The 57671-nt window shown below is 38.9% G+C and carries 61 protein-coding genes (1 of these 61 cut by a window edge); 29 read left to right on the forward strand and 32 right to left on the reverse strand.

What is annotated here, in order from left to right:
* Position 1 precedes the first annotated feature (1 nt).
* From rplI to hisS, 3 genes are all read left to right on the forward strand, one after another.
* Positions 2-454, forward strand: a complete 453-nt coding sequence (rplI, locus tag ACKWBX_RS09885; protein ID WP_413968513.1) for a 50S ribosomal protein L9 — start codon at positions 2-4, stop codon at positions 452-454.
* A gap of 62 nt (positions 455-516) precedes the next feature.
* Positions 517-987 carry a DUF6495 family protein gene (locus ACKWBX_RS09890; protein ID WP_413968514.1) on the forward strand — a complete coding sequence of 157 codons (471 nt, stop codon included), beginning with the start codon at positions 517-519 and terminating at the stop codon, positions 985-987.
* 73 nt (positions 988-1060) lie between these two features.
* Positions 1061-2437, forward strand: coding sequence for a histidine--tRNA ligase (hisS, locus tag ACKWBX_RS09895; RefSeq protein WP_413968515.1), 1377 nt, complete (start codon positions 1061-1063; stop codon positions 2435-2437).
* On the opposite strand, the gene ACKWBX_RS09900 is transcribed toward hisS, so the two are convergent.
* Together ACKWBX_RS09900 and ACKWBX_RS09905 are read right to left on the reverse strand one after the other, a co-directional pair.
* Positions 2432-2980 carry an NUDIX hydrolase gene (locus ACKWBX_RS09900; protein ID WP_413968516.1) on the reverse strand — a complete coding sequence of 183 codons (549 nt, stop codon included), beginning with the start codon at positions 2978-2980 and terminating at the stop codon, positions 2432-2434. The two genes, hisS and ACKWBX_RS09900, sit on opposite strands and share 6 nt — an antisense overlap.
* Positions 2981-3020: 40 nt before the next feature.
* On the reverse strand, positions 3021-4109 hold the full coding sequence (locus ACKWBX_RS09905; protein WP_413968517.1) for a M42 family metallopeptidase: 1089 nt from the start codon (positions 4107-4109) through the stop codon (positions 3021-3023).
* Positions 4110-4211: 102 nt separating this feature from the next.
* Here ACKWBX_RS09905 and ACKWBX_RS09910 point away from each other — a divergent pair, with 102 nt between their 5' ends.
* A complete protein-coding gene (locus tag ACKWBX_RS09910) occupies positions 4212-4901 on the forward strand; it encodes a DUF4294 domain-containing protein (protein WP_413968518.1) in 690 nt (229 codons plus the stop codon).
* Here the strand turns inward: ACKWBX_RS09910 and ACKWBX_RS09915 are convergent.
* The 11 genes from ACKWBX_RS09915 to ACKWBX_RS09965 form a co-directional block, all read right to left on the reverse strand.
* Positions 4898-5137: a DUF6095 family protein gene (locus tag ACKWBX_RS09915; protein WP_413968519.1), complete on the reverse strand. Its 240-nt coding sequence runs from the start codon at positions 5135-5137 to the stop codon at positions 4898-4900. The two genes, ACKWBX_RS09910 and ACKWBX_RS09915, sit on opposite strands and share 4 nt — an antisense overlap.
* The gene (locus ACKWBX_RS09920; protein WP_413968520.1) at positions 5130-5981 is read right to left on the reverse strand and encodes a DUF4249 family protein; all 852 of its coding nucleotides are present in this window, start codon (positions 5979-5981) and stop codon (positions 5130-5132) included. Before ACKWBX_RS09920 ends, ACKWBX_RS09915 begins: the two co-directional genes overlap by 8 nt.
* Positions 5982-5984: 3 nt before the next feature.
* Positions 5985-8384 carry a TonB-dependent receptor gene (locus ACKWBX_RS09925; RefSeq protein ID WP_413968521.1) on the reverse strand — a complete coding sequence of 800 codons (2400 nt, stop codon included), beginning with the start codon at positions 8382-8384 and terminating at the stop codon, positions 5985-5987.
* Between the two features lie 42 nt (positions 8385-8426).
* Complete coding sequence (locus ACKWBX_RS09930) at positions 8427-9233, reverse strand: DUF4249 family protein (RefSeq protein WP_413968522.1); 807 nt, start codon at positions 9231-9233, stop codon at positions 8427-8429.
* An 81-nt stretch (positions 9234-9314) separates the two neighbouring features.
* Positions 9315-11534, reverse strand: a complete 2220-nt coding sequence (locus ACKWBX_RS09935) for an NADP-dependent isocitrate dehydrogenase (RefSeq protein WP_413968523.1) — start codon at positions 11532-11534, stop codon at positions 9315-9317.
* Between the two features lie 643 nt (positions 11535-12177).
* The gene (gene rplS / locus ACKWBX_RS09940) at positions 12178-12528 is read right to left on the reverse strand and encodes a 50S ribosomal protein L19 (protein ID WP_413968524.1); all 351 of its coding nucleotides are present in this window, start codon (positions 12526-12528) and stop codon (positions 12178-12180) included.
* A 435-nt stretch (positions 12529-12963) separates the two neighbouring features.
* Positions 12964-13638 carry a tRNA (guanosine(37)-N1)-methyltransferase TrmD gene (trmD, locus tag ACKWBX_RS09945; protein WP_413968525.1) on the reverse strand — a complete coding sequence of 225 codons (675 nt, stop codon included), beginning with the start codon at positions 13636-13638 and terminating at the stop codon, positions 12964-12966.
* Positions 13639-13653: 15 nt separating this feature from the next.
* The gene (locus ACKWBX_RS09950) at positions 13654-14100 is read right to left on the reverse strand and encodes a GNAT family N-acetyltransferase (RefSeq protein ID WP_413968526.1); all 447 of its coding nucleotides are present in this window, start codon (positions 14098-14100) and stop codon (positions 13654-13656) included.
* A gap of 36 nt (positions 14101-14136) precedes the next feature.
* On the reverse strand, positions 14137-14754 hold the full coding sequence (locus ACKWBX_RS09955) for a tRNA (guanine-N1)-methyltransferase (RefSeq protein WP_413968527.1): 618 nt from the start codon (positions 14752-14754) through the stop codon (positions 14137-14139).
* Positions 14755-14900: 146 nt separating this feature from the next.
* Positions 14901-16349, reverse strand: coding sequence for a glyceraldehyde-3-phosphate dehydrogenase (locus ACKWBX_RS09960; protein WP_413968528.1), 1449 nt, complete (start codon positions 16347-16349; stop codon positions 14901-14903).
* 121 nt (positions 16350-16470) lie between these two features.
* Complete coding sequence (locus ACKWBX_RS09965) at positions 16471-17865, reverse strand: S1C family serine protease (RefSeq protein ID WP_413968529.1); 1395 nt, start codon at positions 17863-17865, stop codon at positions 16471-16473.
* Positions 17866-17993: 128 nt separating this feature from the next.
* On the opposite strand from ACKWBX_RS09965, the gene dapF reads away from it, so the two are divergent.
* From dapF to ACKWBX_RS09985, 4 genes are all read left to right on the forward strand, one after another.
* The gene (gene dapF / locus ACKWBX_RS09970; RefSeq protein WP_413968874.1) at positions 17994-18770 is read left to right on the forward strand and encodes a diaminopimelate epimerase; all 777 of its coding nucleotides are present in this window, start codon (positions 17994-17996) and stop codon (positions 18768-18770) included.
* Positions 18764-19288 (forward strand): GNAT family N-acetyltransferase, encoded by a 525-nt coding sequence (locus ACKWBX_RS09975; RefSeq protein ID WP_413968530.1) that lies wholly within the window; start codon positions 18764-18766, stop codon positions 19286-19288. The genes dapF and ACKWBX_RS09975 overlap by 7 nt, the downstream gene beginning before the upstream one ends.
* Positions 19288-20331, forward strand: coding sequence for an endolytic transglycosylase MltG (gene mltG, locus ACKWBX_RS09980; RefSeq protein ID WP_413968531.1), 1044 nt, complete (start codon positions 19288-19290; stop codon positions 20329-20331). The genes ACKWBX_RS09975 and mltG overlap by 1 nt, the downstream gene beginning before the upstream one ends.
* 151 nt (positions 20332-20482) lie before the next feature.
* Positions 20483-21112, forward strand: a complete 630-nt coding sequence (locus ACKWBX_RS09985; protein WP_413968532.1) for a lysozyme family protein — start codon at positions 20483-20485, stop codon at positions 21110-21112.
* A gap of 53 nt (positions 21113-21165) precedes the next feature.
* Here ACKWBX_RS09985 and ACKWBX_RS09990 read toward each other — a convergent pair whose 3' ends face one another.
* Genes ACKWBX_RS09990 through dnaA form a run of 3 tightly spaced genes read right to left on the reverse strand, consistent with a single transcriptional unit; the run spans position 21166 to position 23777 of the window.
* Complete coding sequence (locus ACKWBX_RS09990; RefSeq protein ID WP_413968533.1) at positions 21166-21882, reverse strand: SAM-dependent methyltransferase; 717 nt, start codon at positions 21880-21882, stop codon at positions 21166-21168.
* Positions 21883-21884: 2 nt separating this feature from the next.
* Positions 21885-22346, reverse strand: a complete 462-nt coding sequence (locus ACKWBX_RS09995) for a low molecular weight protein-tyrosine-phosphatase (protein WP_413968534.1) — start codon at positions 22344-22346, stop codon at positions 21885-21887.
* Positions 22347-22352: 6 nt separating this feature from the next.
* On the reverse strand, positions 22353-23777 hold the full coding sequence (gene dnaA / locus ACKWBX_RS10000; protein ID WP_413968535.1) for a chromosomal replication initiator protein DnaA: 1425 nt from the start codon (positions 23775-23777) through the stop codon (positions 22353-22355).
* A 208-nt stretch (positions 23778-23985) separates the two neighbouring features.
* Here dnaA and ACKWBX_RS10005 point away from each other — a divergent pair, with 208 nt between their 5' ends.
* Entirely contained in the window at positions 23986-24381 is a 396-nt protein-coding gene (locus ACKWBX_RS10005; protein ID WP_413968536.1) for an acyl-CoA thioesterase, read from the forward strand.
* Positions 24382-24395: 14 nt separating this feature from the next.
* Here the strand turns inward: ACKWBX_RS10005 and ACKWBX_RS10010 are convergent, their stop codons facing one another.
* From ACKWBX_RS10010 to ribD, 4 genes are read right to left on the reverse strand one after another with little or no spacing between them, the layout of a single operon-like run.
* Entirely contained in the window at positions 24396-25001 is a 606-nt protein-coding gene (locus ACKWBX_RS10010) for an IMPACT family protein (RefSeq protein ID WP_413968537.1), read from the reverse strand.
* Positions 25002-25865 carry an EamA family transporter gene (locus ACKWBX_RS10015; protein ID WP_413968538.1) on the reverse strand — a complete coding sequence of 288 codons (864 nt, stop codon included), beginning with the start codon at positions 25863-25865 and terminating at the stop codon, positions 25002-25004. It lies immediately after the preceding gene.
* Positions 25866-26468 carry an HAD-IA family hydrolase gene (locus ACKWBX_RS10020; RefSeq protein ID WP_413968539.1) on the reverse strand — a complete coding sequence of 201 codons (603 nt, stop codon included), beginning with the start codon at positions 26466-26468 and terminating at the stop codon, positions 25866-25868. It abuts the gene before it with no gap.
* Positions 26461-27546, reverse strand: coding sequence for a bifunctional diaminohydroxyphosphoribosylaminopyrimidine deaminase/5-amino-6-(5-phosphoribosylamino)uracil reductase RibD (gene ribD, locus ACKWBX_RS10025; RefSeq protein WP_413968540.1), 1086 nt, complete (start codon positions 27544-27546; stop codon positions 26461-26463). Before ribD ends, ACKWBX_RS10020 begins: the two co-directional genes overlap by 8 nt.
* 97 nt (positions 27547-27643) lie before the next feature.
* On the opposite strand from ribD, the gene ACKWBX_RS10030 reads away from it, so the two are divergent.
* From ACKWBX_RS10030 to ACKWBX_RS10060, 7 genes are all read left to right on the forward strand, one after another.
* Positions 27644-28129: a GNAT family N-acetyltransferase gene (locus ACKWBX_RS10030; RefSeq protein ID WP_413968541.1), complete on the forward strand. Its 486-nt coding sequence runs from the start codon at positions 27644-27646 to the stop codon at positions 28127-28129.
* Positions 28130-28987, forward strand: coding sequence for a peptide chain release factor N(5)-glutamine methyltransferase (gene prmC / locus ACKWBX_RS10035; RefSeq protein ID WP_413968542.1), 858 nt, complete (start codon positions 28130-28132; stop codon positions 28985-28987).
* The gene (locus tag ACKWBX_RS10040) at positions 28984-29565 is read left to right on the forward strand and encodes an LOG family protein (RefSeq protein WP_413968543.1); all 582 of its coding nucleotides are present in this window, start codon (positions 28984-28986) and stop codon (positions 29563-29565) included. The genes prmC and ACKWBX_RS10040 overlap by 4 nt, the downstream gene beginning before the upstream one ends.
* Positions 29565-31559, forward strand: coding sequence for an NAD-dependent DNA ligase LigA (gene ligA, locus ACKWBX_RS10045; protein ID WP_413968544.1), 1995 nt, complete (start codon positions 29565-29567; stop codon positions 31557-31559). Before ACKWBX_RS10040 ends, ligA begins: the two co-directional genes overlap by 1 nt.
* Positions 31560-31641: 82 nt before the next feature.
* Complete coding sequence (locus ACKWBX_RS10050) at positions 31642-32880, forward strand: cation:proton antiporter (RefSeq protein WP_413968545.1); 1239 nt, start codon at positions 31642-31644, stop codon at positions 32878-32880.
* Positions 32877-33173 carry a hypothetical protein gene (locus ACKWBX_RS10055; RefSeq protein ID WP_413968546.1) on the forward strand — a complete coding sequence of 99 codons (297 nt, stop codon included), beginning with the start codon at positions 32877-32879 and terminating at the stop codon, positions 33171-33173. The genes ACKWBX_RS10050 and ACKWBX_RS10055 overlap by 4 nt, the downstream gene beginning before the upstream one ends.
* Complete coding sequence (locus ACKWBX_RS10060; protein WP_413968547.1) at positions 33170-33997, forward strand: polysaccharide deacetylase family protein; 828 nt, start codon at positions 33170-33172, stop codon at positions 33995-33997. Before ACKWBX_RS10055 ends, ACKWBX_RS10060 begins: the two co-directional genes overlap by 4 nt.
* Positions 33998-34143: 146 nt before the next feature.
* Here ACKWBX_RS10060 and ACKWBX_RS10065 read toward each other — a convergent pair whose 3' ends face one another.
* The 7 genes from ACKWBX_RS10065 to ACKWBX_RS10095 all read right to left on the reverse strand — a co-directional run bounded on the left by ACKWBX_RS10065 (position 34144) and on the right by ACKWBX_RS10095 (position 41395).
* Positions 34144-34716, reverse strand: a complete 573-nt coding sequence (locus ACKWBX_RS10065) for a DUF4276 family protein (protein ID WP_413968548.1) — start codon at positions 34714-34716, stop codon at positions 34144-34146.
* The gene (locus tag ACKWBX_RS10070) at positions 34709-36055 is read right to left on the reverse strand and encodes an AAA family ATPase (RefSeq protein ID WP_413968549.1); all 1347 of its coding nucleotides are present in this window, start codon (positions 36053-36055) and stop codon (positions 34709-34711) included. Before ACKWBX_RS10070 ends, ACKWBX_RS10065 begins: the two co-directional genes overlap by 8 nt.
* Before the next feature lie 152 nt (positions 36056-36207).
* Positions 36208-37794, reverse strand: a complete 1587-nt coding sequence (locus ACKWBX_RS10075; protein ID WP_413968550.1) for a glycoside hydrolase family 32 protein — start codon at positions 37792-37794, stop codon at positions 36208-36210.
* Between the two features lie 10 nt (positions 37795-37804).
* On the reverse strand, positions 37805-39136 hold the full coding sequence (locus tag ACKWBX_RS10080; protein ID WP_413968551.1) for a sugar porter family MFS transporter: 1332 nt from the start codon (positions 39134-39136) through the stop codon (positions 37805-37807).
* 179 nt (positions 39137-39315) lie between these two features.
* Positions 39316-39765 carry a GNAT family N-acetyltransferase gene (locus ACKWBX_RS10085; protein WP_413968552.1) on the reverse strand — a complete coding sequence of 150 codons (450 nt, stop codon included), beginning with the start codon at positions 39763-39765 and terminating at the stop codon, positions 39316-39318.
* Positions 39766-39772: 7 nt separating this feature from the next.
* A complete protein-coding gene (locus tag ACKWBX_RS10090) occupies positions 39773-40681 on the reverse strand; it encodes a bifunctional metallophosphatase/5'-nucleotidase (protein ID WP_413968553.1) in 909 nt (302 codons plus the stop codon).
* Entirely contained in the window at positions 40682-41395 is a 714-nt protein-coding gene (locus ACKWBX_RS10095) for a 5'-nucleotidase C-terminal domain-containing protein (RefSeq protein ID WP_413968554.1), read from the reverse strand.
* A 116-nt stretch (positions 41396-41511) separates the two neighbouring features.
* Between ACKWBX_RS10095 and ACKWBX_RS10100 the strand changes: the two genes are divergently transcribed.
* From ACKWBX_RS10100 to ACKWBX_RS10160, 13 genes are all read left to right on the forward strand, one after another.
* The gene (locus ACKWBX_RS10100) at positions 41512-42045 is read left to right on the forward strand and encodes a DUF6913 domain-containing protein (RefSeq protein ID WP_413968555.1); all 534 of its coding nucleotides are present in this window, start codon (positions 41512-41514) and stop codon (positions 42043-42045) included.
* A 1-nt stretch (position 42046) separates the two neighbouring features.
* Positions 42047-42937 (forward strand): 4-hydroxy-tetrahydrodipicolinate synthase, encoded by an 891-nt coding sequence (gene dapA, locus ACKWBX_RS10105; RefSeq protein WP_413968556.1) that lies wholly within the window; start codon positions 42047-42049, stop codon positions 42935-42937.
* 109 nt (positions 42938-43046) lie between these two features.
* Entirely contained in the window at positions 43047-43877 is an 831-nt protein-coding gene (locus ACKWBX_RS10110) for an outer membrane protein assembly factor BamD (protein ID WP_413968557.1), read from the forward strand.
* Between the two features lie 11 nt (positions 43878-43888).
* Positions 43889-44221 carry a DNA-directed RNA polymerase subunit omega gene (locus tag ACKWBX_RS10115; protein ID WP_413968558.1) on the forward strand — a complete coding sequence of 111 codons (333 nt, stop codon included), beginning with the start codon at positions 43889-43891 and terminating at the stop codon, positions 44219-44221.
* A 4-nt stretch (positions 44222-44225) separates the two neighbouring features.
* Positions 44226-45431, forward strand: coding sequence for a bifunctional phosphopantothenoylcysteine decarboxylase/phosphopantothenate--cysteine ligase CoaBC (gene coaBC, locus ACKWBX_RS10120; protein ID WP_413968559.1), 1206 nt, complete (start codon positions 44226-44228; stop codon positions 45429-45431).
* Complete coding sequence (gene porD / locus ACKWBX_RS10125; protein WP_413968560.1) at positions 45424-46317, forward strand: type IX secretion system protein PorD; 894 nt, start codon at positions 45424-45426, stop codon at positions 46315-46317. Before coaBC ends, porD begins: the two co-directional genes overlap by 8 nt.
* A gap of 55 nt (positions 46318-46372) precedes the next feature.
* On the forward strand, positions 46373-48025 hold the full coding sequence (recN, locus tag ACKWBX_RS10130) for a DNA repair protein RecN (RefSeq protein ID WP_413968561.1): 1653 nt from the start codon (positions 46373-46375) through the stop codon (positions 48023-48025).
* A gap of 81 nt (positions 48026-48106) precedes the next feature.
* Positions 48107-48919, forward strand: a complete 813-nt coding sequence (locus ACKWBX_RS10135) for an enoyl-ACP reductase FabI (protein ID WP_413968562.1) — start codon at positions 48107-48109, stop codon at positions 48917-48919.
* A 68-nt stretch (positions 48920-48987) separates the two neighbouring features.
* Entirely contained in the window at positions 48988-50004 is a 1017-nt protein-coding gene (locus ACKWBX_RS10140; RefSeq protein ID WP_413968563.1) for a glycosyltransferase family 2 protein, read from the forward strand.
* Positions 50001-50960, forward strand: a complete 960-nt coding sequence (locus tag ACKWBX_RS10145; RefSeq protein ID WP_413968564.1) for a CdaR family protein — start codon at positions 50001-50003, stop codon at positions 50958-50960. Before ACKWBX_RS10140 ends, ACKWBX_RS10145 begins: the two co-directional genes overlap by 4 nt.
* A complete protein-coding gene (coaE, locus tag ACKWBX_RS10150; RefSeq protein WP_413968565.1) occupies positions 50957-51541 on the forward strand; it encodes a dephospho-CoA kinase in 585 nt (194 codons plus the stop codon). Before ACKWBX_RS10145 ends, coaE begins: the two co-directional genes overlap by 4 nt.
* Positions 51542-51623: 82 nt before the next feature.
* Positions 51624-53201: a sensor histidine kinase gene (locus ACKWBX_RS10155; protein ID WP_413968566.1), complete on the forward strand. Its 1578-nt coding sequence runs from the start codon at positions 51624-51626 to the stop codon at positions 53199-53201.
* Positions 53202-53212: 11 nt separating this feature from the next.
* Positions 53213-53926, forward strand: coding sequence for a response regulator transcription factor (locus tag ACKWBX_RS10160; RefSeq protein ID WP_413968567.1), 714 nt, complete (start codon positions 53213-53215; stop codon positions 53924-53926).
* A gap of 33 nt (positions 53927-53959) precedes the next feature.
* On the opposite strand, the gene ACKWBX_RS10165 is transcribed toward ACKWBX_RS10160, so the two are convergent.
* The 5 genes in view from ACKWBX_RS10165 to ACKWBX_RS10185 are tightly spaced (at most 35 nt apart) and all read right to left on the reverse strand, a layout consistent with a single transcriptional unit that may run on beyond the window.
* Positions 53960-54475, reverse strand: coding sequence for a gluconokinase (locus ACKWBX_RS10165; RefSeq protein ID WP_413968568.1), 516 nt, complete (start codon positions 54473-54475; stop codon positions 53960-53962).
* Positions 54462-55382, reverse strand: a complete 921-nt coding sequence (gene miaA / locus ACKWBX_RS10170) for a tRNA (adenosine(37)-N6)-dimethylallyltransferase MiaA (RefSeq protein ID WP_413968569.1) — start codon at positions 55380-55382, stop codon at positions 54462-54464. The genes ACKWBX_RS10165 and miaA overlap by 14 nt, the downstream gene beginning before the upstream one ends.
* Entirely contained in the window at positions 55375-56247 is an 873-nt protein-coding gene (locus tag ACKWBX_RS10175) for an ion transporter (protein ID WP_413968875.1), read from the reverse strand. Before ACKWBX_RS10175 ends, miaA begins: the two co-directional genes overlap by 8 nt.
* A complete protein-coding gene (locus tag ACKWBX_RS10180) occupies positions 56244-57611 on the reverse strand; it encodes an exonuclease domain-containing protein (RefSeq protein WP_413968570.1) in 1368 nt (455 codons plus the stop codon). Before ACKWBX_RS10180 ends, ACKWBX_RS10175 begins: the two co-directional genes overlap by 4 nt.
* 35 nt (positions 57612-57646) lie before the next feature.
* On the reverse strand, positions 57647-57671 hold the 3' end of the coding sequence (locus ACKWBX_RS10185) for a YggS family pyridoxal phosphate-dependent enzyme (protein ID WP_413968571.1). It continues 635 nt past the right edge of the window; 25 of the gene's 660 nt are visible here — the last part of the coding sequence; its start codon lies off the right edge, out of view — the gene reads right to left on this strand; its stop codon occupies positions 57647-57649.

Consider the following 57671-nt stretch of genomic DNA (forward strand, 5'->3'; position numbering starts at 1 on the left):
GATGGAGCTTATATTAAAGGAAGACGTACAGAATTTAGGTTTTAAAGATGATTTGGTAACCGTTAAGAACGGATACGGAAGAAACTTTCTAATACCTCAAGGATTGGCCACGATGGCAACTCCTTCCGCCAAAAAGGTTTTGGCAGAAAATCTAAAACAAAGAGCGCATAAAGAAAAGAAAGTTGTAGATGCGGCCAATAAAGTTGCAGATGCATTAAAAGCATTGGAATTAAAAATCAGTGCAAAGACCGGTGCCGGAGATAAATTATTCGGATCGGTTACTACGATTGATTTGGCTGCTGCTTTGGAAAAAGAAGGACATACAATCGATAAGAAATTTATCAATATACAAGGAGGTTCCGTAAAAAGAACCGGACCTTACAACGCGCAAATTCGTTTGCATAGAGAGGTCGTCATAGATTTCCCATTTGAAGTTGTCGCAGAACAGAAATAATTTTCTTTTTAAATAAAGTTTAAAGCCTTTCAGTTTACTGGAAGGCTTTGTTTTTTAAGAATATGAAATATACGAGGTTAACAAAGGAACAATTAGAGGAACTTCATCCTGAGTTTATTAATTTTTTAGCGACCCAATCCATCACGGCCGATGAATGGGCTGCCATTAAGAAGGACAAGCCAGAAGCTGCAGAAGAAGAACTGGATGTGTTCAGTGATTTAATTTGGGAAGGTGTTCTGGGTAAAGTGAGCTATTTGGAGAATATTTCCGCGAAGCAGATGCACTTGTTTCACTTGACCGAGAAAGAGATGAAACTCATTTCCGTAAAAGTAATGAATCCTGACATAGATTTGACCACCAAACTTGGTTTTGATTGGTTCAAAAAAAATTGGCAGTCAGATTTTGTGGAATATTTGACAGCTTCCAAAGCGTATACGGAAGATAGGAATGCGGATAAATTTCAATTGATACGGCAAGGAGCAACGATTACCAAAGGCGAGCTCTACCAATGGTTTGATAAAGTAATAGGATAACCCGATATTTGCGTTGTTCAAAACATTTCCATAGCATGGTCTGCGGAAAGTCTGTAATACAACAAAACTCAAAATGGCCAAGAAACCATCCATTCCAAAGGGAACAAGAGATTTTACCCCTTCAGAAGTCGCAAAGCGAAATTATATTTTTGATATTGTCAAAAAGCACTTTAAAGCTTTTGGATTTCAACCTATTGAAACGCCGTCTTTTGAAAACTCGGATACCTTAATGGGAAAATATGGTGACGAAGGTGACCGCTTGATTTTTAAAATATTGAATTCAGGAGATTTTATAAGTAAAGTCGATGATGTTACTTATAGCTCCAAGGATTCCAGTTCGTTGACGCCCAAGATTTCCGAAAAGGCATTACGCTATGATTTAACTGTCCCTTTTGCACGATATGTGGTGATGCACCAAAATGAATTGGACTTTCCTTTTAAACGTTATCAGATACAACCGGTTTGGCGTGCCGATAGGCCCCAAAAGGGTCGTTTTCGTGAATTTTATCAATGCGATGCAGATGTAGTGGGATCAGATTCTTTGTTACAAGAGGTAGAGTTTGTGCAATTGTACGATGCCGTTTTCACAGAGCTGGGACTTGAAGGAGCGACTATAAAATTGAATAACCGTAAGATTTTAGCAGGTATAGCAGAGGTTATCGGGGCCAAACATTTTTTAATCGATTTTACGGTTGCCCTGGATAAGTTGGATAAGATAGGAAAGGACGGTGTTAAAAAAGAGATGCTGGCTAAAGGCATTTCAGAAGTTTCTATCGAAAAGGCAGCTCCATTATTCAATCTTACGGGGAGCAATGCCGATCAGCTTGACATTTTAGGAACCTTTCTCAAGGATTCAGAAGTAGGCAGCAAAGGCACCGAAGAATTACGGTTTATCATCGAAACGATAAGCACTCTTGGGCTTCAATCGGCAAAATTAGGGATTGACGTTACATTGGCAAGAGGACTTAATTACTACACTGGGGCCATTTTTGAAGTTGCCGCTCCCGAGAATGTAAAAATGGGCTCTATTGGTGGCGGCGGTCGTTATGATGATTTGACCGGTATTTTTGGTCTTAACGGTGTAAGCGGTATGGGCATTTCATTTGGATTGGACCGTATTTATCTGGTTTTAGAAGAACTAGGCCTTTTCCCGAAAGAAATTGACCGCTCTTTAGATGTACTGTGTTTTAATTTTGGAAACAAAGAAGCGCTTGCCGCATTAAAGTTGACCACGGTATTACGCAAATTGGGTTTAAAGGCCGACTTATATCCTGCGGATGCTAAAATCCAAAAACAGTTCAAATATGCCAATAATCGAGAAGTTCCTTATGTAATCCTTTTAGGAGCGGAGGAGTTGGCGAATAAATCGTTTGTGGTCAAAAATATGGCTAGTGGAGAACAGCAAACTTACGCTTTGGATGCCGCGCAAGAATTTGCCGATTCGCTATAGATGTTGCTCAATGGCGTTGATTATCGTTTTATAGTAACGTTTTTCATGCGGTACGTAAGTAACTGACCGTTTTTTATCTTCTAAATTGCTCTTGAAGGTTGATAGCGGAATCAATTTTAAGGACGCTACTTCACTCTCTTGTTTCGTCAATTTCTCAAGCGGCATTTTTAGTTCACATAAAAAGGTATGATGGAATTCATGATCTATAAATCTTTCATGGTGTTTTTGAATCGATTTGAACACGCCTATTTTGTATAAATCATTCGTGAGGATTTCCAGTCCGATTTCTTCTTCAACCTCTCTTAAAGCCGCTGTTTCGATGGGTTCCCCGGCACTAACGTGTCCAGCGACAGAAACATCCCAAAGTAGGGGATGGGCATCTTTGTTTTTACCTCTTTGTTGTAACAACACTCTTCCGTCCGAAGTGTGAAACCAAATATGAACGGTTCGATGGAACCATCCCATTTTATGGACTTCTGATTTCATCGCTGTTTTTCCTAAAGGATTTCCCTCCGAATCAAGTATGTCAATTAGCTCATCCATACAATAAAAAGCCCTTCCTTTTGGGAAGGATTAGGTTGGCCTAGTCAAAGTAGCTGAACGTTTCTCCTTCTTTGATCGTAAGTAGCGTTTCATAAATCAATCGGATCACATTTTCAACATCATCCTTATGAACTGTTTCTACCGTTGTGTGCATATAGCGTAACGGTAGGGAAATAAGGGCAGAAGCCACACCACCATTACTGTATGCAAAAGCGTCCGTATCCGTCCCTGTAGAACGGGAGGCCGCCATGCGTTGAAAAGGAATTTTTTTGGCTTCCGCAGTTTCTATGATACGTTCGCGAAGTTTGTTTTGTACCGCTGGCGCATAAGAAATTACAGGCCCCATTCCTATTTCCGTATGACCTTGAACCTTTTTATCGATCATTGGGGTAGAAGTGTCATGGCATACATCGGTCACTATGGCAACATTTGGCTTTATGGTCTGCGTGATCATTTCCGCACCACGTAAACCGATTTCCTCCTGAACGGAATTCGTAATGTATAATCCAAAAGGTAGCTTCTTCTTGTTTTCATGTAAAAGACGTGCTACCTCTGCCACCATAAATCCGCCCGCTCTATTGTCTATGGCCCTGCAAACAAATTTATCCTTGTTCAGGACATGAAATTCATCTGGGTAGGTAATAACACAGCCCACATGCACGCCCATTTTTTCTACTTCTTCCTTATCCTTGGCACCTACATCAATAAAAATGTTGTCCAATTTTGGTGGTTCTTCTTTGCTCGACTTTCTGGTATGGATGGCCGGCCATCCAAAAACACCTTTAACGATTCCATTTTTGGTATGGATATTTACCCATTTGGAAGGTGCAATTTGATGATCACTGCCACCGTTGCGTATCACATAGAGCAGCCCGTTATCGGTAATATAATTCACATACCAAGAGATTTCATCGGAGTGTCCTTCAATGACCACTTTGTATTTTGCATCAGGATTTATAACACCGACGGCCGTTCCATAAGTATCGGTAATAAAAGTGTCCACATAAGGTTTAAGATAATCCATCCATAATTTTTGACCTTCCCATTCATAACCTGTCGGAGCAGCGTTATTTAGGTATTTTTCAAAAAAAGTCAGCGATTTCTTAGTAATGATATCTGTCTTGGCCATCTAATAAAGTTTAGCTGCAAACTTAAGAATATTCACTTTGTTTTAATAATAAGCTCCTGTAATAATCGTTAATTTTGGCAGAGCTTTTGCTTATCATAAATCATGGAAAGAAAACTGAGTTATCTTGTTTTTTTGTTTTTGGGACTTTTAGAGGGAGTTGCCCAAGTGCCTGAGCAATCTTTGGATTCCGTTGCCGAAAAACTAATTATTATAGAGGGCGATTCCGTACTGCAAAGTTCCATTCCCTTGGAAGATGCCTATGTATTTGGAAGATTGAAATTTTCCTCCTATAAAGAAAAATTAAGATATTATATTTTAAGGCGAAAAACGCAAAAAGTATACCCTTATGCTAAGCTGGCCGCGGAACGACTCGTAGAATTGAACGATAGCCTTAAACTTATCAAGAAGAACAGAAAAAGAAAAAAATATACCAAAAAAGTCCAAAAATATATAGAAGAGGAGTTTTCGGAAGAATTAAAAAAATTGACACGTACCGAAGGTCAGATTTTAGTGAAACTCATTTACAGGCAAACCGGTACTACGGCCTTTGATTTGGTCAAGGAATTAAGAAGTGGTTGGCGTGCCTTTTGGTATAATACAACCGCAAAATTATTCAAAATAAGTATTAAGGAAGAATTTCATCCCGATAAAATAGAGGAGGACTACCTCATTGAAGATATTTTGCAACGCGCATTCGCATCAGGAAAGTTGGAGCGTCAAGAAACAGTTTTGGACTATAATTACGATGAACTTTACAATAAGTGGAAAAAACCTTCCCAAAAGAAGAATTAGGAATTTTTTTTACCAAAAATGGCATCTACAACCGTTTTAATACCTTTAAAACCCATGGCTACGGCGGCAATCGCTAGAATAATTCCGACAATTAGTACGGGCCAATACAATGGGTGTTGCTGATTTTTGAAAGCTTGCCAAATTACGACAGGGGCCGTAAACATTAAAATTACGGTAATCGCCAGCCGTTTTAGTCCGGTAATCAACAGATCTCTATTTGTATTGGAATTATTCAATGGTGATGGTTTCTTTATATTCTTGTACTACGGCAAAATAACCTAAAACAAAATTATCCGGTTGTTCTACGTTGTCAAATACTTCGTCATTATCAATATTCGTAACATTGATGATATTGCCCCTGACCGTTGCCGCCGGGGTTTGAAAAGGACCTTGATCGCCTCCAGCCTGCACAATAAGTTGATTCATATAGTTATAAAATCCTTCGTCCGCACCTAAAATACTGATGTCTATTTCTTGTCCGGCCTCTATATCACTATCATAGAAATAGGAGAACTCAAATTTTTGGCCTTTGTAAAACTCATCTTCGGTCACTAAAAACTCATCAAAATCAAAATCGAAAATATAAAAATCATCCCTATCCGGCGCGTCATCGAATGCAACTACCAATTCAGTTTCGTCGCCACTAAAGAGGGTTTGGGTCCCCTGTTCCAATTTAGTTATGGGTACAGTTGGAACAAACTCTGTTCTTGCTAAGTAGTTTTCATCTTGGTAATTTATCTGGAGTACAAGCCTACCTTCCCGCAGAAGACGATTATCCACCAATTTTTCATACACGCCGCTGCCTTCCTCCTCCTCTATCAAAACCATAATATTTTCGGAACTATCGGCATCTAAATTGGTGATGGTAATCTGATCTAGATTTGCTGGAGGCGAAGGTTCAAAGAAAGAACTGGTCACACTTACTTTTATCTGGATATTGGTAACGGTAGAACTATCCTGGATCCTGACCAAACCATCCACACTAAGCCTGGGAGTATCGGAGGGTACATCAACCTCTATGACGTCTTCACACGATGCAAATACACTTAAAACTGCTAGAAAATAAAATAGCTTTCTCATCTCCTAAAATTTAAAATTATACGTTACCGCAGGAACAATTCCGAATATGGATGTCCTTACGGCTTCATTGACTCCGGTATCCTGGTTTCTGCGAAAATTAATAGAAGCCGCATTTCGCCTATTATAAAGGTTATAAATACTAAAAACCCATTCCCCTTGCAGTTTCCTATTCGCATTCTTTTTGGGTGTCAGCGTAGCGGAAATATCAATTCTATTATAGTCTGGCAATCGTTCTTGATTTCTAAGTCCGAAGAAAGGTACGGTCAACCCTTGAAATTCAAATTGCCCAACCGGAAAATTGGTAGGTTGCCCGGTTTGATAGACAAAGTTTGTGTTAAAACTCCATTTTTTATTCAGTTCATAACTTGCGAACAGTGAAATATCATGTGTTTTATCAAAAGGTGTATTGTACCATTCCCCCAAATTGATGCCGGTTTCCAGATTGCTTCTTCCATTATCCATAGTTGCTGTTCTTCCCGGCGTACGTTGTTCGGATTTTGACAGCGTATAGGCCAACCAACCTTGAAACCTGCCTTCATTTTTACGCAAGAGGAATTCCAATCCGTAGGCTCTGGCTTCGCCGTTTAGAATCACTTGTTCAATGGCATCGTTGGCAATTAGATTGGCACCATCTATATAATCAATCCTATTTTGAATGTCCTTATAGAAAACTTCGGTCTCCAACGAATAGTCGCCTCCTTTTAAATTCTTAAAATAACCGAAGGCATACTGATCTAAAAGCTGTGGTTCGACAAAAGGCCCACTGGGTGTCCACACATCCAAAGGAGTAGGGGAGCTCGTATTCGAAAGCAAGTGAAGGTATTGTGCTAATCTTGTATAGCTCGCCTTGATGGAACTTGTGGAATTCAGCGTATAGGAAAGCGAAGCCCTGGGCTCAAAATTACTGAAAGTAGCCAAACTACCACTTCTGCCGGGATTTATAACATCTATGGGCTCGGCCTCTTGATAGATAAGTAAAAAAGGGTCAAAATCAACTGGACTATCATTTTCATAAACATTCAGTTCCTCTTGTCCAAGCCTTATGAAATTGCTGAAACGAATGCCGTAACCTAAGCTTAAATTATTCGTTACCCGATGCTCAACGTCAACGTAAGCTGCAAATTCGTTGGCATATTTTCTGGTCAGTTGATCTTCTATTATTCCCGAATCGGGGTTGCTCGGTTCTATTTTACCGGGATTAAAGGAATAGTAAATATTATTAAGGCCATAATTAATTTGGAGTTTATCGTTCAGATAGTGTTTTAAATCGTATTTCACATTGAAATTTCGGATGCCGGAATTCCAGTTGAATCCTACAAAATCCAGTTTAAGTCCGTAATAATAATCGGAATAGATTAAAGAAAGGTTAGAAAACAATTTATCCGAAAAAAGATGGTTCCATCTAAAATTGGCAACCGTATTACCGTATGTATTTACAAAGCTATCGTTTATACCAAAAACGTCCCTGCCAAAATAACCGGATAAATAGATACTATTATTGTCATTTATATTATAGTTCAATTTCGTGTTCAAATCAAAGAAGTAAGCCGTATTGTCTATACCAAAAAGTGGGGTAAACAGATGTGCATAGGAGGCTCGTCCTCCAAAAAGAAAAGCGGCTTTATCCTTTTTGATGGGCCCTTCTACCAATAATCTACTGGCAACGGCACCAATACCGCCATTTACTTTGAGTTCCTTGCTATTACCCTCTTTTTGAAAAATATCCAGTACAGATGACAAACGCCCGCCATAGCGTGCAGGAATGCCACCTTTATATAGTTTGATGTCCTTAATGGCATCAGGATTAAATACCGAAAAGAAACCGAACAAGTGCGAAGAATTAAAAATAATGGCCTCGTCCAATAAAATAAGGTTTTGATCCGCTGCACCGCCACGTACGTTAAAACCGGAAGCTCCTTCTCCAGCATTGGTCACGCCAGGCAATAGAAGAATGGATTTTATAACATCTGCTTCTCCTAAAATTACCGGTATTTTTTTTATGGTTTTTACGGATAGCGCGTTGACGCTCATTTGAGGTTTGCGAATGTCCATTTTTTCTACATCCTCGGTAACGACGACCTCTTCAAGCTGTTCCGCTTCTTCCTCCAAACTGAAATCCATTTTGATATCTTGGGAGAGTGAAATATCCTGCACAATATCCTTGAAACCCAAATAACTTACGACAAGTTTATAATCGCCCTCAGGTAGGGTGATGGAATAAAAACCATATTCATTGGTCGTTACCCCTGTTTGTAAGCTAGGAAAGGCTATCGTTACCCCAATGAGCGTTTCATTGCTCGTGCTCTCGGAAACTGTTCCGTTTATAGTGTATTTCTTTTGGGCAAGAGCAAACGTACAGGATAAGAAAAGTGTTGCAAGGCATGCGAAACATTTATAGGACATGTGTATAGTATAAATTAATCAATGTAATTACCGGTATCTACTTCACTCTATCGTAATGGAAACAAAATCAAATTCGCTCAATGCAAAATAGCCCAACGGATAATTCTCCGGATTGCTTGTATTGATGATATTTCCCCTTACACTGGATGGAGGGTTGGTAAAAGGGCCACCACCGTCAACGCCGGATTGTTGTATAACGATGGAGGCATATCTCGAAAAACCCTTATTGATTCCCAATAACGTTATCAATTGTAAATCCCCGGGATTTAAATTTTCATAAAAGTAAGAAAACGTGAATACGTTATTCCGGTAAAATTCGTCATCCGTAGTTAAAAAATCATCAGTTCCAAAAGCAAAAAGGTAATAATTGCGTTCATTGGGAACGTCCGTAAAAGTTATAATGACTTCCGTTTCTTTCTCTTGGTCCAATAAGAACCCGTCTCCTTGTACGACATTATTAATAGTACCGCTACGGGCCAATTGCTGTATGGATTCATAGTTCTCCCCATTGTGAACTACTTCTAGGCGATAATCCGTATCAAATTCGAAAATAGGGAGGCCAATATTAAAAGTGCCCGGTTCGGATTCGTCCAACACAAAAACCTCATCCGTAGTTAAATTGGTAATACTTACCGTTGCGCCCTCGGCCGGTAGGACCTCTTCATCCAAGAATGAAGCCGTTAGAGTGAGCCTAACTTGACCAACAGTGGTAATATCTCCATCGATTTCATCGATTCCTATTACCGCATCTATGACCAATCTAGTGGGCGAAGTGGGAAGGGAAATATCTATAACATCTTCACAAGCTCCAAGAAAGAGGATAGTAACTAAAAAAAGATACTTTTTCAATTTTTTTTATAAGGCTTCGAAATTATAAAATCCTAAATTGAAAGCTGCGAAAAACGCTATATTTTAATCATAATTTAATATTCAGATGCTTTTTAAAATGCTATTAAAGGCCGTACTTGGTCTCATCGCTTTTGAAGTCAAATCAGCATTCGGAAGATAATAACCACCAATATCCACCGCTTTTCCTTGCGCATCTACCAACTCTTGCAAAATTTTTGATGTGCTTTTATCTAATTCCGCATGTATCTTTTCAAAAACGGACTTAAGCCCTGCATCTTCATTTTGATTCGCCAATGCTTCGGCCCAATATAAGGCCAAATAGAAGTGGCTGCCCCTTGTATCCAATTCATTGACCTTTCTAGAAGGGGATCTATCGTTGTCCAAGAATTTCTCGGTGGCTTCATCCAAAGCATTTCCTAAAAGTTTTGCCCTATCGTTGTTGTTTTTATCGCCGTGAAATTCCAGCGATACGCCAAGCGCCAAGAATTCGCCTAAGGAATCCCACCGCAAGTGACCTTCTTCTAAAAATTGTTCAACGTGTTTTGGTGCCGACCCGCCTGCGCCCGTTTCAAATAGACCGCCACCATTCATAAGAGGGACAATTGACAACATTTTTGCACTGGTACCTACTTCTAAAATTGGAAAGAGGTCTGTCAAATAATCTCTAAGCACGTTTCCGGAAACGGATATCGTATCCTTTCCTTCCTTGATTCTTTTTAAGGTGAACTCCGTAGCTTTGATCGGAGACATGATATGTATTTCAAGGCCTTCAATGTCGTGTAGGGGTAGATACGCGTTTACTTTTTTAATCAATTCGGCATCATGTGCCCTATCTTCATCCAACCAGAATATCGCGGGTATTTGAGTTGCTTTTGCCCTTGAAACCGCTAGCTTTACCCAATCTTGTATAGGTGCGTCTTTCACTTGGCACATACGCCATATGTCTCCCGCCTTTACATTATGTTCTATTAAAACTTTGTTCGTATTCAAGTCCTTTACCTGAACGACACCATTTTCCGAAATTTCAAAAGTTTTATCATGGGAACCATACTCTTCTGCTTTTTGTGCCATGAGCCCAACATTTGGAACCGTACCCATAGTTGTGGGATCAAAAGCGCCGTGTTCTTTACAAAAGTCAATCGTGGCGGTGTATATGCCCGCATAACTACTATCCGGTATGACGGCTTTCGTATCCTGAGATTTTCCTTTTGAATTCCACATTTGACCTGAATTGCGAATCATTGCGGGCATGGATGCATCTATGATAATATCGCTAGGTACGTGAAGATTGGTAATGCCTTTATCGGAATTGACCATTGCCAGGTCCGGACCATTCTGAATCGTTTCTTTAATGTCCGCTTCTATTGCAGTTCTTTTATTTTCTGGTAAACTGGTCAATTTATTGAACAGCACCTCTAGACCATCATTTGGATTTACTCCTATTTCCTCAAAAATTTGGTGGTATTTTTCAAAAACCGATTTAAAATAGGTTTCCACTACATGTCCAAAGATGATTGGATCGGAAACCTTCATCATTGTAGCTTTCATATGAACGGAGAACAATACTCCTTTGTCCTTGGCATCTTTCACCTGCTCCCTCAAAAAATCCAATAACGCGGATTTGCTCATTACCGTGGCATCAATGATTTCACCGGCTAAAAGAGCGACCTTATCTTTAAGAACCTTTTTCGTCCCATTTTTGGTAATCAATAAGATCTCAACAGTACTGGCATCTCTTACCGTAAGTGATTTTTCATTGCTCTTAAAGTCCCCATGTGACATTGTGGCAACGTGCGTTTTGGAATCGGCATTCCAAGCTCCCATAGAATGCGGATTCTTTTTCGCATAGTTTTTTACGGCCCTCGGTGCTCTACGATCCGAATTCCCTTCTCTTAAAACAGGATTTACCGCGCTTCCCTTTATTTTATCGTATCTAGACTTTATCTCTTTTTCAACTTCATTATTAGGTTCGTCCGGATAATTGGGTACGTCATATCCTTTGGCCTGTAGTTCCGCTATAGCTTCTTTTAATTGAGGAATAGAAGCACTTATATTGGGCAATTTAATGATATTGGCCTCGGGCTCCTTGGCCAATTTTCCTAATTCTGCCAATGCGTCCGGCTTAGTTTGCTCAGGTTTTAAAAAATCAGGGAAAGTAGCAGCTATTCTTCCAGCAAGGGAAATATCCTTTGTTTCAATTTCTATGTCGGCCGTTTTTGTAAATGCTTGTACTATGGGTAAGAAAGACGCAGTCGCCAAAGCTGGAGCTTCGTCTGTTTTGGTATAAAAAATTTTGGACATTGATTGTAATTTATTTTAAAGCGGAGCAAATATACAATTTTCTTGTCCTTTGAATGCCTGTATTGTCCCCAATGTTTGGGGTTTGCAACGTATTGTTTTAAAATAACAAAATCCATATCATTGTACGAATACATTGATATGGATTTTTAGAATAAGTTTACAGACTCGTTGTTCTAATCATACGACCAAAACTGCAACCATTGATTGCATCTGCGTCACGAATTCAACGTTTGAAAACATTTTGTCCTTAATTATTGAACCAAGCGACTACTTTGCTTTCTTCTTATCGTCTTAACGTATTTCATTAAAAACAAAACAAGTTTGTTTTTAACAACCGTCCATATTATTATAAAAGGCGACAGCCTTTTTCAATAATACTCACTAAAATTAAAGACATACTACCCAAAGGATAGTGCGGCTATTTTAGCTAAACAATAACATAAGAACGTAACTTTTATGATAACGTCTGAAAATATCCTTAACAATATTTTCATTGGTTATACTTAAAATTAGGAAAAACTTTAGAACTGTCCTATTTTTTTAACAAATTAATAATCAACAGCTTATGAACTACAGTTATTCACAAATGTTCATAAAAAAACCGGTAGAAAGCCGGTTCTTAATTTTATGGATAAATCCTGGATTAGGATCTAACTTCTTTGATTCTTGCTTTTTTACCTGTAAGACCTCTAAAATAGTAAATACGTGATCTACGTACTTTACCTTTTTTATTGACTTCAATCTTCTGCAAAGCTGGCATGTTTACAGGGAAAATACGCTCTACGCCAACAGTGCCGGACATTTTACGAATCGTGAAAGTTTCCGTTGCACCAGAACCCCTTCTTTGTATGACAACTCCTTTAAAGAACTGTGTACGTGTTTTTTCACCTTCCTTGATTTCGTAGTAAACCGTAATCGTATCACCTGCCGAAAATTCAGGAAATTCTTTTTTAGTTACAAATTCGTCTTGTACAAACTTAATTAATGACTCCATTGTGTTTTAAATATTGGAATTATGATAAACAACATTCACGATTTTCGTCAGAGGTTGATTTAACCGGCTGCAAAAATAGTTAATTATTCTAAAGTTGCAATGTTTGGGCAAGGTTTTATTTATTGTTTTTTGGTTTTTTCAAGTACAAATATCATTAAACCAAACCCGAAGAAAATATACATCAAACCCGTTGTCATATAAATAACCTCTGTATCTGTATTATTTTTTCCGTTCCTAAGGTTCCCGCCCAAATAGTTAGTCCAAACCCTATTACTTTTATGAGCAGAATAGCTAAACTTCCTATAAATAAAAGCAAAGTCTCTTTAGTCTTATCATTTATGAAGAGCTATTGAGGAGCTTATGATAATTAGAAGTAACGCCAGATAAAAACATATTTCGCCTATGATATTTAAAATCGGTATTTCCGTCATTTGCTTATTTTAACAAATCCGGTCTTAATTTTTCAGTTCTTTCATGTGCCTTTTCTTCTCTCCATTGTTCTATCTTTCCAAAATTCCCTGAAAGCAATATATCCGGCACCTTCATGTTTTTATAATCCGCAGGTCTGGTATATACAGGCGGTGCCAACATGCCGTCCTGAAAAGTATCGGTCAAAGCAGAGGTTTCGTCATTCAATACCCCAGGGATCAAACGTATAATAGTATCACAAAGCACTGCGGCTCCAAGCTCTCCGCCGGATAAAACATAGTCTCCTATAGAAATCTCTTTTGTTATGAAAGCATCCCTTACCCGTTGGTCTACACCTTTATAATGACCGCAGAGAATGATAATATTTTTTTGGAGCGAAATACTGTTCGCCATTTTCTGATTTAAAGTAGTCCCATCCGGAGTCATGTAAATGACCTCATCATAGGTTCTTTCCTTTTTCAGCTTGGAGATACATTTATCTATAGGCTCTATCATTAATACCATGCCCGCACCACCACCAAATTGATAATCATCAACTTGTCTATACTTTGTATCGGTATAATCCCTGAGGTTATGAAAATGTATTTCTACCAATCCTTTTTCAATGGACCTTTTTAAAATGGAAGCTTCAAACGGACTTTTTAAAAGTTCTGGGAGTACGGTAATAATATCAATACGCATGGAAGAGCATTTCTGTTATGATTTGGCCATCCAAAAGTAATGAAAACAATGGTCATCTTTTTTCCAACCTAGTTTTTCATAAAGTTTTTGTGCTGGATTATCGGTTGCCGTTTCCAAGGCCAGGCCTTTGTAATTCATCATTTTACAATAGGATTTTGCTTTTTCCAATAATGCCTCGCCAACATTATTCTTTCTATGTCCCTCGTTTACATATAAATCGTTCAATATGAAAAAACCTTGTAGGGAAACAGAAGAAAAGGTTTTGTATAATTGTGTGAAGCCAATAGCATTGACATCTTGATACGCCAAAAAAATAATCGATTCTTCTTTAATGATTCGTTCTTTTAAAAATGTTCTTGCCGCATTTTCATCGGACTCCATTCCATAAAAAATCCGGTATTCATTAAAAAGAGGGACAATATCTTCTAAGTGGGTGATATTTGCCTGTAATACAGTTGCCATATTAAGTAAAAAAGCTCCCATTTCGGGAGCTTTTATTTATTTGGGTTTCTTTTGTTTGTTTAATTCGTCTTGTAGTTGCCTACTTATTTTTTGTTCCCGTTCCAAGGCCCTTCTTCTATGGTCTTCATATTCTACTTCTAGTTCGGAGAGGTTCTGTTTGGCTTCCTGTGTTAGAATATTGCTGTTTCTAAATCGGTATATAAAAAGTCCCAGTAATATAAACAACCCTGCGATAATGGTCCAAAGGATGAAGTTGTACGTTCCTTTTGAAACCTGTATACCTAAAAAGGACATACTGTCTTTTTCCGCGGTAACATCCGTAAGATTATTGGTAGTTTCATCCAATTTTTTGTTCAAGGAAGTAATCGTGGTCTCGTGCTCTGAAATGGTCGCTTTTAGTTCTCCCGTTTTTTTATTGATAGCGGCAATGGAATCCAAAACGTTCTTTCTGAGTTTATAAAGATTTGCTTCCTTAACAACCTCATATCTAACACCATCTGCACGGTAATTTCCAGAACGTTTGGCTATAAAATCAAATTGGGAACTTATGGGTCCGCTATCCAAGGATAATTTTTGTTCTTCAGAATCCTGTCCAAAAGTACTGCCAACGGTAAGTAGGATTCCAAACAGTACTAGTAATCTATAAACTTTCATTTACTTAGTGGTTATCGTTAAAAATTGATTTAGAGTTGACTAAAGTAATTGAATAAAATCAAATACTAAAAAAAAGGATGAAGTTTGTACCATCCATATAAACCTACGTAAGACAATAACTTTAAGATATTCTACATATTAAAATTTTAATAATAGGTAAACCTTCTCACTTTAGAAATATATTTGGCCAAACGCATGACTTGGTGTGAGTACCCGTATTCATTATCGTACCATATATAAAGCACAATATTTTTTCCATTGCTGGAAACGATAGTGGCTTTGCTGTCATAGATTGATGGCGCAGCCGTACCCACGATATCTGAAGAAACCAACTCTTTGCTCAGCGAATATTTTATTTGCTCTACCAAGTCGCCCTCTAGGGCATATTTTTTTAAAATGGTATTGACACCATCCAGCGAGGTCTGGTTTTTAATTTCCAGATTTAAGATGGCCAAAGACCCATTGGGCACGGGTACCCTAATGGCATTTGAGGTAAGTTTTCCTTTTAAGGAAGGCAAAGCTTTTGCCACTGCCTCACCGGCACCGGTTTCCGTAATGACCATATTTAATCCGGCAGCTCTTCCTCTTCTATATTTGCCATGCATATTATCTACCAGGTTTTGATCGTTCGTATAGGCATGTATGGTTTCCAAGTGTCCTTTTTTGATACCCAGGGAATCTTCAATAACTTTTAAAATGGGTGAGATAGCATTTGTTGTACAAGATGCGGCCGAATATATTTTAGTTTTATCGGGATTATAATTTAAGTGATTTACACCGTGCACAATGTTGGGAACTTCTCTTCCCGGCGCGGTCAATAAAACTTTACCAATACCTTTTGCCTTTAAATGCTTGGATAGTTCGCTCTTATTTCTGTATACACCCGTATTGTCTATGACCAAGGCATCATTGATGCCATATTTTGTATAATCTATACTCTCGGGGCTTTGGGCATTGATAATATGTACCGTGGTACCATTTATGACCAGGGCTTTATTTTCTGAATCAACGGCCACGGTTCCCATAAAATTCCCATGAACAGAGTCGGTCCGCAACAAACTGGCTCTTTTCTCCAAGGTTTCCGTGTTTGGAGTTCCCCTTACCACTATGGCTCTTAGCCGCAATTGATTTCCTTTGCCCGTTTTGGACATGAGTTCGCGGGCCAGCAATCTGCCTATTCTCCCAAAACCATATAACACAACATCCTTAGCTTTAATGCTGTTGGCCTCATTGGCATTTTTGAGCTTATCAATCACAAAAGCCTTTACGTTATTAAAGTTATTGTCATCGGAATGGTATTCATAGGTAAGCTTGCCAATATCCAATTTGGAGGGCGGTAGTGCAATATCATTGATGGCCCTTAGAATTTCTACAGAATCAAAAATAGAAATTGGTTTTTGGACAAATTCACCTGCATATTCATGCAAATGAATAATATCGCTCACATTCCTATCGATTACTTGATTTTTGAAAAGTACAATCTCTATGGATTTGTCATACCAGAGGTCACTGGCTATTTTGATAAACTCGGTGGTTGCCTTTCTTCTATCGGCCTGGAAAGCCAGCTCTTTTTCGTAAGATACTTTACTTGACATTTTTGAAGTGATGTGGTTAAATTTTCTCCAAAATTAGTCTTTTCAAACGTTTTCGTAATATATTTTTCCACAAAAAAGCATCCTAGTTTATTAGGATGCTTTCTAAAATATATGTTTAGGTTTATTGAAAAATAAGACGTTCTTTTTCGCCATTTTCGTCAATCATGGTAATAACTGTTTTGCCATACTTGGATATGGCCCCAAAGGCGTTATAGGCATCACTGATATTATTTATTTTCTTGTCATCAACACTTAAGATTACTTTTCCCCATATGCCGTATCCTCGGTAACGCTCGGGAATACCGGTTATTTTAACACCGTATTCCGTGCCAAATTTTTCCTTGTCCTTATTGGTAAGATTTTTTACTTCCATGCCCATAATAGGGACTATTAACATTTGCCGCTCTTTTAGGGTAACAGGTACAGTCATGAGTTCATTATCTCTCTCAACAGTAACTTCTACCGTGTCTCCAGGTCCTTTTGCACTAAGATATCCTGTTAAATCTGCATATTTAATAACCGTGATATCGTCTACTTTTTTAATGACATCGCCTTCATTTAATCCAGCTTCCTCTGCACCCGATTCCTCATTAATTTTTTCTATATAGACTCCTTGAATATTATTGATGCCTTTTTCTATGGCGTCTTTTGTGTTCACCGGTGCAGGGAATATGCCCAGATAACCTTTCTGGACATTGCCGTATTCCAAAATATCGTTGACCACTTTTTTTGCAATATTGCTTGGTACGGCAAAGGAATATCCTACGTAAGAACCGGTCTGAGAGCTTATGGCCGTATTGATTCCAATGAGATCACCATTGGTATTGACCAAAGCACCACCGGAATTACCGGGATTTACGGCAGCATCCGTTTGTATAAAAGATTGATTTCTCCCCAAATCCCTCGCCTTGGCACTAACAATTCCAGCAGTAACGGTAGAAGTAAGGTTGAAGGGGTTCCCAACAGCCAATACCCATTCCCCAATTTTGGCATTGTCAGAATCTCCAAATGCCAAATACGGAAGTTTTTCGTTGGCCTCGATTTTAATGAGTGCTATATCGGAATTGGGGTCGGTACCTACAAGTTCCGCCTCATATGTTTTGTTGTTGTTCAATGTAACTTGGAGTTGGCTCGCATTGGCAATGACGTGGTTGTTTGTAACTACATAACCATCTTGGGAAATAATAACTCCGGAACCTGTACCTACTTGGGGTCTAGCGCTTCCACCTCCCGAACCATAAAAAAAGTCGAAAAGACTACCGCGACTGGTGTTGAGCGTTACATTTTTAACATGGACTACGGCATTTACGGTATTTTCTGCCGCCATTGTAAAATCAACCTCATTAATACCGGCTCCATTGGCAGAAGTAGGCGTAAAACTTGTATTTACAATACTACCATTGTTTTCGGGTGTCACGATTGTATAGTTGGGTTTTTCAAAGAAAAATTTATAGGCTCCCAAAGTAATTGCTCCAGCAAATAGGGAAACTAATAGTAGACTTCCAATTTTCTTCATAATGCTATAGGATTTTAACTATTTTGTCGTAAAATTAATTGATTTCTCTATTTTTAGTTAAGGTTTAACGACTTTTTAACGGCGAAAAAAACTTGAATAAAGCAGTATCTTTGGGCTTTATTCCGATTATGACAGCTACTTTTTATAAATATCAGGGGACAGGTAACGATTTTGTTGTTTTTGATAACAGGAACGAGAGTTTTCCTAAAACAAATCAGGCGTTGATAGCGCGTCTCTGCGACCGTAAGTTCGGGGTAGGGGCAGATGGGTTATTGCTCTTGGAAAATGACGCTGAAACCGATTTTAGGATGGTGTATTATAATGCCGACGGGTGGGAAGGTAGTATGTGCGGTAATGGCGGCAGGTGCATCGTAGCGTTCGCAAAGTTCTTGAATATTTTTGAGGATGAAACAAGCTTTATGGCAATCGATGGCCTTCACGAAGCATCGATAATGGGCGACACGGTTCGTTTAAAAATGCAGGACGTATCGGAAATAAAGACCAAGCCCAATGCTTTGTTTATGGATACAGGTTCGCCTCACCACATTCAACTGGTGGAAAACCTCAAGGAGTTGGATGTTCCAAAAGAAGGGGCTAAATTAAGGTATGGCCTGTATGGCGAAAAAGGGAGTAATATTAATTTCGTGCAACCGGATGAAAATGGTTCGTTCGGGATAAGAACTTATGAAAGAGGCGTAGAAAATGAAACGCTTTCCTGTGGAACAGGAGTAACGGCCGTAGCCCTTGCTATGCACCATCTGGGAAAAGTAAAGGAGAATACCGTGGCGGTCAAAGCGCTAGGGGGCAATTTGATGGTACGTTTCGAAAATATGGATAAAGGCTATGAAAACATTTATTTGGAAGGAGAGGCCAAACAGGTCTTTAAAGGAGAGATAGCGTGGTAAAACTAACGGGACAACATATCTATTTGAGAGCTTTGGAGCACGAAGACCTGGATTTTTTGTATCAGATTGAAAATGATACTGCCGTTTGGGAAATTAGCGGGACGCTGACACCTTATTCCAAAAATGTACTGCAATTATATCTGGAAAATGCCCATAGGGACATTTTTGATGTTAAACAGTTGCGGTTGGTAGTCTGTGACCTTGCCGGAAAAACCTTGGGTTTGATAGATTTGTTCGATTTTGACCCAATCCACAAAAGAGCTGGGATGGGCATCATAATTTCAAACGAAGCGGATAGAAACAAAGGAATAGGGGCGGAGGCCATCCAATTATTGTGTGATTATGCTTTTGAAGCTTTGGAACTGCATCAAATTTATGCCAATATACTAGCGGAAAATTCCAGAAGTATTCATTTATTCGAAAAGCTTGGTTTTCAACAAGTAGGCATCAAGAAAGATTGGATTAGAAGCAACGGAACTTATAAAAGCGAAATTCTATATCAAAAAATAAACAACTAATGTATATTAAACGCATACTGCTTGCCATCGTTATTGGAGGTTTGCTAATAGGGGGTGTTTTTGCCTATATGGTCTATAGTGCCTTTTTTACGCCCAATACAAAATTCAACAATGAAGAAGCTTTTGTATATGTTACCTCAAACGCCTCGTTTGCCGATGTCAAGGTTCAATTGGAACCTTTATTGGAAAATCTGGACACTTTTGAGTCCGCAGCGGATAGAAAGGGATACTCCGCCAACATAAAGGGAGGGAAATATCGTATTAAAAAAGGAATGAACAACAACGAAATCATTAATTCCTTGCGAAGCGGCAATATTCCTGTAAAAGTAGCTTTTAACAATCAGGAGACGTTACAAGATTTAGCAGGAAGAATATCGGTTCAGATAGAGGCAGATAGCATTTCATTGCTAAAAACATTTCAAGACGATACCTTTTTAGCCTCCAATGGTTTCAATGATGAAACAGCGTTGGTCATTTACATTCCCAACAGCTATGAGTTTTTCTGGAATACGACAGCGGAAGCGTTCAGGGCTCGTATGTTGAAAGAGTACAATAGGTTTTGGAACGATGAACGTAAGGAGAAAGCTAGTCGGCTCGGCATGAATCCCAAAGAAGTGGTGACACTCGCCTCCATAGTACATAAAGAATCGGCCAAGGTAGATGAGCGCCCTAGGGTCGCCGGGGTGTATTTAAACAGATTAAAAAAAGGAATGCTGTTGCAAGCAGACCCTACCGTAATCTATGCTTTGAAAAGGAAAGCCAATGATTTTGACATGGTCATAAAAAGAGTTTTGTACGAGGATTTGGAACTGGATTCCCCTTACAACACCTATAAATATGTAGGTTTGCCTCCTGGTCCTATCGCCATGCCGGACATCAGTGCCATAGATGCCGTGCTCAACCGTGAAAAACATGATTATTACTATTTCGTGGCGAATGTTGAGAAGTTCGGTTACCATATGTTTGCCAAAAGTCTAGCGCAACACAACCGAAATAAAGCGCAGTATATCCGTTGGATTAATTCCAAAAAAATCAATAGATAAGGCACTTGTCCGAAATTTAAGACATGTTAACTAATATTGGATATTTTTAACGAATCCTTCTAATTGTAACATATTTTCCGCTATAACTTTGTAGCGAGAAATTTAAGCAGGCTCTTTTTCAGTAGTCGGTAAGTCTTAAGAAAAACAATATATGAGAAGATGGATTTTAACTTTCTGTCCCCTTGTTGCCCTATTTATTTTAGCTAGTTACGGTTTTACCATCCTGAAAACGGAAGTGCCGGAACAGCTTCGTGTTACAGAACCTATGGCGGTTTTGTTTCCCAAAAATCAAGTTTTAAAAGTTGAAACGATTACCATGCCCCCTTATTTGGGAACGCAATATGTAGGCTTTAAAGAAGCCTTGGCGTTTAGGGAGTCCGGCGGTAACTATCTGTCCGTAAATACTTATGGATATTTAGGAAAGTACCAATTTGGACTGGGTACCTTGGCATTGGTGGGTGTTTACAACGGAAAACAATTCTTGAAAAATCCAAAATTACAGGAAAGAGTATTTCAAATGAACATTTCACGTAATAAATGGATTTTAAGGAGGGAAATTGAAAGCTATGTTGGTAAAACCATTAGAGGAGTAAAAATTACGGAATCCGGGATATTGGCCGCGGCCCATTTGGCCGGCCCTGGGAATGTTCAAAAATATTTGCATTCCAATGGAAAAATTGATGTTGCCGATGGTTATGGAACTACATTGACCAATTACCTTGAAAAATTTTCAGGATATGATATTTCTTTGGTTTCCCCAAAAAGAAACGCAAGGATTTAAGCGTAATAGTAGATATGAAAATGTAAAACCTTGGCATTAATGTCAAGGTTTTTTTATGCTTGAATGATAAAAATAGCAGGTCTTTTGTGTAAATCTGTTTTTTCGGTTTTCCAACGGGAGATTGCCTGTGTTTTTATATATTCCGTAGGTAAGGTAATATCCACGGCAATACATAACTTGGTGTCCGGTGAAAGAGTGCGTTCAAGTTCTTCTTTAAGTTTGTTGTTTCGGTATGGGGTTTCTATAAAGATTTGAGATTGACCGCTATCCCTTGACTTCCGCTCCAATTTTTTCAATTCCTTTTTTCGTTCGGTGGAATCTATGGGCAAATACCCATTAAATGCAAAATTTTGGCCATTGAAACCACTTGCCATTAAGGCCAAAAGGATAGAGGATGGTCCGATCAATGGCACTACCTGAATACCTTTTTCATGAGCTAGCGCAACTACTGCGGCTCCCGGGTCTGCTACTCCGGGACATCCGGCCTCCGAGAGAACACCCATATCCAAACCCTCTAAACAAGGATTTAAAAAAGAAGGAATTTCCGTGGGTTCAGTAAATTTATTCAGCAGAAATAGTTGCAATGAGGGTTGCGACTTTCTTGGACTGACCTTTTTGATGAAATGTCGTGCTGTTTTGTCGTTTTCAACCACATAATAATCGATGGACTCTATGGCTCTTTTGATAGAAATGGGCAATACTTCCAGTGGGGCAATTTCCCCTAAAGTAGAAGGTATCAAATATAATTTTCCTTTTGGTTTAGTTCCCATGTTCAGTTTTTACGACCTAGCTTTTGAGCAATGATATCACAAGCGGAATCTATCAAATGGTATACATTTTCGAATCCATCCGCGCCACCGTAGTAAGGGTCAGGCACTTCGTTTTGAATGGTCTTGATTTCATCTAACAATAATTTCACCTTACTGCTTTGTTCGGTATTTTCGCTTAAGGCAATCACATCATCATAATTGCTTTGGTCCATCACATAAATATGGTCAAAAGCATCAAAGTCCGATGGAGAGAATTTTCGACATTTCTGATGGGAAATATTGATTCCGTATTTACGGGCAACGCCAATGGAACGTTTGTCGGGCGCATTTCCTATATGATACCCAGCAGTACCGGCAGAATCTACAAAAACTTGTTCAGAATTTACTTTATGTTGTAAAATCCCTTCTGCTAATGGCGACCTACAGATATTTCCCAGGCAAACCATCAACACTTTCGTTTTCATAAGATTTTAGGAAAGCTTTTTGGTAAGATCGTCTATGTATTTACGAAACTGTTTGTCCGTTTCGGCAAGATTATCCACTGTCTTACAGGCATGTAATACGGTGGCATGGTCTCTTTTTCCTATTTGGGACCCAATACTGGCCAGAGAGGCTTTCGTGAATTTTTTGGCAAAAAACATGGCCAATTGCCTCGCCTGAACAATATGTCTTTTTCTGGTTTTGGACTGCAAGGTAGCTACATCCATTTCAAAATAATCGGAAACTACTTTTTGGATATAGTCAATAGAGACTTCCCTTTTAGTGTTCTTGACAAATTTTTCGACTACTTGCTGTGAGAGTTCTATGGTAACCTCACGTTTATTCAGGGTAGATTGCGCTATCAGTGAAATGATGGCACCTTCTAGTTCCCTGATATTTGTTTTGATGTGCTTTGCAACATATTCTATGATGTCTTCCGGCATTTCAACGCCATCCCTATATAATTTGTTTTTAAGAATAGATATACGCGTTTCATAATCAGGACTTTGCAGTTCTGCGGAAAGCCCCCACTTGAAACGGGACAGTAAGCGCTGTTCAATGTCCTGCATATCTACAGGCGCCTTGTCCGAAGTAAGGATGACCTGTTTTCCATTTTGATGCAAGTGGTTAAAGATGTGAAAGAAAACATCCTGTGTTCCCGATTTTCCCGAGAGGAACTGTACATCATCAATAATCAGAACATCTATTAATTGGTAGAAATGAATAAAATCGTTTCTAGTATTCTTTTTTACGGATTCTATATACTGTTGCGTAAATTTTTCGGCAGAAATATATAATACGGTACGCTCCGGATATTTATCCTTTATTTCGACACCAATGGCATGGGCTAGATGCGTTTTTCCAAGTCCTACGCCACCAAACACCAATAAAGGGTTAAAGGAAGTACCTCCCGGTTTGTTGGATACCGCCATTCCTGCTGAACGCGCTAGACGGTTGGAATCCCCTTCCAAAAAATTATCAAAATTATAGTTTGGATTGAGTTGCGATTCTATCTTTATATTACGAATGCCCGGTATTACAAACGGATTTCGTAACTCCGGATTCTTGGACTTAATGGGCACATCCATTTCCTGCGGACTCATGTTGCCCCTATTGGAACTCGGTATTTTTTCGGTAAAAGGCTCCTTGTTTCCATAAGTATTCTCCATACGTATGATATAGACCAATTTGGCGGTTTCTCCCAACTCTTTGGTCAGGGCTACCTTTAACAACTTTACGTAATGTTCTTCTAACCATTCATAGAAAAACTTACTGGGGACTTGAATACTAAGGGAATTTTCCGTGAGCTTGATGGGCTTAATAGGTTCAAACCAAGTTTTGAATGCTTGTGGCTGAATGTTATCCTTGATAAACATTAAACAGTTTTTCCAAACGGAGTTTGCAGTCACAGTCATTATAAAATTTAATCTTGTTTAATGGTTAGTATTAAAAGCTCAAAAAAGTCAAATAAATATTGACTTGGTTACATTTTCTTAGGAAGGCAAATATGTGAACAAAAATTCTAAAAAAAAAATCAATCTCTATTGAATTTGACCTTTTTTTTTCTCATGTTCGCTAGCCCTAATGGGGAGCTTTAAATATATAATTTTTACTTGAATAACAATGGTTTTTGATGAAATTTCTTTTAGGGTAAGATATGGTGAAACGGACCAAATGGGAGTGGTTTACCACGGCAATTATGCACAATATTTAGAAATGGGTCGTGTGGAATGGCTAAGAAAATTAGGCGTTTCCTATAAAGAGATGGAAGCTCAAGGTATTATACTGCCAGTGATTAGCCTTAAAATGGATTTTTTAAAATCAGCTTTGTATGATGATATGATAACGGTCAGGACCACATTAAAAAAAACACCTTTGGTCCGTATAGAATTTGACTATGCCATTAGTAATCAAGAAGATGAAATTTTGGTCAAGGCAAATACGGTTTTGGCCTTCATGGATGCTCATAAGAAAAGACCTATTAAATGCCCGGATTATATTCTTACAAAACTTGCATAAAAATAAATTTGCAATTATTCATCGACTATAATTTTATGCAAACTTTTCATTTTTTGTTTAACTTTTTGAAAATCGCGCTTGCGTATGGCAATTTCAATTTCACAATCCAAGCCTAAGTTTTGAGCAATAATATTAAGGTTGTTCTTTTTAATGAAACGCATGATATTGTTCATTTGGTCATATCCAAATTTTAAAAATAGAGACTGTTCCATTATTTTTTCTACAATATTGGAGTTTTCCAGAGCTAGCTTAGCTGTATTTCTATAAGCGGAAATTAATCCTCCAACCCCCAGCTTGACCCCTCCAAAAACCCGAACGACCGCTATTAAGACATTGGTCACTTCAAAAGATTGGATTTGCCCATAAATAGGCATTCCAGCAGAATTAGTTGGTTCTCCATCATCATTGGCCCTGTAATTTGGGGCTTCAACACCTATTTGCCATGCATAACAAACATGATTGGCAGTGGGATATTTCTTTCGGAGTGCCTCAATGATGTGTTTTACTTCATCTTCATGGCGTACGGGAAAAGCATATCCATAAAACTTACTTTTTCGATCCTTGAAAAGGATGGCTTCTGTAGCTTTTAAAATGGTTCTATAGGTATCGTTAATTTCCATTTAAAATAAAGCTACCAATAAAATACTGACAACGGCCAAAGCCACACCGGTCCAATTTTTTAAGCTCAATTTTTCCCTAAAGAAAAGGATGCCAAAGAGCGTGGAAACCATGACGATAGCTACATTGTTCAACGTAAAAATAGCTGCACTAGTGAGCCCCTCAAACTGTAAGGCTTTCAATAAAAAGAAGATGGAAAAGAAATTGGGAACGCCAAGAACAATGCCACCTAGAACATTCTTATAGTTCTTTTTTAAAGGTTTTTTAAAACTGTTAATGGCGATAAAAACGATTCCGGTTGTCGCGGCAGCCGCAAAAACGGTAGCGGAGAAAATGGAAAATTCTTCCTGTGGCACCAACCGTTCTTGAAAGAATTTAATAGCGGTATCAATTGCCCCAGAACCTAAAAAGACCAATAAAGGGAGAAGTAACATGGATACATGAAATTTGATGGTACTGGTCTTTAGGGAAGCCAGATAAACTGCGGCTATAGCTACAAGAATCCCTACAATTTTAATAGGTTCCACAACCTCTTTGTAAAGTATCACACCAAAGATGACGGGCATTACGAATGACATTTTTGTGGCTACGGAAGCTACGGAAACTCCCAAAGTCTGTGAGGTTCTGGCCATAACATTGAATACCAGTATAAAAAGGATGCCCAAGGCCAATGCCCCCAAAAACCAATTTTTTGAGGGAATTTCAGCTAGTTTAATATCCCCATTATAGACAAGTAGGCCAACGCTACAGGCCACAAAATAATTAGTGATAATAGCATACAAAGTTTGTACGCCATAGGTGTTGAACAACTTAAAAATTACAAATATGAGACTGGAAAAAAGAACACTTAGCGCCAGATATAACATTTACAATTTGTTTTTCAATTGAACAATATCCTCTTCTCCTACTTGAAGATTCCAGCAGAAGATGCCCATGCGTTGTGCAGCATCCGTATTTTCCTTGGTGTCATCTACAAAAAAGGTCTCATATACGTTCAAGTCATTGGTTTTTAAGACATACTCGTAAATAGTTGCGTTTGGTTTTCGTAATTGTATTTCATGGGAAAGATAAAACTGCTCAAAACAGTTTTTAAATCGTTCATAGCGTTCTGTTCCCATATTTTGAACGACTTTTTCTATATGTAAGGCATTGGTATTACTTAAAAGAAAGAGCCTGTAATCATTTTCGGATTTCAGTTGTTCCAAAAAGACCAAACGATGTTCCGGAAAATCAAGAATTATGGAATTCCAAGCTGCTATTATTTCCGTTTCGGTAGCTGACGGAAAATTCTTTTTTAAAATCGATATAAACTCGTTTGAGTTCATCGACCCCATTTCATATTCTTTGCATGCTTTGTCCAGTTCTGGCGTTAGGCTTGTAAAACCAAAACGGGCCAGTTCCCGAAAAGGAGCTTCTTTGTCCAGATCAATAAAAACATCCCCAAAATCAAATATGATATTTTTAATCATGCTGCAAGATGGTCAATTGGTCGTTTTGGATCATTCGGGAATGAATGGGTGTTCCCATTATTTCAGGTGCTTTGATTCCATTTTTGAAAGTTATAGGTCCTTTAAAGATTCTTGCTTCATCCCATAAACCTTCGTTTATAAACGTTTGCAGGGTCTGTCTGCCGCCTTCTATGAAAACACTGGTAAAATTGTATTCCCAAAGGGTGTTCATGATTTGGACCGCCAACGGTTTGGAAAAATCCAATACCTCATAATTGATGCCTTTTATATCCTGATGGGCATCCTGGATTTCCGTCAGAATCAGCGTGTTTATGCTTTTGTCCAATACATGATAATTCATATCGATTTTTAAACTCTTATCGAGAATAACGCGAAAAGGATGCTTCCCTGTCCAATCCCGCACATCCAATTTTGGATTGTCGGCCAAGACTGTAGTGGTGCCTACTAAAATGGCCTGTTCCTCACTACGCCATTTATGGACCAATTGTCTGGAATAGGCATTTGTAATCCAATAGGGCTCTAGGTTTTGATTTCTTTGGTCAGGTAATGGGGCTATAAATCCATCAACGGTTTCGGCCCATTTTAAAATAATATAGGGTCGCTTCTGCTCTTGAAACGTTAAAAAGCGTTTATGATGCGCTCGGCATTCGGTTTCCAAAATCCCTGTCCTCACTTCGCAGCCATTGGCCCTTAATTTTTCGATTCCTTTACCGCTCACCATTGGATTGGGGTCCAAAACACCAATGACTACCGTTTTGATTTGATGCTTTACGATTAAATCCGCACAGGGCGGTGTTTTTCCAAAATGTGAACAAGGTTCCAACGTTACATAAAGTGTAGCTTTTTTTAAGAGCGACTTATCCTCGACGGCATTTATCGCATTTACCTCCGCATGTGCTCCTCCGTAGGGACTGGTGAAGCCTTCCCCGATAATGTTTCCATCCTGAACAATAACACTGCCCACCATGGGGTTGGGAGCGGTATGTCCCAATCCTTTTTTGGCAATTTGAATACAGCGTTTCATGTACTGTTTGTCCAACTCAAAAACGGTGGTATGTTGTTCAAATGCTGTTGACATTCTCTTGTTTTTTGTGCAAATTCCACTTTAGCAATAGCCCCATTTCATGTATATTCACTCTTCAAAAGTAATACTTTAAAGGGATACGGAATAAGCCATGGGAAGTGCTATCATTAGGGAAATACAACAAAAAGACAATCAGAAAGTTGCAGCGGTAATCCGTAAGGTTTTAGTTGATTTGGGGGTGCCCAAAGTAGGTACGGCGTATGCGGACAAAGCCTTGGACCGTATGTATGAAACCTATGACGTTCCCAAGGCTACTTATTTTGTGGTAGAGGAAGATGGGGAGATACTGGGTTGCGCGGGAATCGCGCAATTGGAAAATTTTGATGGGAACGTATGTGAGCTTCAGAAAATGTATTTTTTAGAAGAGGCCAGGGGACGCGGCATCGGCGCTAAAATGATGTCCGTTTGCTTGGAGCGCGCGCGTGAATACGGATTTGAAAAATGCTATTTAGAGACCATGCCGTATATGGAAGCCGCCCAAAAACTGTATCAAAAATCCGGGTTCGGTTATATTGATGGCCCTATGGGCAACACGGGCCATTTTTCATGTCCCGTGCACATGCTCAAAGAATTGTAAATGTTGCTGCGCGAAATCAAGAACATATTTCACAAGGAACTGGACTCCATTTATGGAAAAGAAGAGACGGCAAGTTTCTTTTTTCTTTTGATCGAACACTATTTTGGTCTAGAGCGATTCATTCTTGCCCTTCAACCTGATTATATTATTAATAAAACGGAAGAAAGCCAGCTTTTTAGGGGATTGAACGAATTGAAAACGGAGAAACCCATCCAATACATCACAGGTACTACACATTTTATGGACTTGGAATTTAATGTTGCGTCAGGAGTACTCATCCCCAGACCGGAAACCGAAGAACTGGTGCGGTGGGTTTTAGAAGACTACCAAGATTTGGGCAACAGTGGTATACAAATATTGGACATCGGAACGGGGAGCGGTTGTATTGCTGTTTCGTTGGCGAAGAACCTACCAAAAGCAAAAATATCGGCCTTGGATTTATCTAAAAAGGCACTAATAATAGCGCGGGAAAATGCTGTAAAAAATAGGGTCGACATCAATTTTATCGAAAGAGATATTTTAAAGTCCGATATCGTAATTGACCAAAAGTTTAATGTTATCGTTTCCAATCCACCCTATGTACGGAAAATGGAGAAGAAGGATATGCGGAAAAATGTATTGGTATATGAACCGGATATGGCCCTGTTTGTGGACGATGAAACTCCATTATTGTTTTATGGACATATTTTAGAGTTCACAAAAGATCATTTGGTTTCAGAGGGATGGATATATTTAGAAATCAATCAATATTTGGGTCAAGAAATGGTAACATTGCTGGAAAAGCATAATTTTAAGAAAATCGAACTAAAAAAAGATATGTTTGGCAATGACCGAATGATAAAAGCTAAGAAAGGGTGAAAAGTATTGTTGTGTTTTGTGGGAGTAGTGAAGGTTCGGAACAAGAGTTCACGTCGGATGCCTATGCTTTGGGTACCTTTTTGGCCAAACAGCAAATTGATGTTGTCTATGGCGGCGCAAAAATAGGAATCATGGGACAGGTGGCCCAAGGGGCTTTGGATGCGCAAGGTACGGTCATAGGCGTAATTCCGGAATTCTTAAAGCTACGTGAAGTATTTCATGAATCCTTGACCGAGCTCATCGTTACGCGAAATATGCACGAAAGGAAGCTTAAAATGCACGAGCTTTCGGATGGTATTATCATGCTTCCCGGGGGGTATGGCACCTTGGAAGAGTTTTTTGAAATGCTTACTTGGGGACAATTGGGACTGCATCAATACCCCATCGGGATTCTGAATACCAACGGGTTTTATGATGAGCTACTCACCATGTTGAAGAAAATGGTCGAGAAAGGCTTCGTAAAACAAGAAAATTATGATATGATTTTAGCGGACAGGACAATCGCTGGACTTATCGCTAAAATGGAAAAATACCAACCCCTCCCATTACCCAAATGGATAAAAAAAGAACAATTGTAATGGACATCGCAGTACAATTAAAGACGCTTCGGGACGAATTACGGGAACACAATTACAATTATTACGTGTTGGACAACCCCACAATTTCCGATTTCGATTTCGATATGAAATTGAAGGAGTTGCAGGACTTGGAGGCCAAATATCCTGAATTCCATGACCCCAATTCGCCCACCTTGCGGGTAGGGGGTATGGTCACGAAGAATTTCGATACCGTTGTGCACGAGCACCGCATGTATTCCTTGGATAATTCCTATTCCAAAGAAGATTTGGAGGATTGGGAAAAACGTATACAGCGCAATCTGGGAGATGTTCCGGTACAGTTTACCTGTGAATTGAAATATGACGGAGCCTCCATCAGTATCACATACGAAAAAGGGGAGTTGGTAAGAGCGGTAACCCGTGGCGATGGTATTCAGGGCGATGACGTAACCACAAATATCAAGACCATAAAATCTATTCCGCTACGCTTAAAAGGGGATTACCCAGAAAAATTTGATATTCGAGGGGAGATTGTACTGCCCTATGAAGGTTTTGCAAAAATGAACGAGGAGCGCATTGCCAATGGGGAAGAGCCTTACATGAACCCTAGAAATACGGCTTCGGGAAGTTTAAAATTACAGGATAGTGCCGCGGTGGCAAAAAGACCTTTGGAATGCCTTTTGTATAGTATCGTTGGAAAAAACATCGGTATCAACACACAATTTGAAATGTTGGAAAAAGCACGCTCATGGGGCTTTAAGGTGCCTACTGTTGCAAAACTTTGTGAGAATACTACCCAAGTATTGGAATTTGTGGAATATTGGGACATTCATAGGCATGATTTGCCCTATGAAACGGATGGCGTGGTCATTAAGGTGAACAATTTGCAACACCAAGAGGAGTTGGGGCATACCTCCAAATCACCGCGTTGGGCCATGGCCTATAAATTCAAGGCGGAGCAGGTATTCACGGTATTGAACGAAATTACGTATCAGGTCGGGCGAACCGGGGCCATTACGCCCGTCGCCAATTTGGAACCCGTCTTATTGGCAGGGACCACGGTAAAAAGAGCTTCGCTTCACAACGCGGACCAGATTGAAAAATTGGACATTCGCGAGGGCGATACCGTTTTTGTGGAAAAAGGAGGGGAGATTATTCCCAAAATCATTGCCGTGGATATAACGAAACGACCGGCTGATTCAAGCCCTACGGTCTATATTTCCAAATGCCCCGAATGCGATACTCCTTTGGAGCGCACCGAAGGTGATGCCAAACACTATTGCCCAAACGAATACGGTTGTCCGCCACAGATAACGGGTAGGATCCAACATTTTATTTCTAGAAAGGCCATGGATATTGAAGGTTTGGGCGGTGAAACGGTAGAACTGCTTTTTAAGGAGGGCCTAATCGACGATTATGCCGATTTATATGATTTGACCAAAGCACAAATATTACCATTGGAGCGTATGGCGGAGAAATCGGCCGAAAATTTGATCAATGGTGTGGCGGCTTCTGTTCAAGTGCCTTTTGAGCGGGTCTTGTTCGCTTTGGGAATCCGCTTTGTGGGGGAGACAGTGGCCAAAAAACTGGCCAGGGCCTATAAGAATATTGAAGCATTACAGGCGGCCTCGGTAGAAGAATTGACCGCAGTGGATGAAATCGGGGAGCGCATTGCCCAAAGTGTGGTGGAATTTTTTAGCAATGAGAAAAATGTGGAAGCAATTCGCCGATTAAAAGCAAAAGGGTTACAATTTGCCCTATCTGCCGAGAAACTCGAAAACCAAACCGATAAACTGGCCGGAAATACCTTTGTGGTTTCCGGGGTTTTTGAAACGGTGAGCAGGGATGAGCTTAAAAAATTGATTGAGGACAACGGGGCTAAAGTCGGTTCTTCTATCTCTTCCAAAACCAGCTATTTGGTGGCGGGGGATAAAATGGGACCTAGCAAACGCACCAAAGCGGAAAAGTTAGGGGTGCCCATTATTTCGGAACAGGACTTTCTTTCTATGTTATAACGATTCATGTAAAGTCATTTCGAAAGAGTGAGAAACGAACGACGAGAAATCTAAAAATTAAAAAACAACAATTCAACAACCTATGGATTATTTTGTAATTATTTCAATCCTTGTTTTTATTTCCGCCATTTTTGGCTATATCAACGTACGGTTCTTGCATTTGCCCAACACCATTGGGCTTATGCTGATTACCATTGTCTTTACTTTGGCCGTTTTTGCCATCAGTTATTTTGATGATACACTGCTCAATGCCGAGAGATATATCATTAGTCAAATCGATTTTAAAACGGTCCTTTTGGATATCATGTTGAGTTTTCTGCTTTTTGCGGGAGCCTTGCATACCAATTTTCAGCAATTAAGAATTCAGCGTTGGCCTATTTTGGTATTTTCTACCTTGGGCGTGTTGGTCTCTACTTTTTTAGTGGGTATCATTACCTATTATATGCTTCAACTCCTGGGCTTGCCCGTTAATTTTATTTACTGCCTGTTGTTCGGGGCATTGATTTCACCAACGGACCCTATTGCGGTCTTAGGGATTTTAAAACAGGCCGGGGCACCCAAAAAACTGGAAACAAAAATCGTCGGGGAATCACTTTTTAATGACGGGGTAGGCGTAGTGGTCTTTCTTGTGATATTTCAGATAGCTTCGGCCGGAGCGGACGCCATTACTCCTTTGGAAATTCTGGAGCTGTTTGGGGTGGAAGTTATCGGTGGAATCGTTTTAGGGCTTTTATTGGGATGGATTACCTATAGGTTGATGAAATCCATTGATGATTATGATATTGAGGTCATTATCACCTTGGCTACGGTGATGATCGGTACTGTAATCGCACAAAAACTACATTTATCGGCACCTTTGGCCATGGTCACCGCTGGGTTGATGGTAGGGAACGATACCGTACGAAACTCCGCCATGTCCGCCACCACGGAAACCTATGTAGATAAGTTTTGGGAATTGTTGGACATTCTTTTAAATACGCTCTTGTTCGTATTAATCGGGATGGAAATGCTCGTATTGACTTTTGACACCACCTATTTGCTCGCTGGGGTGTTGGCCATTCCTATTGTATTGGCATGCCGTTACATCTCTTTGCTTTTACCGATAAAATTCTTTGAAAAGAAGCTGGATTTTGTACCCAAAACCAATCTCATTATGACCTGGGGCGGTTTGCGCGGAGGTATTTCCATTGCTTTGGCCTTGGGACTTACGGAAGATATGAACCGCGACCTGTTTTTGGTGATTACCTATGTAGTGGTGGTATTTTCGATTATTGTACAGGGGCTTACCGTAGAAAAACTGGTTAAAAAAGTAGCCGTATGATACCGAAAACCTATGCGGAATTCGAGGAAACGCTAAATTTGGAAAAGCCACCCAATACATGGCCCGATGCGCTTAAATGTACTTGGTTTGATGCCAAGGGTGATTGGGAAAGCGCGCATAACATTGCCCAGGATATGCATAACCAAATGGGCAGTTGGTTGCACGCTTACTTGCACCGAAAAGAAGGCGATCGTTTTAATGCCGGGTATTGGTATCGCCAAGCGGGAAAACCCTACCCAGAGGTTAGCTTAAAACAAGAATTAGAAGAAATCGTAAACCATATTATCCAATGAAGCATGAAAAGTTGCTTATCATACATGCCGATGATGCCGGTCTATGTCATTCAGAGAATAGAGCTACCATAAAGGCCTTGGAATTTGGCTGTGTAAACTCATACAGTATTATGGTGAACTGTCCGTGGTTTTATGAAATCGCTACTTTTTCGAGAACCCATCCGCAATATGATGTTGGTGTACATCTGACCTTGACCTGTGAATGGGAAAGCTATAAATTCGGACCTGTTTTACCTACCTCGAAGGTGCCAAGTTTGGTGGATGACCAAGGTTATTTTTACAAAAACAGGGATTTGGTCAGGCAAAATGCGGTAACGGAAGAAGTGCATAAAGAATTGACCGCCCAGATTGAAAGAGCCTTATCTTTTGGCATTACGCCTTCTCATTTGGATTCGCATATGTATAGTGTAGCTTCAAGACCAGATTTATTCGAATGTTATAAGGCTTTGGGAAGAAAATACGGATTACCCGTTCTGATCAATACACAACTCATGGAAATGGCGGGTTTAAACGTAAATCAAAATAGTTTCGGAAAGGATGTTATCGTTGATAAAGCACATTATGGCATTTTTGAGTATTATAAAAAAGGCGAGCTTCAACAGTATTACGAAAACGTATTGGACGATTTGGTAGATGGGTTGAATGTTATTCTAATTCACCCTGCTTTTGATGATGCCGAAATGCAGGCCGTAACCCTAAACCATCCCAATTTCGGAGCCGCATGGCGACAGATTGACTTTGATTATTTTTCAAGCGATGCCTTTCGAGAAAAACTAAAGCAATCGAATGTAAAATTGGTGACTTGGAAGGATGTAGGATTTTAAGTTTCATCATCAATCTCTGCTATGTGTAGTTGCGCGGGTTAGCATTTAACTTAGCAAGTACACAAAAAACTGAAAATCTTTGTCCCCATTGCCAGAGGAATTCAGAGGAAGTTTAAGACAAGCAATTATTTGTATCCTTACTTTGTTTAGTTATTTTCCCATAAATTTTCCAACCAAGTACAAGGTAATTCCGCAATTGTTTTAACGAAACTATTGAAACTAGTACTATTTCGATTCATTTCTTCTGGATTAGAGGTCGCTAATAAAGTCACACCATCTGTGGTTTCGTGATATTCTGGGAAGATTTTTTTTACCTCAGATTTACCCTTGGTACCTTCATAAGTTACTTTTGGCAAATTTGATTTCCGATTAATATATTTTTTAAAATTATCTCTATCTGCAAGTATCCAATTTTCAATCATTCTATCACAAACACCAATAAGTATTTCATCTTCTATCCCTAAGATTCCCAATTCATTTAGCAACTCTTTTTTTACTTCTTCTGCACTTTCCTCTCGAGCTTCTCTGTCGATGATAACCACAATCGGAAAATTTCTATTATTTAAAAGTTTAATGTGAGTAGCGAGTCTTTTTGCAACTGCACTCATAGAAACGGTTTTACCATTACATCCAATCAGTCTAATTGGATTTCCAGAGCATAATTGCTGCAAAGCTCTTTGTTCGGTTTGGCCATCGACAAAAAAAGCAGGTCTACTCATTACTTAATCCTCCTGTTAAATAATAATATCCTAAACCAAATCCTGTTTCTTCTATTTCTTTTCTTAATAGTTTAATATTTGTTACTCGTTTAGCTTTAGTGACTCCCTTCTTCATGGAAACCACTATTATTTCATTCGGGTCTGCACTATTTAATAAAGTCTCACTATGAGTAGACATTAAAAGAAAGCTATCATAGTTTTTATCGTTAAATGAGTTTCTCATTATTTTAATAATCTCTGATTGCATCCAAGGATGAAGAAAATTCTCAGGTTCTTCAATTGAGAATATTTGTGCGGAACTAATGATTGCAGTAATAAGTGTAATCCATTTAATGGTTCCATCTGACATTGCAGATAAAGGTAAAATTACATCTTCACCATCACTATTGGCGATTGTGACTTTTACTATAAGTTGATTATCAAATGGATTATTTGTGACTGTTAAATCTTTTATTGAGTCGTTAGCTAGTTTTGTTAAGTTGACAATCTTATTGTAAAATCTAGGGCTAATTCTCCTAGGTCTATTATATGAGTACATATATCTTCTTGGGAAGATATAAAACCTATCATTTTTTATTGAATACAAAGTTGAAGCCAACCCAGTTCCATCTTTTTGAATTCCTGGTTGTTTAGCAATATCTTCTGGCGATTTAACTTTTGAGGGAATAATATTAAAAACTTCACCACCCAACATGTCAAGCATTACTGGTTGTATTGGGTCTAAGTCTCTACTCAACAATTGCAAAATACTTCTATTTGCGTTTCTGTTGTAGAAAGATATTAGCCGCTTTTCAACTTCTTCTTGAGTGAACTTTTCATTAAATCTGTTTTTAACTTTTCGTCTATCTAGGTTATGAATTAGAACATTTTTATTGTTTGATACTTTTAAAGCATTACAATTTACCTCAATATCTAAGTCCCAATTAATATCTTTTGAAAGATTTTTCGTTAATTTCTTTTTTGAATTAATTAGTTGAATCTTTACTCTTTGATGTGCGTAAAATAGTTGTCCAGCTACTGAATCTACTTTTATTGAAAACGAATAATTGTATATGATGTACTTCTTTTTATTGTGGATTCTACAACCATAAATGTCTGCATTAATTGTATCCTTAAATTCTGTATCACCTCTCTTAGAAAATATATTTCCAGCTCCTCCATTATGGCTCACAGCTTCGTGAAGTTCGTGATGCGATAAATGAGATAGAAACTCAAAAAATGAGATTATATTGGTCTTCCCTGAACCATTGGGACCAACAAGTATATTTAGTCCAGGCCTTACATTCAATTTAAAGTTATTTAATGACCTGTAACCATCTATAAATATTTCACTTATCATTTTTTTGTTTTAATTAAAAAATAAACCTTATAAGAAAAGTTTAATTTCTAGTTAGTAACTAATAACGAAATTCGTTGTTTTGTATAAATGTTTCAATACTTTCCTACGTAAATTGTAAGAAAGTTTTAAACAAAATAATCATTGCATTTTGATTATTCCCAAATACCTTTTAAATCATAAATTTTGATGTCGTTTACGGTGCAATTGCCACCGTCGGTGAGCAAAGAAATGGTAGTAAACTTTTCTGAAGGAAAGAATATACTGGTAAAGGATACTGCTCCATCACCAATAAAAATTTCAATGGAAGAAGCATCAAGCAGTAGGCGTACCTTTATTTTCTGTTGATTTAAGTCCACCGGGGCTTCGTGTATGTTTTTAAAGAAGGCATCGGAAAATTTTTCTTTGCTGGAATGGGTTCGATCTACAAACATTTTTTGTTGTTGCTTATCAAAAGTCACGGACAGATGTTCATCAAGCTTATTTTGAAATTGTATTCCAAAAGAATTTGCCGTGGTCTCCGCTACATCAAAAGTAATCTCCATTTCGGTCTGGGAAGCGGAGAACGAGCCTTCCAATATTTTTTCTTCCGCAAAGCGCATTTCATCAAAGGTGATCAAAGCACCTCTTAGTGTTTCAAGCTCTTTTACAGGTTCACTTTGCAGGACATATTGGGAGGCCGATTTCGTTAAACGTAGTTCCCGTGGCACGGTCATGGCGCTTCTCCATTCCGTCGTAGGCACAATTTGTGCGTATCGCCAGTTGGACATCCACCCGATTCCCAGAACTCTATCGTCCTCTTTTGGAACATTGTTCCATGTAACAAAGGCGTAATTATCGGTACCCCAATCCAGCCATTTTTGCTGCTTGACATCGCTCTTAAACATAGTGCCATCAAAATCACCTATAAAATAGGAAGTAGCGGTACCACCGTTTGGGGCTTCTTTTTGAATGCTGACCAACAACACCCATTTTTCTTCTGCAGTCCCCGCAACTTTTATGGGGAACAAATCCGGACATTCCCATAACCGATTATCACCTTCTATACCAAAGTCGGAAAGAAATTCCCAATCCTTAAGGTTAGGGGAGGCGTAAAATTTTACACGGTCGTATGCGGCCAAGGTCAAAATCCATTTTTGCGAGGGTTCATGCCATACCACTTTAGGGTCTCTGAAATCCTTTATTTTTTCGGTATTAGGGATGATAGGATTGCCCTTATATTTTGTCCATTCATACCCTCCATCTAGACTATAGGCGAGGCTTTGTTTTTGAAAGTCATTGGTTTTGTTCTTTTCTCCTTCAAAATCATGATGCGTGAACGTAGCCACGATAGGCGGATTTTCAGCAGTGCCCAATTTTGAGGTATTCTTAAGGTCTACCACGGCCCCACCTGAAAAGATACAGCCTAGAGAATCCGGATATAGCGCGATGGGAAGTTCTTTCCAATGCACCAAATCTTCTGATTCGGCATGTCCCCAATGCATAGGGCCCCAAACGGTACTGTCCGGATAATATTGATAAAACAAGTGATATTTGTTATTGTAATAGAACATGCCATTGGGATCGTTCATCCAATTCGCTTTTGGCGAAAAATGCAGTTGGGGCCGATGTTTTTCTTGATATCCTCTTTGTGAAACTGTAGTAGTGGCCGCTTTTTCTTTATGTGAATCTGCGCATCCCAAAATGAAAATAAATATCAGGGAAGTAAAAACGAATACCCTTGTAAGTGAACTTTGTTTCATTCTAACTATTTTATAATTGTTCATTACGATTCATCAATTCCTCACCTAATTCTTCTAGCTTTTTCCCTTTTGTCTCGGGCATCACAAGGCGTACCCAAATCAGCTGTAATAGCATCATAAAAGCAAAAAAGGAAAATATGGCTACGGGAGAAACGGCTGCCAGTACTGCAGGGGTAATCATGGTGATAATGGCCGCCAGAACCCAATGGGTACTACTTCCCCAGGACATTCCACTGGCCCTGACCGAATTAGGGAATATTTCCGAAATGAATACCCAAATTACGGCACCTTGGCCAATGGCATGCGAACCTACGTAGGCACTGATGAAGAAAACGACTATTGCGCCTTCCGCACCCGAATAAAATGACCATACGATACCTAAAAGCGTAACGATATACCCTATGGAACCAATGGTCATTAAACGTTTTCGGCCCATTTTATCAATCAAATACATGCCCAACATCGTAAAAATGAGGTTTACCGCTCCGATGGGGATGGATGCAATTAAAGTGTTCGTTTGGTCAATACCGGCCGCTTCAAAAATACGGGGCGCATAATAGAGCACGAAATTAATACCCGAAATTTGATTGAAAAATGCCAAGATGAAGGCCAAAAGGATAGGTTTACTATATTTCTTTGAAAAAAAAGATTCTTTGGTTTTTTGGATGGAACTTTTAATGGATTCGATACGTTCATTGATTTCGTTTTCCGGATAAAGCCGCTTTAGAATCTGTTTTGCCTTGTCTTGGTCGTTACGGTGTAGCAACAGCCATCTAGGACTATTGGGTATTCCCAAAACGAGCAGGCAATACACTATTGCCGGAATGGCCTCTACGCCCAGCATGTATCGCCAGGCCACCTCTCCCATATATTTTCCAATAAGATAATTGGAAAAGAAAGCGACTAAAATACCTAAAACAATATTGAACTGATAGGTGGCCACAAGGCGACCTCTATCTTTTTCGGGAGCAATTTCGGAAATATAGATGGGTGCGGCAATAGAGGAAGCCCCCACGCCCAGACCTCCGATAAAACGAAACATGGAAAATACATAGGGGTCGGTCGCCAGTCCGGAACCCAAGGCCGAGACCAGGTAAAGCACACCGATCCAAAACAGTGTTTTTTTACGGCCTAGCTTATCACAGGGTTTCCCTCCAAACAAGGCTCCTATGACGGTTCCCCAAAGTGCCATGGACATGATGAAGGTGCCATGAAACCATTCTCCGGTATTCCAGAGTTTTTGAATGGGTTGGTCAGCACCCGAAATAACAATAGTGTCAAAACCGAATAAGAATCCCGCCAATGCTACCGTAATGACCCAATAGTTTAAATTTTGCTTCATTCTTTTTCTTTGAATTGTTGAAATGGATTAGCGCATAAATCATCGGAGGACTAACCAAACCGAATTGCTTAAGCGCTAAAAATAGTATTTTTTAAACAACCCTTTTTTTACGAGTGAATGTTGACTTGAACCATTGTAAAAATGAAAATAAGGGAACTTGAGTTCTTTGGTGCTACTGTTTAAAGTTTTTTCTTGAAGCAGACACTATTCTCCATATGCTCATAAGGAGCGTATCTGGGAATACTGGCATACCCGTTCTTTTTATATAGCGCCACCGCTTCCACTTGCCGCATACCCGTTTCTAAAATGCAGTGGGTGTACCCCAATTCCTTTGCCCATTTTTCCAATTCTTGTAATAGAAGAGAGGCGATTCCTTTTCCCCTGGTTTCGGGTAGCACGAACATTCGTTTGACTTCCATACAATTTTTATCGAATTCCTTGATGGCACCACAACCTATCGCTTTTTGGTCTTCATAAAAAAGGATGACATGTTTTAGGTTTTCAATACCGTTGAATTGGTCATAGAACTCATGCTCGTCACCATCGGTTATGGCCAAATATGCATCCAATTGCGCTACCAATGAAATAAAATCGGCATTGCTGGAATCTGTTCTTATGATTTCTGTCATGGTAATGCTAAACTTTGAGAGATATGCCCGAAGCTTGTTTGGAACTATTGTCAAAATAAAAATCTATGCGCCCGACATTAATTCCGTAGCACCCCACTTGGTTGACCAATACTTCTCGCTCGGCGGCATTTACCACAACGGTGGGCTCCTGTAAAAAGGTATGCGTATGTCCGCCGATAATAAGGTCCGTATGCTTTGTCCTTTGGGCCAACACGATATCGTCGGGCCTGTTTTCATTTTCATAGCTATAGCCAAGATGGGACAAACAAATAATCAAATCACATTGCTCGTCTTCCTTCAATTTTGTTTCGATGTCTACTGCAATTTCAAACGGGTCTAAATATTTGGTCTCCTTGTACAACTTTTGAATGACCAGGCCTTGCAGTTTGATTCCCAGGCCGTAGACGCCTATTTTAATGTCGTTTCTGATATAGGTCTGATAAGGTCTAGTAAAACCGTCCATAATTGTATCACTAAAATCATAGTTGGCACTGATCAAATCGAATTTGGCATTGGGCACTTGTGCCAATAGTCCGTCTATTCCGTTATCAAAATCGTGATTTCCTAAAGTAGCGGCATCGTAATTGAGCATGCTCATCAATTCAAATTCCAATTCTCCACCATAAAAATTGAAATAAGGGGTGCCTTGAAAGATATCCCCGGCATCCAGCAATAACGTGTTTGGGTTTTCCTCGCGTATCTTTTGAACAAGCGCGGCTCTTCTTGCCAATCCGCCAAGACCGGGATAAGTGGAATGACTTGCGGGAAAGGCATCAATATGACTGTGCACATCATTGGTATGTAGAATAGTGATATGCTTTTTGGCAAGTTTTTGGCAAGCGTTCAATGACAGTCCGCCCAAGCCAAGAGCTACGGCCGATACGGAAGTACTTTTAATGAATTTTCTTCTTTCCATCTACTTCAATTTATAATAGCGGTTATCGATTTTTGGCGATAGAGTGTCCACCTTCGTAAAATAATCTATGAGGGCATTTCGCACTTTATAGTCCAGGATTACGGTTTCTTCCACATCCTTGAAAAACACCATATCGTCTCCGCCGGAAACCAAATAGTTCGAGGTCGCTACATAATACGTTTTGGAAGGGTCAAACGGTTTGCCTTGAATACGGAACTCTTTTAAACTACCATCTGTATTCAATATGATTTGAAGCTTGGCAATAGGATGCGCTCTTTTGGATCGTACGATATAATCGATCATTTCTTTTATGGCATCTCCTTTCATTGTGGTCACGGCGATGGAGTTTTCAAAGGGCATGACTTCATAAGCCGTTCTAGCGGACACATTCCCTTTTGAAATTCCGGAGCGTATTCCGCCATGATTGAACAACACAAAATCGATATCCTTTCCGGTTCTTTTTTTAAAGATGGGGTTGGCCTGTTCATAAAGCATATCCGCCATAAGATTTCCTGCAGTGGTATTGTAAGGATGGTCCGTTTTTGAAATCGAATAAGGGATATAGGCGAGGGTGCTATCCAAAACTTGGTCTACGCGTTCCCTAAAAGGACGTATATAGGCTTCAACCTCTTGAATGGCCTTATAGGAACTGTCTACTGGGATATTCTGGACATGAATATTTGATAGTTCCGAAGTACTGTTCTTACAGGACATACTTAACATTAATGTTATAAATACAACAAAATGTTTTATTTTTAAAACTTCAAACTGTTTTAACTTCGCCATAGAGTTGAACGGATATGATTACATTTGTAGAAATGTAAAAATACATGTTTTTAAAAGGAATTAAGGACAAGTTTAAACAGAAATCCGGACGGAAATTCATCAAGCAGGCATTACAGAATCCTGCCTTGGAATCGAGTAGAAGTAAGGGTGTAAGTTCTTTGGGATGTATTGTTGATTTGGATAAGTTTCAGGACGCAGATGTTTTTTATCAATTTTTGGAAGCATTTTCCTTGAAGCCCAATGCCGTTAAGATTATTGGGTACAAAAGCTATTATGACAAGAATTCGCCATATGCCACCCCGGTTTTTTCCGATAAGGATCTGGGATGGAACGGCGCAATAGAAAACAGTTATGCTTTGGAATTTTTGAGCCGGGAATATGACCTTTTGGTCAATTATTATGATGAGGATAATTTGTTACTGAATCTGATGTCCGTAAAGACAAAGGCCAGAATAAAAGTAGGCTTTAAAAATGTTGGACATGAATATAATGACCTGATACTGGATACACCCCTAACGGACTTTAAGACCTTTAAAAATGAGTTAAAAAAATATCTAAAGGTATTTAAGGAAATATAATATGGAACAATTAAGAGGAACCGGAGTGGCATTGGTCACCCCGTTCACAAAAAATGGTAGTGTAGATACTGCGGCCCTGACCCGTATCGTGGAGCATTGTATTGATGGCGGCGTGAACTATTTGGTTGCCATGGGAACTACAGCGGAAGCCGTGACCCTTTCCAAAGAAGAAAGACATTTTGCCATTGATACCATCATAAAGGTCAATGCAGGTCGTTTGCCTTTGGTATTGGGTGTTGGGGGCAACAATACCTACGCTATTGCAGATGAGCTCAGAACCTTGGATGCAACGGCGTTCACCGCTATTTTATCCGTTTCCCCTTATTACAATAAACCCACCCAAGAAGGAATATATCAACATTTTAAGTTCTTGTCCCAAGCTTCACCGTTACCGATCATCATGTATAATGTTCCCGGTAGGACAGGAAGTAATATGTTGCCCGAAACTACGCTTAGATTGGCCAATGATTTTGATAATATTGTCGCGATCAAAGAAGCTTCGGGAAGCATGGTGCAGATTATGGAAATTATCGCGAAAAGGCCTTCGGGTTTCAAAGTACTTTCCGGCGATGATATAACAGGTCTACCTACTATTTTGGCGGGTGGGGAAGGAGTTATTTCTGTAATTGGACAAGGCATACCTGCTGAATTTTGCAAAATGGTTGGTTTAGGATTGGATGGGAATACTGCAGCAGCTTATAAATACCATTATTTGCTACAAGAAGGGATGCGTCTCATTTTTGAGGAGGGCAATCCGGCAGGAATTAAAGCGATATTCGAACATATTGGGTTGTCCACTGCCGCAGTTCGTCTCCCTTTGGTAGAAGCGAGCAATGGTTTAAAATCAAAAATCGGAAATTTTGTAAAGTCCATTTCAAGAATACCTGCTTAAGCATTTACGTTAAATCTTCCCCAAAATGTGATGTATAAAGCAGATTGAAGCTATTTTTACGGTATTAGAAATGTTTTTTAAATCCGTTGATTATCACTAATTTTGCAAAATGTTTTTTAAGATAGGAAGGTTTTTATCATTCTTGGCCATTGCTTTTATACTGCAATCCTGTAACGAGTATCAAAAAGTCCTGAAGAATGAAGATGTCAAAGCCAAATACGATTTGGCCCAGAAGTACTACGATGAGGAGGATTTTAAGCGTTCCAATAGATTGTTCGAGCAAATAGCACCTAAATACGTGGGCAAACCGCAAGGGGAGCGTGTTATGTTTTTCTTGGCGAACACCTATTTTCAGCGCAAGGATTATAATATGGCCGGTTACCAGTTTGAACGGTTCGTAAAATCATATCCTAAAAGTGATAAAATGGCAGAAGCTTCCTTTTTGGGCGCTAAAAGTTATTATGAACTTTCCCCAACATATTCCCTAGACCAAACGGATACGGATAAAGCTTTATTGAAATTGCAAAATTTCATTAATGCTTATTCCGAGTCGGAATATTTTGATGAAGCCAATGGTATGGCAAAGGACTTGACGACCAAAAAAGAGCGCAAAGCTTTTGAAATATTGAAACAATACAATAAAATCGGTGAGTTTAATTATGATATGCTGAAATCGGCCATGGCCAGTAGCGATAATTTTATTTCTGATTTTCCCGGCTCCATATACCGTGAAGAAGTTTTATATGTTAAGGTAAAATCCGCTACCAATTTGGCGCTGAACAGTTTTGAAGCCTTAAAGAAGGAGCGTCTGCTCGATGCCAAAGCGGCGTATATTACGTTCAAAAAACAATATCCAGAGTCCAAGTTTCAAGAGGAAGTTAATGATTTAAGCGAAAAAATAGAGAACGAATTACAACAATACACGACAGTTTCAAAATAAATAGTTTGACCATGAATATGAACGATTTAAAAAATTCAAAAGCTCCCGTTTCTACGGTAACCATCAATAAAAATGAGTTTGACCAAAAAACGGATAACATCTACGAGGCAATTTCTATAGCCGCGAAAAGAGCTGTCCAAATCAACTCTGAAATTAAAAAAGAGTTGTTGGAAAAATTAGAGGAGTTTGCAACGTATAGTGATAGTTTGGAAGAAGTTTTTGAAAATAAGGAACAAATAGAAGTTTCCAAATTTTACGAAAAACTTCCAAAACCTCATGCATTGGCCGTTGAAGAATGGTTAATGGATAAAATTTACCATAGAAATACTGAAAAAGACGCATAAATGTATGTTGGACGGCAAAAACATCCTTTTAGGAATAACCGGAGGAATTGCTGCCTATAAAACTACATTTTTAGTACGATTATTTATAAAAGCTGGCGCTAACGTTAAGATTATACTTACCGATAGCGCCAGTTCTTTTGTTTCTCCGTTAACACTGGCAACCTTATCCAAAAACCCAGTGGTTACCGATTTTATAAAATCGGAAGCGCATACCACGGATTGGAACAACCATGTTGAGCTGGGATTATGGGCAGATATCATGCTTATTGCGCCTGCAACTGCCAATACCCTTTCTAAAATGGCAAACGGTGCTTGCGATAATCTTTTATTAGCCACTTATCTTTCTGCCAAATGCCCCGTATATTTTGCACCGGCAATGGATTTGGATATGTACAAGCACCCAAGCACTGCCGCTTCTTTTGAAAAACTGAAATCTTTTGGGAATATTATGATACCCGCTACATCGGGAGAATTGGCAAGCGGGCTTTATGGGGAAGGCAGAATGGCGGAACCCGAGGATATTATCGATTTTATTACCGATCATTTGTCCAAAGGACTTCCGTTGCAAGGTAAAAAAGTATTGATTACGGCCGGACCAACGTATGAGGCCATAGATCCGGTTCGTTTTATAGGAAATCACTCTTCGGGGTTGATGGGTTTTGAACTGGCGAAAGCCTCGGCCCAATTAGGAGCGCAAGTCGTTTTGATATCGGGACCCACACATTTGCAAGTAGAAGAGAAAAGCATTTATTTAAAACGGGTAGTTTCCGCTTCGGAAATGTATGATGCAGTACTTGCCGACTATACCGATGCCGATGTGGTCATCTGTGCGGCCGCAGTAGCGGATTATAGACCCAAAACCGTGGCCGACCAAAAAATTAAAAAGTCCGATTCCGACTTCAACATCGAACTTATAAAAAATAAGGACATCTTATTCTCGTTGGGAGCGCTTAAGAAAAACCAATATTTGGTAGGATTTGCATTGGAAACAGAAAATGAGCTGGAAAATGCCAAAGGAAAGCTCAAAAGAAAGAATCTAGATGCCATAGTGCTCAACTCCTTGAATGATAAAGGAGCCGGTTTTGGCAGTAAGACCAATAAAATCACTTTTATAGATACCAATTCTCAAATAGTTGCGTTTGAATTGAAGACGAAGGCCGCGGTTGCGGTGGATATTCTTAATGAAATTGTTAAACGGCGCTATGCGTAGCTATTTGTTTCTTCTTGCTTTTGTGTTTTTTAGTTTTGCCCTGTCTGGACAAGAATTAAATTGTACGATAACGGTAAATTCGGATCAGGTTTCCCAAACCAATCAGCAGATATTCAGGACCTTGGAACGTTCGTTGAGTGATTTTGTCAATAAATCGAAGTGGACCAACAAGGTGTATAAGGATAATGAGAAAGTAAATGCCCAAATGTTCATTACGGTCACGGAATATGAATCGGATAGGTTCAAGGCCAATATTCAGATACAATCTTCAAGACCTGTTTACAATACGGCGTATGACACGCCTACCTTAAGTTATAAGGACGACCAATTCAATTTCCAGTACGTAGAGTTTCAACCTTTGGTGTACAATGAAAATGTTTTTGAGTCTAATTTGGTGGCGGTTGTTGCGTACTATACTTATGTGATGCTGGGCGTGGATGCGGATACCTTTTCATTGGAAGGTGGTACCGATATGTACCGAAAAGCACAAAACATTGTAACGCAGGCGCAAGGAACTAGTTTTTCGGGTTGGAACCAGAGCGCATCCAACAATAGAACACGTTTTGATTTTATAAACGATGTTTTGTCCAATACGTATCGGGAGTACAGGATTGCGATGTACAATTATCACCGAAAGGGAATGGATATACTCGCAGACAATAACAGTACTGGAAAGCAGGTTATCGCCGGAACCATGAATCTTTTTGAAACCATGAGTAAAAGAAGGCCCAACGCTTTCTTAACACAGACTTTTTTTGAAACCAAGTCAGAGGAAATCTTGAATATTTTCTCAGACGGCCCAAAAGTAGACGTGGTTAAATTGAAAGAAACCTTGAATAAGGTAGCTCCATTTTTCTCCAGTACTTGGAACGATATTAAGTATTGACCCCTTTTTTCAGTTCAGAATATAGATTACCTTTGAAATCGTTAAATTCTGAAACTTGTTATCCAACCTTTCCATATCAAATTATGCTTTAATAGATAGTCTAAACGTAGGTTTTGACAATGGTTTTACCGTGATTACCGGGGAAACTGGAGCTGGAAAATCAATTTTATTGGGCGGTCTTTCCTTGGTTTTGGGGAAACGCGCGGATTTATCATCACTTAGGGATAAAAATGAGAAATGTATCATAGAGGCCGATTTTAATATAGGACAGTATGGATTGATGCCGTTTTTTGAGCAAAATGACTTGGATCATGAAGAGGTTACGGTCGTCAGAAGGGAAATCTTACCCAGTGGAAAATCTCGGGCCTTTGTAAACGATACGCCGGTCCGGTTGGATATACTTTCCGAATTGGGAAACAGACTCATTGATATTCATTCGCAGCACCAAACTTTGGAACTCACCGAAAATGATTTTCAGTTAAAATTAATCGATGCCTTGGCTGAGAATGCTGAAAATCTGTCCAAGTACAAAGCGCAATTACAATCGTATCAAAAAGAGGAAAAAGAACTTCAGCAACTTATTGATTTTCAAAATAATGCTGATAAGGAACAAGATTATAATTTCTTTTTGTTAAACGAACTGGAGTCCGCCAATTTAAAGGAAGGGATGTTGGAAGCATTGGAAGCACAATATGAGCAACTGAACAATGTGGAGTTCATTACGGAACAACTCTCCAAAGGAAACCAATTGATAAATGGGGAGCAAATTGGTTTATTGAACTTAATGACCGAATTAAAACAAGTGATTTCCAAGCTATCCGGTTTCAATGAAAAGTATGCTGATTTGAATGCGCGTATTCAATCCGTAGCCATAGAACTGGATGACATTAATGGAGAACTAGAGTTATTTCAAGAAGGAATAGAGGCCAATCCTTCGCTTTTGGAAGAAATAAATGCCAAGCTGCAATTACTATATAACTTACAGAAAAAACATAACGTACAGGAAGTTTCAGAGCTGATCAAAATTCGTGAAGAACTCTCTGAGAAAGCCTTTGAAACGGCTAATCTTGATGACAAGATCGCCGCCAAAAAGGAAGCATTGACAGAACTAAAGAATAAACTGGAAACATTGATAATTCTGTTACGCAAAAGAAGAACCGCAGTAATTCCGAAGCTAAAAAAACAGTTGGAGGAGGATTTGGGCCAGTTGGGCATGCCGAGTGCTTCTTTCCAAATTACGTTATCCAACAGTGAAACCTTTAAGATTACCGGAAAGGACGACCTCTCTTTTTTGTTTTCGGCAAACAAGGGGAGCGCTCATGGATTGTTGAAGAAAGTAGCATCCGGCGGGGAACTTTCCCGAATTATGTTGGTGATCAAAGCATTGTTGGCCAAGTATGAAAAGCTGCCTACCATTATGTTCGATGAGATCGATACTGGGGTTTCTGGAGAAATATCCAATCGCATGGCCATGATTATGCGAGAAATGAGTAGAGAAATGCAAGTATTTTCTATAACACATTTACCACAGGTAGCTTCACAAGGAAATCAGCATTATAAGGTTTACAAATCTGAAGAAGCAGAAGTTACCAAAACGAATATGCGCAAACTATCCGAAGAAGAACGTATTGTTGAACTTGCACAGATGTTGGGCGGCAAGGAGCTTTCGGAGTCCGCTTTGGCGCATGCAAAACAGTTATTGAATTGATCGCGGCAAGAATAATCATGTCATCGTTTTAACATATTTACATATCTTTGAACTTATTGTAAATTACAAGAACAACCAATTATGGCTTATAATCTATTGAAAGGAAAAAAAGGAATTATTTTTGGTGCTTTGGATGAGAATTCAATCGCTTGGAAAACGGCGGAAAGGGTCCATGAAGAAGGCGGTACGTTCGTGTTGACCAATGCGCCGATTGCCATGAGAATGGGACAAATAAAGGCTTTGGCGGAAAAGACGGGTTCAGAAATCATTCCTGCGGATGCAACTAGTGAGGAGGATTTAAATAATTTGGTTGCCAAATCCATGGAGATTCTTGGAGGAAAGCTGGATTTCGTATTACATTCCATTGGAATGTCCGTCAATGTAAGAAAAGGAAGAGCCTATACAGATGAGAAATATGATTTTACCTCTAAAGGGTGGGATGTTTCCGCATTATCTTTTCACAAAGTCATGCAAAGCCTTTACAAGGCCGATGCTATGAACGAGTGGGGTAGTATTGTTGCATTGACTTACATGGCGGCACAGCGTACATTCCCTGATTACAATGACATGGCGGACAATAAAGCGTATTTGGAGTCCGTAGCGCGTAGTTTTGGATATTTTTTCGGTAAGGAAAAGAAAGTACGTGTAAATACCATTTCCCAATCGCCTACGCCAACTACAGCAGGACAAGGGGTTAAAGGATTTGATGGTTTTATCAGTTATGCTGAAAAAATGTCCCCCTTAGGAAACGCTTCTGCGCAGGATTGTGCGGATTATACGATTACTTTGTTTTCGGACTTGACCAAAAAAGTGACCATGCAGAATCTGTTCCATGATGGCGGTTTCTCCAATACTGGAGTAAGTCAAGAGGTTATTGAAAGGTTTTCAGAATAATCATGATAAGAAATAACAAAAGCCATCCTTTTTTGAGGGATGGCTTTTACGTTTATAGAATTTAGCCGATGAACTTATATTTTTCCTTTATCATTCCTGTTTATAATAGACCTCATGAGATAAAGGAGCTTCTGGAGAGTCTTGTGTTGCAGACTTATAGAAAAGCCTATGAGATTGTTATTGTAGAAGATGGTTCCACACTTTCATCGGAAGAAATTATTGGGGATTTTTCAAAAAAACTTAATATTTCTTATTATAAAAAACCAAATTCCGGCCCTGGAGATTCCAGAAATTACGGAATGTCGAGGGCCAAGGGCAATTATTTTATCGTGCTGGATTCGGATTGTATTTTGCCCCCGCAATACTTGCTAGAAGCGGAGAGAAGTTTGGAAAAAGATTTTGTGCATTGTTATGGTGGACCGGACGCCGCCCATGAATCTTTTACACAAGTTCAAAAGGCGATCAATTATGCGATGACCTCATTTTTGACTACGGGGGGGATACGTGGCAAGAAAAACGCCGTTAATAAGTTTCAGCCCAGAAGTTTCAATATGGGCATTTCAAAGGAGGCTTTTGAGGAGGTAGGCGGTTACGGCAACATTCATCCCGGGGAAGATCCAGATCTGACCATTCGTATTTGGAACAAAGGATTTAAGACAAAATTGATTCCCGAAGCTTTTGTATACCATAAAAGACGAATTGATTGGAACAAATTCTACATACAGGTGAACAAGTTTGGAATGGTGAGACCCATTCTAAATCATTGGCATCCGGAAACGGCCAAAATCACCTACTGGTTTCCAACGTTGTTCTGTTTAGGTTTTATAATCGCATTAGTGTTGACCTTTTTTAAGTTTTGGATGCCTTTAGCGGCATATGCGGTCTATTTTTCTATTTTGTTTATTGATGCACTTATAAAGAATGAGAGCATTGCTATCGCTTTTATGTCGCTTTTTGCCACTACCGTTCAATTTATAGGCTATGGGTATGGTTTTTTGAAGTCTGTTATTTACGTTACTTTTAGTAAACGGAAACCGGAACAACTATTTCCAAAGCTGTTTTTCAATATAAATCAAAAGGCGTGATTTTAGAACGAATCAAAGTTGGTCTTAGAAAGCGAAAGGTCAAGGTGTTTCTTGTTTTTCTTTTGTTTTCCGCCTTTGCTTGGCTCGTTAATAGCTTATCGCAATCCTACGTGAGCAATTCACAATTTAACTTAGTATATGTGAATGTCCCGGATGCTTTTCGCCTTTCCAATACTCCCAAGGCAACAGTAGATGTAAAGCTCAAGGCAGTAGGATTTCAATTTCTGGGATTCGCGATTCGCAAAAAGAAAGTGGAAATAGACGTTTCTAAAATGAGTTTAAGGGATTCCAGTTTTTATATCTCCCCTAATGTATATCAAAAACAGATAGAAAAACAATTGCCTTCCTCGATGACCTTATTGGATTTTGATAGGGACACTATTTTTTTCGATTTGTTAAAAGTGATTTCCAAAACAGTTCCCGTAGTTCCAAGAATTAAGTACACACTGGAAAACAACTATGCATTGGCGGATAAATTGATAGTAGAGCCGGAAGTTATAAAAATTACAGGGCCAAAAACTGAAATAGATACGATTAAAGAAGTAAGAACAACTATGGTGGATTTGGGAACGATCAATGCAGATTTTTCAGAGAAGTTATCGGTCATAAAGGCTAGAAACCTGAGCACCACAACATTTATTCCAAGTACCGTAAAAGTTTCAGGAGCTATTTTCAGGTTTTCGGAGAAAATCATTAAAGTTCCCGTGACCATTATTAACTTACCCAATGATGTTAAAGTGCGAACTTTCCCGGAGACCGTTGAAATAAAATGCCAGGGAAAAATTGAAGATTTAAAAGAATTAAAACCAGAAGACTTTATCGTTATTGCGGATTACCTTAAAATGATTGGACAATCAGAGAACATTATAGCCATTAGACTCCAAGAATATCCGGAAGTAATTAGGAATGCCCATTTGTTGACCAGCGAAATCGAATATATTTTAAGGCGAGAATGAGGATAGTAGGTCTAACCGGTGGTATGGGTAGTGGAAAATCTACGGTGGCCAAAATCTTTTCGAATTTGGGAGTGCCTGTCTATAATTCTGATATAGAAGCGAAAAGGTTGATGCAATCTTCTAAAAAAGTGAAAAAGCAGATTGTTTCTTTATTAGGCAAGGATGCTTATGAACAAAATAAGTTGAATAGGGCCTACATTGCTCAAAAAATTTTTAACGATAAGAAACTATTGGAGGAGTTGAACGGGATTGTACATCCTGCGGTACGCGAGCATTTTTTAGCGTGGACAAAAAAACAAAGCCATCCATATGTTATCCAGGAGACGGCCTTGATTTTTGAGAATGGGATGTCCGATTTTTACGATAGCATAATTTTGGTCACTGCGCCAAAGGAGATGCGTATTCAAAGAATTATGGACCGTGATGCGGCAACGCGGGAAGAAATAACCGCACGTATGGAAAACCAACTGGAGGATTCTGAAAAAATAGCCTTGGCTGATTTTGTTATCCAAAATATAGAACTTTCGGAAACTGCACTCAAAATAGAAGAGGTGAATAACGCTCTGCTTGAATTTTGCTAGGGCTGCGGCATTTTAACATTTTTGTTAAGGTTAGGTTAAACGTACTATCCCCTTACTTGTAAATCTTTAATTTTAACATTAAATGAATAAGAGATTATTTGTGCTCTTAGTGGTTCTCATGAGCCTTTCGCTCATAGGGCTAATATTTGTTCAAAGTTTTTGGATTAAAAAATCCGTAGAGGATAAAGAGGAACAATTTTCAAATATTGTTTCAGAGGCTCTGAACAGCGTAACCACTAAGATAGCCGAACGAGAGACAAAGGATTATTTTGATCGCTATCTGGAAACAAAAGATAGTGTTGGTGAAGCAAAAGACAAACAGTTCAGAAATTTCTTTTTCATTGATAGGGATGTTAATTCCAATGAAATCTTGCTGTACGAGCATGGTATTTTAGAGGAAAAATATGGCATCTCTTCCACGTTCTTTGATAATGATGCTGCGGATACCACAATAATCAGTAATTATACCAGTAGAAGGAGGACTTCTATTTTTAAGGAAGATTATGATTTGGAAGGAAACAGGGTAAATCTGACTCCTTTACAACGTATTGAGAAAATTGGTGGCTTATCCAAATTTGATAAAGTAGCCATGGAGGACTTGTTCAGTACATATGCCAAAAGGGTTCCGATACACAAACGTGTTTCAAAGCAAGAAATAGAGTTACAGTTGCAACGCGAACTGGAAAATAGGGGTATAAACATTGCTTTTGAATATGGTGTTTATAGTAATGGCCTGCCTACCAAGGTAAAGTCCAAAAAGTTTAAATACACCGAAAGCAATATTTACAAATCGCCCATGTTCACCGATATTGAGGGTAGTTCAAACTTTGCGCTGTTAATCGCTTTTCCTAAAAAGAAGCGTTTTTTAGTACAGTCTATCTTAGGTTTGGCACTTTTGTCTTTGTTATTTACGTTGATTATTGTCGTAGCCTATTCTGGTGCCATTTACCAGTTAATAAAGCAGAAACAGATTTCCGAAATTAAAACGGACTTCATCAATAATATGACACATGAGTTCAAAACACCGATAGCTACTATAAATTTAGCAGTAGAAGCGATAAAGAATCCTAAAATAATCGCAGATCAAGAAAAAGTTGGTCGTTACTTACAGATGATTCGTGATGAGAACAAACGGATGCATGCTCAAGTAGAAAATGTTCTTAGAATTTCCAAGCTTGAAAAAAATCAGTTGGACATTAGTAAGGATAGGGTTGATGCACATGACATCATAAAAGATGCGATTACACATGTAGAATTGATTGTTTCCGATAGGGGAGGGTATATAGAAACACATTTGGATGCGGAACGCTCGGAAGTGTTGGCCAATGAAATGCATTTTACCAACGTTATTGTAAACATTCTCGACAATGGTGTAAAGTATTCGCCAGAAGCACCAAAATTGGATGTGTATACGGAAAAGGTCAAGAATTTCATTATTATCAAAATAAAAGATCAAGGAACCGGTATGAGCAAAGCGGTTTCCAAAAAAGTTTTTGAAAAGTTCTATAGAGAACATACCGGAAACATTCATAACGTAAAAGGTCATGGATTAGGATTGGCTTACGTAAAAAAAATAGTAGATGATCATCAAGGTGAGGTTTATGTGGAAAGTGAAAAAGGAAAAGGAAGTACTTTTTACATTAAACTACCTTTAATTTAAGAACAACAACTATGGAAACAATAAATAAGAAAATACTTTTAGTAGAAGACGACCCTAATTTTGGAATCGTTTTAAAGGATTATCTTTCTATGAACGACTTTGATGTTACTTTGGCCAAAAATGGTATGGAGGGTTTTGAGAAGTTCAAGAAAGATAACTATGACATTTGTATTTTGGATGTTATGATGCCCTATAAAGATGGTTTCACCTTGGCAAAGGAAATCCGTGAAAAGAACGAAAATGTTCCTATAGTCTTTCTTACGGCAAAGACAATGAAAGAAGATGTCTTAAAAGGATATAAGGCCGGTGCAGATGATTATTTGAACAAGCCCTTTGACTCTGAAGTATTGTTGATGAAACTTAAAGCAATACTTCAAAGAAAAGCTTCCAATAGCTTGGCTGATAGTAAAAAGTTTGAATTTACTATTGGAGGTTTTCATTTGAATTCCAAACTTAGATTCTTAAAGTATAAGGATGAAGAGGCCATAAAATTATCACCGAAGGAAAATGAGTTATTACGCCTTCTAGCGTTGCATGAAAATGATTTGATGCCAAGGGAGTTGGCATTGACCAAAATATGGAGAGACGACAATTATTTTACTTCTAGAAGTATGGATGTTTACATCGCAAAGTTGAGAAAATACTTAAAACGCGACGATACCGTAGAAATTTTGAACATACATGGAGAGGGATTCCGTTTGGTCATTAAGACCGATGGAGAATAATATATTCTCTCAATAATATATAGAAAGCATCCGTCAATCGGGTGCTTTTCCTTTTTCAAACGTTTTTAGTATGCTTTCCATTATTTCTTCAGGTGTTTTCGCAATGGAAACCGTAATAGCTTGTCTTGGTTTTTCCAAGGTATCAAACTGTGATTGTAACAGGCCAGATGGCATAAAGTGATTTTTTCGTTCTTTTAGTCTATTGCTGATTTCGGCTATAGTTCCATCTAGGAATACAAATTTATGTTTGTCAAGAAGATGTTTGCCTAAAATATCCCTATAACTTTGTTTTAAGGCGGAACAAACGATGACAGCTCCTTTTTCCTTATGCTGAATGGCTAAATGATTCAATTTCTCGAGCCAACCTTTTCTATCATGGTCATTTAATGGTTTTCCGCTTTTCATTTTATCTATATTTGACCGTGGATGAAAATCATCTCCATCAAAAAATGGAAAATTCAATGCTTTCGCCAACAGCTTCCCAATAGTGGTTTTTCCGCTTCCAGAAACCCCCATAACATATAGAATTTTTGGTTTATGTATTGCCAAGACTACTTATTTTTTTCTCGATGAGTTCAATTGCCGTTTGTTTTTCGTAATCATAATTCAACCAAAGTACATCTTTGGTTTTTTTAAACCAAGTCAACTGTCTTTTGGCAAACCTTCTGGTATTTTTTTTGATTTCGGAAATGGCAAAATCCAGTTCTATTTCTTTATCCAAATATTTGAAAAGTTCCTTATAACCAACGGTTTGTAAGGCGTTGTATTCTTTGAAGGGTACCAGTTCGGTAACCTCTTTCAAAAGCCCTTCACTTATCATCAAGTCCACTCTTTGGTTTATTCTATCGTAGAGTATTTTTCGTTCGGCTTGAAGACCAATGGAAAGTACTTTAAACTTTCGGTCCGGTCTTGGTTGGTTTAAAAAGCTTGAATAAGGTTTACCCGTGCCGATACAAATTTCCAAAGCCCTAATTAAGCGATGCGGATTGTGGAGGTCTACTTTTTCGTAATATTCAATATCCAATTCTTTCAATTTGGATTGTAATGCCGCTATTCCATCATTTTGCAATATCCTATTTAGAGATTTCCTGATTTTTGCATCCACACTAGGAAAAGAATCCAAACCTTTGGTAATCGAATCAACATACAGACCGCTGCCGCCCACCATTATTACGACATCATTTTTTTTAAAAAGTGTATGAAGGGTATATATTCCTTCGCGTTCAAAATCCCCGACGGAATAATCTTTCTTGATACTTTTATGTTGGATAAAATGATGTTTTGCTTGCGAAAGTTCTTCTTTGGAGGGAACCGCTGTCCCAATTTTCATTTCTTCATAAAACTGTCTGGAATCCGCGGAAATGATTTCCGTACCAAAATGGTTGGCCAAGAGAATTGCCAATTTTGTCTTTCCTATCGCTGTTGGTCCAATTACGGATAAAAGAATCTTACTCATTCAAAAGATTACCACAGTTATAGCAATGCTTGGCATTGTCCCTATGCTTTTCCGCGGAACAATAGGGACAGGACTGTGTGTTTAAATGCACATCTTCATATTGGTCCTGGACCTTGGCAGTTTCGTCACCATCTTTAGATTGTTTAGAGAATTCTACGGTAACAATACCTGTGGGTACCGCAATAATACCATAACCCAATATCATGATAGCCGTTGCTATAAATTGTCCTAAATTCGTTTGCGGTGCAATATCGCCATAGCCTACCGTAGTCAATGTAACTATGGTCCAATAGATACTTCTGGGGATGCTTGTAAAACCCGCTTCGTCCCCTTCAATGAGGTACATGACAGTTCCCATGATGACGGATAGAATGAGAACTACATAGATAAAAACGGCAATTTTTGTCCTACTTGCGCGCAATGCCTTTTTCAATTGAGAAGCTTCTCCTATAAATTGAACAAGTTTTAATATTCTAAAAATCCGCAACATCCTAAAAACCCGAAAAGCCAACAATACTTGTGAACCTGCAAAAATATAAGAGAGGTAAAGGGGTATGGTAGAAATAAAATCTATAATTCCGTAGAAACTGAAAATATATTTGGACGGTTTTTTTATAGAGACGATCCGTGCGATATACTCAACACTGAAAAATATGGTCACCACCCATTCCAAGGTCAGTAAAGTATCGTGATACTTGGCATCAATCTCCTTAACACTTTCCAACATGATAAGGACAACGCTCAATAGAATTAGGGCTATCAATGCCAAATCGAACCATTTTCCCATTGGGGTATCCGCTTCATAAATAATTTCATGGAGTCGGTTTTTCCAATTGGCTCTTGGTTGTGTTTTTTTCACCTTTATATATTGATAGGAATTTTTTTTAGAATTCTTTTTTTTCTTAAGAAAGATTCAATGATAAAATTAGCATTTTCTGTTCCGTTCATAGGGGTTAAAAGACTTTCCAAGATATGAATATTATTTATTTGATGGTTTAAGTCATAATATCCTATACCGGCTAGGCTTCCATTTTTAATAAGAATCGCACTATGTTCACCAATTTCCCGCCCTTTATCGATAAGCAACGTGTTTTTGTTTTGAAGACTATATTTATCTATGGCTGCCTTGGCCCTTTGGTTATAGGCAAGGCAATCTTCTTTTTTAATACATGCGCCATTACATTTTCCATCCTCATAATCGGAGCAATTCTTTTTTGCTTCACTTATGCCATTTACTTTGGCACAAAGGGAAAACTCCTTGGTCATCTTAAAAAGATGATTTTTGGCACTGAATTCCCCATTAAAACGCCCCAATCTGTATTTGCAATCTTTGTAGGGAACTACTTTAAAATCCAAATAACCGTTCCCATTTTGGTTCATACACAGAGTATGGGAAAACATTCTTTTTCGGGGTATTTGATTGTATTTGGGTCTGTTTTTTAAAAGTTCTTGATGCTCTTTGAGCAATGCTATCAATTCACTACCTGTTCTTTCAAAAGTGACTTTTTTGGTCTCTTTTACCAATTTACGGGCCTTGTCACCACTTTTTGTGAACAATTGGTTCACTCTTTTTTTAATATCGGTACTCCTGTTTAGATAGATGATGTCTCCATCTTTGTTGTGCATGTAGAGAACTCCGGTTTCATTGGGCATGTTTTGCACGATGTCCAATTGTTTTTCGGAAAGTTCTCCATGTTTCTCTTTTCGGATGACTTCCTTAATGATTTTTTTCTCGGAATCCCTTGCAAGGAGTAGCTTAAAAAGTTTAATGGTCGCCAAAGCATCTCCGTTGGCCCTATGGCGATCGCTCACCGCAATGCCCAAAGAACGTACCAATTTCCCCAAACTGTAGGATTCAGCATCCGGCAATAGCATTTTGGATAAATCTACCGTGCAGAGCGTCTTTCGTTCAAAATTATACCCCAATCTTCTAAACTCCGTGCGTAGGATACGATAGTCAAATTGTGCGTTGTGTGCCACAAGCACGGTGTCTTGGGTAATTTCTACGATTCTTTTGGCGACTTCGTGAAATTTAGGAGCGGTGCGGAGCATTTTATTGTTTATCCCCGTTAGTTTTACGACAAAAGGCTGAATTTCCTTTTCCGGATTTACAAGGCTAATAAAGGTATCTACCACACCATGACCGTCAAACTTATGTATCGCGATTTCCGTGATACCTTCTTCATTGTATTTACCACCCGTGGTTTCAATATCCAATATTGCGTACATGTACTTTTTTCCTAAATTATGGGTGTAAACGGTTGCTATGAATAGTTTCGAGCACCAAAG

This window comes from Maribacter algae (assembly GCF_047345745.1).
Lineage (GTDB): Bacteria > Bacteroidota > Bacteroidia > Flavobacteriales > Flavobacteriaceae > Maribacter.

What these genes read in the sequence shown, in the direction of transcription:
- ACKWBX_RS10010 (WP_413968537.1), bottom strand. Translation starts at nt 25,001, where the DNA reads ATGGAAATTAACGATACCTATAGAACCATTTTAAAAGCTACAGAAGCC.
- rplI (WP_413968513.1), top strand. Translation starts at nt 2, where the DNA reads ATGGAGCTTATATTAAAGGAAGACGTACAGAATTTAGGTTTTAAAGAT.
- ACKWBX_RS10065 (WP_413968548.1), bottom strand. Translation starts at nt 34,716, where the DNA reads ATGAGTAGACCTGCTTTTTTTGTCGATGGCCAAACCGAACAAAGAGCT.
- ligA (WP_413968544.1), top strand. Translation starts at nt 29,565, where the DNA reads ATGGACATCGCAGTACAATTAAAGACGCTTCGGGACGAATTACGGGAA.
- rplS (WP_413968524.1), bottom strand. Translation starts at nt 12,528, where the DNA reads ATGGAGTCATTAATTAAGTTTGTACAAGACGAATTTGTAACTAAAAAA.
- ACKWBX_RS10135 (WP_413968562.1), top strand. Translation starts at nt 48,107, where the DNA reads ATGGCTTATAATCTATTGAAAGGAAAAAAAGGAATTATTTTTGGTGCT.
- ACKWBX_RS09935 (WP_413968523.1), bottom strand. Translation starts at nt 11,534, where the DNA reads ATGTCCAAAATTTTTTATACCAAAACAGACGAAGCTCCAGCTTTGGCG.
- ACKWBX_RS10100 (WP_413968555.1), top strand. Translation starts at nt 41,512, where the DNA reads ATGTTTTTAAAAGGAATTAAGGACAAGTTTAAACAGAAATCCGGACGG.
- ACKWBX_RS10005 (WP_413968536.1), top strand. Translation starts at nt 23,986, where the DNA reads ATGGTTTTTGATGAAATTTCTTTTAGGGTAAGATATGGTGAAACGGAC.
- ACKWBX_RS09995 (WP_413968534.1), bottom strand. Translation starts at nt 22,346, where the DNA reads ATGAAAACGAAAGTGTTGATGGTTTGCCTGGGAAATATCTGTAGGTCG.
- ACKWBX_RS10110 (WP_413968557.1), top strand. Translation starts at nt 43,047, where the DNA reads ATGTTTTTTAAGATAGGAAGGTTTTTATCATTCTTGGCCATTGCTTTT.
- ACKWBX_RS10140 (WP_413968563.1), top strand. Translation starts at nt 48,988, where the DNA reads ATGAACTTATATTTTTCCTTTATCATTCCTGTTTATAATAGACCTCAT.
- ACKWBX_RS10070 (WP_413968549.1), bottom strand. Translation starts at nt 36,055, where the DNA reads ATGATAAGTGAAATATTTATAGATGGTTACAGGTCATTAAATAACTTT.
- ACKWBX_RS09910 (WP_413968518.1), top strand. Translation starts at nt 4,212, where the DNA reads ATGGAAAGAAAACTGAGTTATCTTGTTTTTTTGTTTTTGGGACTTTTA.
- dnaA (WP_413968535.1), bottom strand. Translation starts at nt 23,777, where the DNA reads ATGACTGTGACTGCAAACTCCGTTTGGAAAAACTGTTTAATGTTTATC.
- ACKWBX_RS09955 (WP_413968527.1), bottom strand. Translation starts at nt 14,754, where the DNA reads ATGAAAGTTTATAGATTACTAGTACTGTTTGGAATCCTACTTACCGTT.
- hisS (WP_413968515.1), top strand. Translation starts at nt 1,061, where the DNA reads ATGGCCAAGAAACCATCCATTCCAAAGGGAACAAGAGATTTTACCCCT.
- ACKWBX_RS10095 (WP_413968554.1), bottom strand. Translation starts at nt 41,395, where the DNA reads ATGTCCTGTAAGAACAGTACTTCGGAACTATCAAATATTCATGTCCAG.
- ACKWBX_RS09960 (WP_413968528.1), bottom strand. Translation starts at nt 16,349, where the DNA reads ATGTCAAGTAAAGTATCTTACGAAAAAGAGCTGGCTTTCCAGGCCGAT.
- porD (WP_413968560.1), top strand. Translation starts at nt 45,424, where the DNA reads ATGCGTAGCTATTTGTTTCTTCTTGCTTTTGTGTTTTTTAGTTTTGCC.
- ACKWBX_RS09900 (WP_413968516.1), bottom strand. Translation starts at nt 2,980, where the DNA reads ATGGATGAGCTAATTGACATACTTGATTCGGAGGGAAATCCTTTAGGA.
- coaE (WP_413968565.1), top strand. Translation starts at nt 50,957, where the DNA reads ATGAGGATAGTAGGTCTAACCGGTGGTATGGGTAGTGGAAAATCTACG.
- dapF (WP_413968874.1), top strand. Translation starts at nt 17,994, where the DNA reads ATGACAGCTACTTTTTATAAATATCAGGGGACAGGTAACGATTTTGTT.
- ACKWBX_RS09925 (WP_413968521.1), bottom strand. Translation starts at nt 8,384, where the DNA reads ATGTCCTATAAATGTTTCGCATGCCTTGCAACACTTTTCTTATCCTGT.
- ACKWBX_RS09950 (WP_413968526.1), bottom strand. Translation starts at nt 14,100, where the DNA reads ATGGCAACTGTATTACAGGCAAATATCACCCACTTAGAAGATATTGTC.
- ACKWBX_RS10180 (WP_413968570.1), bottom strand. Translation starts at nt 57,611, where the DNA reads ATGTACGCAATATTGGATATTGAAACCACGGGTGGTAAATACAATGAA.
- ACKWBX_RS10155 (WP_413968566.1), top strand. Translation starts at nt 51,624, where the DNA reads ATGAATAAGAGATTATTTGTGCTCTTAGTGGTTCTCATGAGCCTTTCG.
- mltG (WP_413968531.1), top strand. Translation starts at nt 19,288, where the DNA reads ATGTATATTAAACGCATACTGCTTGCCATCGTTATTGGAGGTTTGCTA.
- ACKWBX_RS10060 (WP_413968547.1), top strand. Translation starts at nt 33,170, where the DNA reads ATGAAGCATGAAAAGTTGCTTATCATACATGCCGATGATGCCGGTCTA.
- ACKWBX_RS09890 (WP_413968514.1), top strand. Translation starts at nt 517, where the DNA reads ATGAAATATACGAGGTTAACAAAGGAACAATTAGAGGAACTTCATCCT.
- ACKWBX_RS10080 (WP_413968551.1), bottom strand. Translation starts at nt 39,136, where the DNA reads ATGAAGCAAAATTTAAACTATTGGGTCATTACGGTAGCATTGGCGGGA.
- ACKWBX_RS10030 (WP_413968541.1), top strand. Translation starts at nt 27,644, where the DNA reads ATGGGAAGTGCTATCATTAGGGAAATACAACAAAAAGACAATCAGAAA.
- ACKWBX_RS09985 (WP_413968532.1), top strand. Translation starts at nt 20,483, where the DNA reads ATGAGAAGATGGATTTTAACTTTCTGTCCCCTTGTTGCCCTATTTATT.
- ACKWBX_RS09920 (WP_413968520.1), bottom strand. Translation starts at nt 5,981, where the DNA reads ATGAGAAAGCTATTTTATTTTCTAGCAGTTTTAAGTGTATTTGCATCG.
- ACKWBX_RS09990 (WP_413968533.1), bottom strand. Translation starts at nt 21,882, where the DNA reads ATGGGAACTAAACCAAAAGGAAAATTATATTTGATACCTTCTACTTTA.
- ACKWBX_RS10090 (WP_413968553.1), bottom strand. Translation starts at nt 40,681, where the DNA reads ATGGAAAGAAGAAAATTCATTAAAAGTACTTCCGTATCGGCCGTAGCT.
- ACKWBX_RS10015 (WP_413968538.1), bottom strand. Translation starts at nt 25,865, where the DNA reads ATGTTATATCTGGCGCTAAGTGTTCTTTTTTCCAGTCTCATATTTGTA.
- ACKWBX_RS09905 (WP_413968517.1), bottom strand. Translation starts at nt 4,109, where the DNA reads ATGGCCAAGACAGATATCATTACTAAGAAATCGCTGACTTTTTTTGAA.
- ribD (WP_413968540.1), bottom strand. Translation starts at nt 27,546, where the DNA reads ATGTCAACAGCATTTGAACAACATACCACCGTTTTTGAGTTGGACAAA.
- ACKWBX_RS10020 (WP_413968539.1), bottom strand. Translation starts at nt 26,468, where the DNA reads ATGATTAAAAATATCATATTTGATTTTGGGGATGTTTTTATTGATCTG.
- ACKWBX_RS09965 (WP_413968529.1), bottom strand. Translation starts at nt 17,865, where the DNA reads ATGAAGAAAATTGGAAGTCTACTATTAGTTTCCCTATTTGCTGGAGCA.
- prmC (WP_413968542.1), top strand. Translation starts at nt 28,130, where the DNA reads ATGTTGCTGCGCGAAATCAAGAACATATTTCACAAGGAACTGGACTCC.
- ACKWBX_RS10075 (WP_413968550.1), bottom strand. Translation starts at nt 37,794, where the DNA reads ATGAAACAAAGTTCACTTACAAGGGTATTCGTTTTTACTTCCCTGATA.
- dapA (WP_413968556.1), top strand. Translation starts at nt 42,047, where the DNA reads ATGGAACAATTAAGAGGAACCGGAGTGGCATTGGTCACCCCGTTCACA.
- ACKWBX_RS10055 (WP_413968546.1), top strand. Translation starts at nt 32,877, where the DNA reads ATGATACCGAAAACCTATGCGGAATTCGAGGAAACGCTAAATTTGGAA.
- ACKWBX_RS10160 (WP_413968567.1), top strand. Translation starts at nt 53,213, where the DNA reads ATGGAAACAATAAATAAGAAAATACTTTTAGTAGAAGACGACCCTAAT.
- trmD (WP_413968525.1), bottom strand. Translation starts at nt 13,638, where the DNA reads ATGCGTATTGATATTATTACCGTACTCCCAGAACTTTTAAAAAGTCCG.
- ACKWBX_RS10085 (WP_413968552.1), bottom strand. Translation starts at nt 39,765, where the DNA reads ATGACAGAAATCATAAGAACAGATTCCAGCAATGCCGATTTTATTTCA.
- miaA (WP_413968569.1), bottom strand. Translation starts at nt 55,382, where the DNA reads ATGAGTAAGATTCTTTTATCCGTAATTGGACCAACAGCGATAGGAAAG.
- coaBC (WP_413968559.1), top strand. Translation starts at nt 44,226, where the DNA reads ATGTTGGACGGCAAAAACATCCTTTTAGGAATAACCGGAGGAATTGCT.
- ACKWBX_RS10050 (WP_413968545.1), top strand. Translation starts at nt 31,642, where the DNA reads ATGGATTATTTTGTAATTATTTCAATCCTTGTTTTTATTTCCGCCATT.
- ACKWBX_RS10115 (WP_413968558.1), top strand. Translation starts at nt 43,889, where the DNA reads ATGAATATGAACGATTTAAAAAATTCAAAAGCTCCCGTTTCTACGGTA.